Source organism: Lacticaseibacillus manihotivorans DSM 13343 = JCM 12514, from assembly GCF_001435035.1.
Classification (GTDB): Bacteria; Bacillota; Bacilli; order Lactobacillales; family Lactobacillaceae; genus Lacticaseibacillus; species Lacticaseibacillus manihotivorans.
Window position 1 is genome coordinate 1 of record NZ_AZEU01000292.1, and the last position, 48,501, is coordinate 48,501.

The 48,501-nt window shown below is 48.3% G+C and carries 45 protein-coding genes, 1 other RNA gene, 2 pseudogenes, 1 riboswitch and 1 other annotated feature; of the genes and pseudogenes, 41 read left to right on the plus strand and 7 right to left on the minus strand.

Annotated elements, in window-relative coordinates; translation table 11 throughout:
• The 7 genes and pseudogenes from FD01_RS16335 to FD01_RS14020 all read left to right on the plus strand — a co-directional run.
• A pseudogene (locus tag FD01_RS16335) lies at positions 1-182 on the plus strand (hypothetical protein); the annotation flags it as partial.
• A gap of 210 nt (positions 183-392) precedes the next feature.
• Entirely contained in the window at positions 393-1,712 is a 1,320-nt protein-coding gene (locus FD01_RS13995; RefSeq protein ID WP_056964897.1) for a hypothetical protein, read from the plus strand.
• 216 nt (positions 1,713-1,928) lie between these two features.
• A complete protein-coding gene (locus FD01_RS14000; protein ID WP_056964900.1) occupies positions 1,929-2,633 on the plus strand; it encodes a WxL domain-containing protein in 705 nt (234 codons plus the stop codon).
• 293 nt (positions 2,634-2,926) lie between these two features.
• Positions 2,927-3,520 (plus strand): WxL domain-containing protein, encoded by a 594-nt coding sequence (locus FD01_RS14005; RefSeq protein WP_054714591.1) that lies wholly within the window; start codon positions 2,927-2,929, stop codon positions 3,518-3,520.
• Positions 3,521-3,577: 57 nt separating this feature from the next.
• Positions 3,578-3,699 (plus strand) — a sequence feature (ribosomal protein L10 leader region).
• A 30-nt stretch (positions 3,700-3,729) separates the two neighbouring features.
• Entirely contained in the window at positions 3,730-4,236 is a 507-nt protein-coding gene (rplJ, locus tag FD01_RS14010; protein WP_056964902.1) for a 50S ribosomal protein L10, read from the plus strand.
• Positions 4,237-4,284: 48 nt separating this feature from the next.
• Positions 4,285-4,653, plus strand: coding sequence for a 50S ribosomal protein L7/L12 (gene rplL, locus FD01_RS14015; protein WP_054714593.1), 369 nt, complete (start codon positions 4,285-4,287; stop codon positions 4,651-4,653).
• A 356-nt stretch (positions 4,654-5,009) separates the two neighbouring features.
• The gene (locus FD01_RS14020; protein ID WP_056964904.1) at positions 5,010-5,606 is read left to right on the plus strand and encodes a class I SAM-dependent methyltransferase; all 597 of its coding nucleotides are present in this window, start codon (positions 5,010-5,012) and stop codon (positions 5,604-5,606) included.
• A 72-nt stretch (positions 5,607-5,678) separates the two neighbouring features.
• On the opposite strand, the gene FD01_RS14025 is transcribed toward FD01_RS14020, so the two are convergent.
• Positions 5,679-6,500 carry a PucR family transcriptional regulator gene (locus FD01_RS14025; RefSeq protein WP_056964906.1) on the minus strand — a complete coding sequence of 274 codons (822 nt, stop codon included), beginning with the start codon at positions 6,498-6,500 and terminating at the stop codon, positions 5,679-5,681.
• A gap of 72 nt (positions 6,501-6,572) precedes the next feature.
• Here FD01_RS14025 and tadA point away from each other — a divergent pair, with 72 nt between their 5' ends.
• Positions 6,573-7,061: a tRNA adenosine(34) deaminase TadA gene (gene tadA, locus FD01_RS14030; protein ID WP_056964908.1), complete on the plus strand. Its 489-nt coding sequence runs from the start codon at positions 6,573-6,575 to the stop codon at positions 7,059-7,061.
• On the opposite strand, the gene FD01_RS14035 is transcribed toward tadA, so the two are convergent.
• Positions 7,058-7,576, minus strand: coding sequence for a GNAT family N-acetyltransferase (locus tag FD01_RS14035; protein ID WP_056964910.1), 519 nt, complete (start codon positions 7,574-7,576; stop codon positions 7,058-7,060). The genes tadA and FD01_RS14035 overlap by 4 nt on opposite strands.
• A 96-nt stretch (positions 7,577-7,672) precedes the next feature.
• Between FD01_RS14035 and ffs the strand changes: the two genes are divergently transcribed.
• The 13 genes from ffs to FD01_RS14095 all read left to right on the plus strand — a co-directional run bounded on the left by ffs (position 7,673) and on the right by FD01_RS14095 (position 17,353).
• Positions 7,673-7,759, plus strand: an RNA gene (gene ffs / locus FD01_RS15885) — signal recognition particle sRNA small type.
• An 81-nt stretch (positions 7,760-7,840) separates the two neighbouring features.
• Positions 7,841-9,541, plus strand: coding sequence for a DNA polymerase III subunit gamma/tau (dnaX, locus tag FD01_RS14040; RefSeq protein WP_054714647.1), 1,701 nt, complete (start codon positions 7,841-7,843; stop codon positions 9,539-9,541).
• 19 nt (positions 9,542-9,560) lie between these two features.
• Positions 9,561-9,872: a YbaB/EbfC family nucleoid-associated protein gene (locus FD01_RS14045; RefSeq protein WP_056964950.1), complete on the plus strand. Its 312-nt coding sequence runs from the start codon at positions 9,561-9,563 to the stop codon at positions 9,870-9,872.
• 11 nt (positions 9,873-9,883) lie between these two features.
• The gene (gene recR / locus FD01_RS14050) at positions 9,884-10,483 is read left to right on the plus strand and encodes a recombination mediator RecR (RefSeq protein ID WP_054714605.1); all 600 of its coding nucleotides are present in this window, start codon (positions 9,884-9,886) and stop codon (positions 10,481-10,483) included.
• 581 nt (positions 10,484-11,064) lie between these two features.
• Positions 11,065-11,325 (plus strand): YaaL family protein, encoded by a 261-nt coding sequence (locus FD01_RS14055; RefSeq protein ID WP_054714608.1) that lies wholly within the window; start codon positions 11,065-11,067, stop codon positions 11,323-11,325.
• 86 nt (positions 11,326-11,411) lie between these two features.
• Entirely contained in the window at positions 11,412-12,044 is a 633-nt protein-coding gene (gene tmk / locus FD01_RS14060; RefSeq protein ID WP_056964911.1) for a dTMP kinase, read from the plus strand.
• Positions 12,045-12,056: 12 nt separating this feature from the next.
• Positions 12,057-12,386 carry a cyclic-di-AMP receptor gene (locus tag FD01_RS14065; protein ID WP_054714611.1) on the plus strand — a complete coding sequence of 110 codons (330 nt, stop codon included), beginning with the start codon at positions 12,057-12,059 and terminating at the stop codon, positions 12,384-12,386.
• Positions 12,386-13,363, plus strand: a complete 978-nt coding sequence (gene holB / locus FD01_RS14070) for a DNA polymerase III subunit delta' (RefSeq protein WP_056964913.1) — start codon at positions 12,386-12,388, stop codon at positions 13,361-13,363. The genes FD01_RS14065 and holB overlap by 1 nt, the downstream gene beginning before the upstream one ends.
• Positions 13,364-13,570: 207 nt before the next feature.
• Positions 13,571-13,909 (plus strand): DNA replication initiation control protein YabA, encoded by a 339-nt coding sequence (locus tag FD01_RS14075; RefSeq protein ID WP_054714613.1) that lies wholly within the window; start codon positions 13,571-13,573, stop codon positions 13,907-13,909.
• On the plus strand, positions 13,909-14,772 hold the full coding sequence (gene rsmI, locus FD01_RS14080; RefSeq protein WP_056964915.1) for a 16S rRNA (cytidine(1402)-2'-O)-methyltransferase: 864 nt from the start codon (positions 13,909-13,911) through the stop codon (positions 14,770-14,772). The genes FD01_RS14075 and rsmI overlap by 1 nt, the downstream gene beginning before the upstream one ends.
• The gene (locus FD01_RS14085; protein ID WP_056964917.1) at positions 14,769-15,491 is read left to right on the plus strand and encodes an acyl-[acyl-carrier-protein] thioesterase; all 723 of its coding nucleotides are present in this window, start codon (positions 14,769-14,771) and stop codon (positions 15,489-15,491) included. Before rsmI ends, FD01_RS14085 begins: the two co-directional genes overlap by 4 nt.
• Positions 15,488-16,225: a sulfite exporter TauE/SafE family protein gene (locus tag FD01_RS14090; protein WP_056964919.1), complete on the plus strand. Its 738-nt coding sequence runs from the start codon at positions 15,488-15,490 to the stop codon at positions 16,223-16,225. The genes FD01_RS14085 and FD01_RS14090 overlap by 4 nt, the downstream gene beginning before the upstream one ends.
• Positions 16,226-16,285: 60 nt before the next feature.
• A complete protein-coding gene (locus FD01_RS14095) occupies positions 16,286-17,353 on the plus strand; it encodes an endonuclease/exonuclease/phosphatase family protein (protein ID WP_056964921.1) in 1,068 nt (355 codons plus the stop codon).
• 27 nt (positions 17,354-17,380) lie between these two features.
• On the opposite strand, the gene FD01_RS14100 is transcribed toward FD01_RS14095, so the two are convergent.
• Together FD01_RS14100 and FD01_RS14105 are read right to left on the minus strand one after the other, a co-directional pair.
• Positions 17,381-18,031 (minus strand): endonuclease III domain-containing protein, encoded by a 651-nt coding sequence (locus tag FD01_RS14100; RefSeq protein WP_056964922.1) that lies wholly within the window; start codon positions 18,029-18,031, stop codon positions 17,381-17,383.
• Positions 18,009-18,980, minus strand: a complete 972-nt coding sequence (locus tag FD01_RS14105; RefSeq protein WP_056964924.1) for an asparaginase — start codon at positions 18,978-18,980, stop codon at positions 18,009-18,011. The genes FD01_RS14100 and FD01_RS14105 overlap by 23 nt, the downstream gene beginning before the upstream one ends.
• Before the next feature lie 390 nt (positions 18,981-19,370).
• A riboswitch (THF riboswitch) is annotated at positions 19,371-19,465 on the plus strand.
• A 69-nt stretch (positions 19,466-19,534) separates the two neighbouring features.
• Here FD01_RS14105 and FD01_RS14110 point away from each other — a divergent pair.
• From FD01_RS14110 to FD01_RS16875, 5 genes and pseudogenes are all read left to right on the plus strand, one after another.
• Complete coding sequence (locus FD01_RS14110) at positions 19,535-20,050, plus strand: folate family ECF transporter S component (protein WP_056964926.1); 516 nt, start codon at positions 19,535-19,537, stop codon at positions 20,048-20,050.
• Between the two features lie 128 nt (positions 20,051-20,178).
• Positions 20,179-20,901, plus strand: a complete 723-nt coding sequence (gene tsaB / locus FD01_RS14115; RefSeq protein ID WP_056964928.1) for a tRNA (adenosine(37)-N6)-threonylcarbamoyltransferase complex dimerization subunit type 1 TsaB — start codon at positions 20,179-20,181, stop codon at positions 20,899-20,901.
• Positions 20,885-21,430 (plus strand): ribosomal protein S18-alanine N-acetyltransferase, encoded by a 546-nt coding sequence (rimI, locus tag FD01_RS14120; RefSeq protein ID WP_056964930.1) that lies wholly within the window; start codon positions 20,885-20,887, stop codon positions 21,428-21,430. Before tsaB ends, rimI begins: the two co-directional genes overlap by 17 nt.
• 10 nt (positions 21,431-21,440) lie before the next feature.
• Positions 21,441-22,457, plus strand: a complete 1,017-nt coding sequence (tsaD, locus tag FD01_RS14125; RefSeq protein WP_056964953.1) for a tRNA (adenosine(37)-N6)-threonylcarbamoyltransferase complex transferase subunit TsaD — start codon at positions 21,441-21,443, stop codon at positions 22,455-22,457.
• A 9-nt stretch (positions 22,458-22,466) separates the two neighbouring features.
• Positions 22,467-23,273 (plus strand): annotated as a pseudogene (locus FD01_RS16875) (HAD family hydrolase).
• Positions 23,274-23,324: 51 nt separating this feature from the next.
• Here the strand turns inward: FD01_RS16875 and FD01_RS14140 are convergent.
• On the minus strand, positions 23,325-25,268 hold the full coding sequence (locus FD01_RS14140; protein ID WP_056964934.1) for an ABC-F family ATP-binding cassette domain-containing protein: 1,944 nt from the start codon (positions 25,266-25,268) through the stop codon (positions 23,325-23,327).
• Between the two features lie 210 nt (positions 25,269-25,478).
• On the opposite strand from FD01_RS14140, the gene FD01_RS14145 reads away from it, so the two are divergent.
• Positions 25,479-26,135, plus strand: coding sequence for a redox-sensing transcriptional repressor Rex (locus tag FD01_RS14145; RefSeq protein ID WP_054714650.1), 657 nt, complete (start codon positions 25,479-25,481; stop codon positions 26,133-26,135).
• Between the two features lie 341 nt (positions 26,136-26,476).
• On the opposite strand, the gene FD01_RS14150 is transcribed toward FD01_RS14145, so the two are convergent.
• Entirely contained in the window at positions 26,477-27,553 is a 1,077-nt protein-coding gene (locus tag FD01_RS14150; protein WP_056964936.1) for an LCP family glycopolymer transferase, read from the minus strand.
• Positions 27,554-27,776: 223 nt separating this feature from the next.
• Here FD01_RS14150 and groES point away from each other — a divergent pair, with 223 nt between their 5' ends.
• From groES to FD01_RS14190, 8 genes are all read left to right on the plus strand, one after another.
• The gene (groES, locus tag FD01_RS14155) at positions 27,777-28,061 is read left to right on the plus strand and encodes a co-chaperone GroES (RefSeq protein ID WP_054714622.1); all 285 of its coding nucleotides are present in this window, start codon (positions 27,777-27,779) and stop codon (positions 28,059-28,061) included.
• Positions 28,062-28,103: 42 nt separating this feature from the next.
• A complete protein-coding gene (gene groL, locus FD01_RS14160; protein WP_056964938.1) occupies positions 28,104-29,729 on the plus strand; it encodes a chaperonin GroEL in 1,626 nt (541 codons plus the stop codon).
• A gap of 889 nt (positions 29,730-30,618) precedes the next feature.
• Positions 30,619-30,891: a hypothetical protein gene (locus tag FD01_RS14165; protein ID WP_054714625.1), complete on the plus strand. Its 273-nt coding sequence runs from the start codon at positions 30,619-30,621 to the stop codon at positions 30,889-30,891.
• Between the two features lie 34 nt (positions 30,892-30,925).
• A complete protein-coding gene (locus FD01_RS14170; RefSeq protein WP_054714628.1) occupies positions 30,926-31,282 on the plus strand; it encodes a DUF1827 family protein in 357 nt (118 codons plus the stop codon).
• Between the two features lie 508 nt (positions 31,283-31,790).
• The gene (locus FD01_RS14175) at positions 31,791-33,626 is read left to right on the plus strand and encodes an APC family permease (RefSeq protein ID WP_054714631.1); all 1,836 of its coding nucleotides are present in this window, start codon (positions 31,791-31,793) and stop codon (positions 33,624-33,626) included.
• A gap of 713 nt (positions 33,627-34,339) precedes the next feature.
• The gene (gene mutS / locus FD01_RS14180; protein WP_056964940.1) at positions 34,340-36,943 is read left to right on the plus strand and encodes a DNA mismatch repair protein MutS; all 2,604 of its coding nucleotides are present in this window, start codon (positions 34,340-34,342) and stop codon (positions 36,941-36,943) included.
• 4 nt (positions 36,944-36,947) lie between these two features.
• The gene (gene mutL, locus FD01_RS14185; RefSeq protein ID WP_056964942.1) at positions 36,948-38,891 is read left to right on the plus strand and encodes a DNA mismatch repair endonuclease MutL; all 1,944 of its coding nucleotides are present in this window, start codon (positions 36,948-36,950) and stop codon (positions 38,889-38,891) included.
• The gene (locus FD01_RS14190; protein WP_054714636.1) at positions 38,891-39,433 is read left to right on the plus strand and encodes a Maf family protein; all 543 of its coding nucleotides are present in this window, start codon (positions 38,891-38,893) and stop codon (positions 39,431-39,433) included. Before mutL ends, FD01_RS14190 begins: the two co-directional genes overlap by 1 nt.
• A gap of 39 nt (positions 39,434-39,472) precedes the next feature.
• On the opposite strand, the gene FD01_RS14195 is transcribed toward FD01_RS14190, so the two are convergent.
• Positions 39,473-40,066: a TVP38/TMEM64 family protein gene (locus FD01_RS14195; protein WP_404820819.1), complete on the minus strand. Its 594-nt coding sequence runs from the start codon at positions 40,064-40,066 to the stop codon at positions 39,473-39,475.
• A gap of 155 nt (positions 40,067-40,221) precedes the next feature.
• Here FD01_RS14195 and ruvA point away from each other — a divergent pair, with 155 nt between their 5' ends.
• The 6 genes from ruvA to adhE all read left to right on the plus strand — a co-directional run bounded on the left by ruvA (position 40,222) and on the right by adhE (position 48,204).
• On the plus strand, positions 40,222-40,806 hold the full coding sequence (ruvA, locus tag FD01_RS14200; RefSeq protein WP_054714639.1) for a Holliday junction branch migration protein RuvA: 585 nt from the start codon (positions 40,222-40,224) through the stop codon (positions 40,804-40,806).
• A gap of 13 nt (positions 40,807-40,819) precedes the next feature.
• On the plus strand, positions 40,820-41,827 hold the full coding sequence (ruvB, locus tag FD01_RS14205) for a Holliday junction branch migration DNA helicase RuvB (RefSeq protein ID WP_056964944.1): 1,008 nt from the start codon (positions 40,820-40,822) through the stop codon (positions 41,825-41,827).
• Between the two features lie 18 nt (positions 41,828-41,845).
• Positions 41,846-42,883: a tRNA preQ1(34) S-adenosylmethionine ribosyltransferase-isomerase QueA gene (queA, locus tag FD01_RS14210; protein WP_054714642.1), complete on the plus strand. Its 1,038-nt coding sequence runs from the start codon at positions 41,846-41,848 to the stop codon at positions 42,881-42,883.
• Positions 42,884-43,537: 654 nt separating this feature from the next.
• A complete protein-coding gene (gene tgt, locus FD01_RS14215) occupies positions 43,538-44,680 on the plus strand; it encodes a tRNA guanosine(34) transglycosylase Tgt (RefSeq protein WP_054714645.1) in 1,143 nt (380 codons plus the stop codon).
• A 77-nt stretch (positions 44,681-44,757) separates the two neighbouring features.
• Positions 44,758-45,129, plus strand: coding sequence for a preprotein translocase subunit YajC (gene yajC / locus FD01_RS14220; RefSeq protein ID WP_082611936.1), 372 nt, complete (start codon positions 44,758-44,760; stop codon positions 45,127-45,129).
• A gap of 456 nt (positions 45,130-45,585) precedes the next feature.
• Positions 45,586-48,204 (plus strand): bifunctional acetaldehyde-CoA/alcohol dehydrogenase, encoded by a 2,619-nt coding sequence (gene adhE, locus FD01_RS14225; protein ID WP_056964948.1) that lies wholly within the window; start codon positions 45,586-45,588, stop codon positions 48,202-48,204.
• Positions 48,205-48,501 lie beyond the last annotated feature (297 nt).

Sequence of the window (48,501 nt, forward strand, 5' to 3'; positions counted from 1 at the left end):
TGGATCTTGTCAAAGAGAAGACCGCAGAGACAATTGCGGTTGCCGTAGACACTGGTGTGGTCATGGCGAATTTGGAAAATCTTCTCGCAGTTTTAAGTAGACCAATTTCGATTACTGCCAAAAAGAATAAGACTGCGGTGAAGATTGATTACAAAGTTATCGTGGATTTGCCTGAAAGTTAGGGCTAATTCACCAGCCACTAACTATGTTTACAAGAACTGGTTTAGTCGGCTCATGGACGAAGTCCATCAGTTGGCGACCTGAACTGAATAACTGAATAGGTCGTGCGTCGAGCCGAAAACTGGGTCGGTCTGTTCGTGGTGCATCGATCACCAACTTCTCCGCTCAGTCAGTATTCGCAACGCTCCAAACGTTGCTTTCAGACCGGCCAGATGCGATTTCATGTCCCAAATACCGAGGTGAATAATCCAGGCTACAAATCTCTTGAGCATCAGCATCACTCGCCGGCCTTTATCATCAAGCCAGCTTATCTGGCAACGGCAACGACTAAGGTCAAAGATCTTACCGTGATCAGTAGCGATGGAACGCATCCAGCGGCTAAAGATACAACGGTCTTTGGTGGGGATAAGCTGGAATATACCTTCAACTTGAAGTACGACCCTGCCAGCCCGTTTGATTGGACGGATGTCTCAGCAAAGCTTTTCACTCCTGATCAACAACAACGCTTGGATCTCGACCATGCGACAGCCACGGTGAAAATTGGTAAAAACGCAACGCCACAAAAGCTGACGGCTGATCAGCTCAAGAACGGTTATTTGATTAATGGTTCAATGTATGCGCATGGGGATGTGACTTTTAACGTGCAAGTCACCAGTAAGGTTGTCCAATCAAAGGCTGACCTTGATGATGGCAGTCAATATACCAACGATGCGCATACTGCGAAACCAGACTCGCCATACAATGTCACCTTGAATCCATTGAAGCAACCTGCTAACACAGTGCTTCAGGTCAACCCTGATAGCTCACTGGTTGATTATTCTGGATGGAAGACCGCTGCTTTGACTGGGAATGTAACGGATAAAGGCACGTTAAGCACGCTTTTGGGCTTGAACGTATCAGTCAATGGCGGTGAGATGCAGCGTTTGGCCATGACACCACAAGCTAAAGCCCCGTATGTTGTGCACATTCCAACCGGGGATGCGGATGCCGTTGATGATGGCGGTCTTTCCGATAAACAACTGCTGGCTACCAAACTAGATGGAACGAAAACGAACACTGTGACCTTGCAGGCAATCGATGGTGCCGGGAACCTTTCCCAACAAGTTTCAATTAAAGTTGGCAAGTTTGTCTTAAGTGCTGATCCTGAGATCCATTTTAACGATGAAGCACAGCTAGACGGCAAGGATTGGGATCTGGCATCGAAGACATTCAAGCTGGATGTGACCAATACGCTTTTCCCAGGGTGGACGTTGGCGGCACAAGCTAGCGTGATGAAAGACGATTCCGGAAAAGAATTATCAGGAAAACTGGTTTATCGAGATGGTTCGCAGTCACATGACCTTGATCAAGACGTGTTGATCGATACCGGTACCACTGCGGGGACGACGTCTGTGACAGATAATTGGACCCATGAAAATGTGGCCACGGATTCCAATTCAGGTAAGGGTTTGTTCGTTCAAGTCGACGGGAATGCGACGCCAGGGGATTATCAGGGAACGGTGACTTGGACACTGACCAAAGCGCCGAATTAATCACCAGATTGGTAGGTTCAATAATCAAAAAATATTATCAAAATACTGTTAATTTCGCTTGCATGCGAGATAATTGCTAGATATAATAATGGCAGGAACGATTAAATCGATAAACTGCTCACCTCCATGATCTCTTTGGAGGACGACCCGTCCACAGGGGAACTTCACCCGCTGTGTGGCGGGTCATTTTTATTCTCAGGAAAGGAGATCGTGTGAATGTTCAAGCGAATTTTACAACTTAGCTTTGGTTTTGTGATCGCCATCGCCATGAGTGGCGCTTTGAATGTTCACGCGGCCGATACTGATACCCGCACGGCAACGACTCAAGCTTCAATCAGCTTGAAAGCTGGCGGTAATATTACCTTGGATTCCGCGCCTGATTTTGACTTTCCCTCAACAACCATTGATGCAGATCATGAAACTAACCCGAAGCTGTCCTATTCTGATAACCAAAGCGACGTTTTACAAGTGACAAACCCAGGTTTAAGTGACGGCTGGTCTGTGACGTTACAGGTAGGCCGATTTGAAACGGCGAATGGTTCACGTTATCTTAAAGGTGCGAGCTTAGATCTAAGCAGTAATGACAAATTTGCAGGTGCCGGGGTGCTCAAGGGTACGACTAATTATGACGCAGGCGTTGCAACAACTAGTAACAACACCACTGATACAAAAAGTGAACCGGTTGATTATGACACAACCACTGGCAAGTATAGTTTTCCTGCGAATACGCGGCCTTTGGTCCAATCATATAATCTGCCCGCTGAAGGTGATCCCATCGACATGTTTATGGCTTTTCCTGGGCAAGGGGTCGGTATTTGGCAAACTGCCTTTGATGCCACGTTGCATATTCCTGCTGGTAACGTTGAAGGGAGCTATAAAGCGGATCTGACTTGGACCTTAACCAACGCACCAACAATTTAAGTAGACTGAAAATTATTTGAACTTCCAAACATCGGTCAATCGCCAAATGTTTGGAAGTTCTTTTTACGTGATGAACCGGTGTGCCTAAAGGACAAAAGAAAAATTTCGTGTCATTTTTAATCAGAAGCAATGCGCTTTTGAGGATGCTTTTGAACGATTTTCTCGACAATATATCATCATTTCTAAAAATATTTTAATATTATCATTGCTTATTGCTTGCCATACGTGGTATAATAAAAGCATAGATTTTTAATTGAACACACACTTGTCATTTATGGTTTGGGGGAATCATCATGATCAAGCATCTTTCTTTTGTGCGCCTTACTGTGCTTTCTGCAGTTGCGGCCACTTTCTTCGCTGTGGCTTTACCAGTTAAAGTTCACGCCGATACTACACAACACGCATCAGTCACTTTAAAAATGGCTGATGGCGCACAAGTCGCGATCAGTGATGCGCCAAACATTAACTTTGGGACGACAGCTATTAATAGTAACGGAACTGACAAAGACGCCGACAATATCGATGCGCCTGTGACCGTTACCAATCCCGGGTTCGCAGACGGCTGGACGTTAAAAGTCGCTGCTTCTAACTTCACCGATGCTCAAACTAACCGGACCATCAAATCTGCACAAATGACTTTTGATACTGCCACAGTTGCGGCTGACGATCAAAATAACGTCTCCGCTGCACCAGTTGCTCAACAAGCCGTATTGACTACTGGCGGTGCTGCTCAAAAAATTGTTGGCGCTGCGGATCATGCCGGCGTCGGTACTTTTAGCGCTACTTTCAATCCATCCAATGTGCACTTGCATATTCCTGCCGGTAACGTTGAAGGCAACTACTCCGCTGACTTAACTTGGACGTTGGTCAACGGCGTCGAAGATTAATCAAACAATTTCAGAAAATTACTTGACGAAAGCATCGGCCACATGGTACGATGCTTTTTGTGTTAATTCACTCTGCCTAAGACTCAGGTGGCGCAAGCCTTAATATCCTGCCGAGGTGGTATCGGGAACCATTAGATACCTCTATGTCTTGGTGGACATGGAGTTTTTTTATTGCAAAAACTTCAACCAAACTACAGGAGGTGAATCAAATGAGTGAAGCAATTCTCGCACAAAAAGCCGCAGCTGTTGACAAAATCGTCAAGCAGTTTGAGGCCGCTACTAGCGCAGTTGTTGTGAACTACCGTGGCTTGACCGTTGATGAGGTGACCGAACTTCGTAAGGAGTTACGCGAATCCGGCGTCAAAATGGAAGTTCTCAAGAACACTTACTTGCGTCGTGCTGCTGATATTTCCGGCTATGAAGGCTTGGATGATATCTTCAAAGGCCCTACTGCCATTGCATTTTCTGATGAAGATGCTGTAGCACCTGCCCGCATCATGGCTAAGTACGCTGATAAATTCGACGCTCTTGAAATCAAGGGTGGCTTCATCGAAGGCAAAGTCGCAACTCTGGACCAAATCTTGGAACTCGCCAAGTTACCAGACCGCGATGGTATGCTTTCAATGTTGCTTTCCGTATTGCAAGCGCCTGTCCGCAACGTCGCATACGCCGTCAAGGCCGTTGCCGAAGCCAAGGACGAAGAACCAGCCGCTTAATACTCGCAGCCTAGCTGCATAAAACCCAATAAATTGGAGGAAACAATCATGGCTTTAGATACTCAAGCAATCATCGACCAGATCAAAGAAGCTTCCATCTTGGAACTCAACGATCTCGTTAAAGCAATCGAAGAAGAATTTGGTGTTACCGCTGCTGCCCCTGTTGCAGCTGCTGGTGCTGCCGGCGCTGGTGCCGAAGCAGCCAAGGACTCCTTCACTGTTGAATTAACTGAACCTGGCCAAGCCAAGGTTAAGGTTATCAAAGAAGTTCGTGCCATCACTGGCTTGGGCTTGAAGGATGCCAAAGGTCTTGTTGATAACGCTCCTTCCGCTGTTAAGGAAGACGTTACTGAAGACGAAGCTAACAAGTTCAAGGAACAACTTGAAGCCGTTGGCGCAACTGTTACCTTGAAGTAATTTCTACCTCTAGGTAATCAAAAAGCCGTCGTGTGATCCTCTTAGGAGAGTCGCACGGCGGCTTTTTTGTCATGCTCAGTTTGACGTAACGGAAAAATCCTCTCAACTAATGTGAGAGGATTTTTCTCGACCCGAATAGGAACTCAGGCATTTCAGTTTCTTTAGGATATCGAGAAAATGTATGGGTGTCAAGTCTTTGAAGATCGTTAAATAACCTTTTTTGAAGACCTCAGGAAAACCTTAAGAAAGAAATCCAAGTTCCATTTAAAAACAGTGTGCATAAGTGGGTAAATAGGCTTCTATTTCTGTCTTGAGTAAGGTACGCTAGAGCCAGACAACAACAATAGGAGATTAACATGAACCAATACTTTACCAATGATCCAGATCTGGCCCATGACGAACACAGCTTTGACTTCACGCTGGCTGGGCATGATTTACATTTCACTTCAGACAATGGCGTTTTTTCTAAGCACACCGTTGATTATGGCAGCCGGGCGTTGATCGCAGTAGTCGCTGAGACGCAACCACAAGGCCGCTTGTTAGACGTTGGCTGCGGGTGGGGGCCGATCGGCTTGAGTCTCGCCAAAGCCCAACCTAGCCTTGATGTGGTGATGTCAGACGTCAATGAGCGTGCGATGGCTTTGGCTAAGCGCAACGCAGACGCCAACGGTATTCAAAATATCCAAATCATCGAAAGCTCGGTTTATGATCAAATCGACGGGACTTTTGATACGATCGTCACCAATCCACCGATCCGCGCCGGCAAAGCGACGGTTTCAGCAATTTTAGCTGGAGCTTTTGACCATTTGAACCAAGGTGGCTCACTGTACGCTGTTTTACAAAAGAAGCAAGGTGCGCCTTCTGCCAAGAAATTAATGGCGGAAACCTTCGGCAATGCCCAAATCGTGAAAAAAGACAAAGGCTATTACATCCTGCAAGCCACCAAAGCATAAACGAAAACCGCGACTCGATGAAAACGAGCCGCGGTTATTTTTAAATCCACGCTAAATTTTCGCACCCAGGGTTCACGCGCCTTGCACCAGCAGGTAACATAATACCAAGTCATCCATTTGCCGCAATGAAAAACCGGTTGTTTGTTGGAATTTGTCCAAGCGATACTGCAAGGTGTTGCGGTGAATGTACAAGGCTTTGGCAGTGGCCGTCAAGTTGCCTAAGTGTTCATACAAGCTGACGATCACTGGACGCATTTCGGCATCTTCGGTGATGGCATCGCGCAAGTTGCCTAATAATGGGGAATCACGGCGGGCTTTGCTGGTGTAATAAGCTAATGCTGAGTTGGCTAAGCAAGCACAGCGGTCATCACTGGCGGCAGCTAAGCGTTGTTCTTCAGCAAAAATCGCTGGCAAGGTGGCGTTGACGGCCCAGAATTGGCCCAGATAGCCGCGCGTTTGTGTATCAAAGTCTGGATCCAGGGTGTCTAAAATCGACAACAAACCGGATTGGTCTAATGGCGTGGCGGTTTGGGGTTCGACGACCACCGCATGCGTCGGCGTCAGCCAAAAGCCGGTGACGTCGCCAGAAAACAAACTCAATAAAGCGTCCAACCATAACGCCGGTTGCGTTGGCGCAGCAGAGGTGTTGAATTGCACCAAGCGCACCACACCGTTGGCAGGGATTGACCCTGACCCGACCAGAAATTGGGCCCAAGGGTTACGGCTGGCAGGCTGTGGGGCGAGCGTTTTTAATAAGGCCACTTCGCGCTCACTGAGGTCACCAGCGACAGCGAGTGGCATGCCATCGACGACGAGCTCATAGGCGTCGGCAGGAAACGGTGGGGTATGATACACTGTAAAATATTGTTCAAGCACTGATTGTAGTGAGGCCATAAGATTACTCCTTGTGAATCGCTTACAATCATCTTAACACGTTTTGAATTGAGATGTGGGGAGGTCTAACACATGACAGATTACATGCAAGAAGCGTTGCTTGAAGCACATGACGCGATGATCATCGGCGAAGTCCCGATCGGCGCCGTGGTGGTGCATGATGGCAAAATCGTCGGCCGCGGGCATAATTTGCGTGAACACAGTCAAGATTCCACGCTGCATGCCGAAGTCCTCGCCATTCAAGAAGCTTGCATGACGCTTGGTTCTTGGCGTTTGGAAGATTGCGATTTGTACGTGACGCTTGAGCCTTGTCCGATGTGTGCTGGGGCGATGATCAATAGTCGCATTCGCACCTGTTATTACGGCGCCAAAGATCCCAAAGCTGGTGTGGCTGGATCGCTTGGCAATTTATTAGAAGATACGCGCTTCAATCATCAAGTTAAAGTGGTAGCTGGCATCGATGAAGAGCAAGCAGCGCAGTTGTTAAAATCTTTTTTCCAAGCGATTCGCAAAAAACGCAAAGCTGCCAAACTCGCCAAAAAACAAGCACAAAAGGCTTAACACGTTTTGGCCATGATCACGGTAGTTACTGGAATGCCATCGGCGAGGCGCTCATTCACCAGGCGGCCTTCTTCATGCATACCGAGGCGTGAGAGGACATCACCAGAGGCTGGATTGCGCGCATCATAGCGGCCTTCAACGCGTAACAACTTTAATGTGTTGAAGCAAAATTTCATTAACGCTTGCGCAGTTTCAGTCGCATACCCATGATGCCAGTAACGTTTATCTAAGAAATATCCGATTTCGGCAGAACAATCCGTCCAATGCAAGTCTATGGCGCCGATGGGTTGGTCATTTAACGCAATCGTGAATTTGCCTAAAGGCTGGCCAATCCAGTAAGTGGCCAAAGCTTCAAGTACGGCTTCTTCATTTGCGTAGCGAATCGTGAATTCATTATTTTCTGGGTCACTACCTACTTGCAAGAACATGTCGGCATCAGCTAAGCGGACTGGGCGTATGGTTAACCGCGCTGTGGTCAAAGTTTGGTGTTGTAAAAGCTTCGTTTCAATAGACAAAATCGTGGGCCTTCTTTCTAGATTGTTGTCAGTATGAGCTATGCGAATGGGCTGGTCAAATCTTCAGGGATGCGGTATAATATTTCTTGCCGAAAGGCCTTGAGGCAATGGCAGCTTTTCGAATCGTGTCAGGTCCGGAAGGAAGCAGCACTAAGGATCGTTAACCATGTGCCTTAAGTTTTTAAGCCTATTAACAAGGTCACCTTACCAGGTGGCCTTTTTCTATTTCAATGGTAGAATTAAACCAAGAAAGGATGGTTGCCAGTGAGCTATCAAGCATTGTACCGCGTGTGGCGCCCGCAGACTTTTGGCGACGTGATCGGCCAAACCGCCGTGACCCAAACGCTGAAAAATGCGTTGATCACCAAACAAACGAGCCACGCCTACTTATTTTGTGGGCCGCGCGGGACAGGGAAAACCTCTGTTGCGAAAATTTTGGCGAAGGCGTTAAACTGTTTGCACTTGCAAGATGGCGAACCGGACAACACCTGTGAGATCTGCCAAGCAATCACCAACGGCTCAATGACTGACGTGATCGAAATCGATGCCGCGTCTAACAACGGGGTGGATGAAATTCGTGATATCCGCGATAAAGCCAAGTATGCCCCGACCATGGCGCGCGTTAAAGTCTACATCATTGACGAAGTGCATATGTTATCGACTGGCGCGTTCAACGCCTTGTTGAAAACGTTGGAAGAACCACCGGCGCATGTGGTATTTATCTTAGCGACTACTGAGCCACAAAAGATCCCGGCAACCATTATTTCACGGACGCAGCGTTTTGATTTTCGCCGCATTACCACCGAAGACATCGTCGGGCGCTTGGAAACCGTGCTCGATGACAAGCAGATCACCTATGACGATCATGCGTTAGCTGTGATCGCGCGGGCTGCAGAAGGCGGGATGCGCGATGCCTTGTCGATTTTGGATCAGGTCTTATCCTTTGGCCAAAACCACGTCACGGTTGAAAATGCGTTAGATGTCACCGGTGGTGTGGCCACGGCGCAACTCGGCGAATACTTACAAGCGATCCACGATCAAGATGTGGCCAAAGCGTTGACCACAGTGGAAAGCTTGTTAGCTGCTGGCAAAGACGCTGGCCGCTTGATCGAAGATTTGATTTCGTATTTGCGGGATTTGATGGTGTATCAACAAGCCCCAACGCTGTTAGCCGATACGGAAACCGAGTTGATCGATTCACACTTCAAACCGTTAAGCCAAGCCTTTGATGCGGATCGCTTAGCGCGTATGATCGCGGTGTTGAATGAAACGTCAGGCCAATTGCGTTTGACCAACCATCCGACGATTTATTTGGAAGTAGCGACCGTGCGTTTAGGTGAACCGACGCCGGCGGCACCCGCACCTCAGTCACAAGCACAAACGGCGAGTGCGCCTAGTGCAGATGTTGAAGCCTTACAACAACAAATTAAACAGCTTCAACAAACCGTTTCTTCTTTGAAACAAACTGGCGTCGCCGCAAAGCCTGCACCAAAACCAGTCAAGCGCCATCAATCTGGTGGTTACAAACCAAATATTGCCAAGATCTATCCGATTTTAGGCAAAGCGACGCGCAAAGACCTCGACGCGTTAAAAGATGTTTGGCCAGATCTGTTGAACATGCTCTCGATTTCCAAGCGCGCGATGATGAAAATCTCAGAGCCAGTTGCGGCTAGCCCTGATGGTGTGATCGTCAGCTTCGACTATGACATTTTAGTCGAACGCGCAGAACAAGACGACGCCTTGATGGCAGAGCTCAAAGACAGCTTGCAGCGCTTGACGCAAAAGCAATATGAAATCGTGTTAGTGCAATCTGCCGCTTGGCCGAACTTGCGCAAAGAATATTTACAAACCAATGGCGCGCCAGCTAAAGCGAAAAAGCCGGCGAAACCAACGACCCCGCCAGTCGTTAAAACCATCACCGATATGTTCGGGGATGAAAACAATATTACGATAACAGACGATTAATAGGAGGATTTTTAATATGATGCGTGGTGGCATGGGCAATATGCAAGGTATGATGAAGCAGATGCAAAAAATGCAAAAGCAAATGATGGCGGATCAAGAAGCGCTGAACCAAAGCGAATTCTCCGCCACTTCTGCGTCTGACATGGTGACAGTGACTTTTACTGGTGACAAGAAGCTCAAAGATATCCAAATCAAACCAGAAGCCATTGACCCAGACGATCCTGACATGTTGCAAGATCTGATCATTGAAGCCGTCAACTCTGCGATGGCTGACATCGACAAAGAAACCCAAAGCAAAATGGGTAAGTATTCCCGCGGCTTAGGTATGTAGTGAGGTAATTTATGCAATATCCGGCACCTATTGAAAAACTGATCGATAGTTACATGAAACTGCCAGGTATTGGGAGCAAAACGGCGACCCGCTTAGCGTTTTACACCATCGATATGGACAAATCAGACGTCAAAGCTTTTTCTGACAGCTTGATCGATGCTTCCACGAAATTACATTATTGCTCGATTTGTGGCAATATCACGGAACAAGATCCTTGTGAGATCTGTAGCGACCCGACGCGCGATCAAAAGTCGATCCTGGTGGTTGAACAGCCAAAAGATGTGATGTCCTTTGATCGCACCAATGAGTATCATGGCTTATATCACGTGCTTCACGGTGTGCTCAGCCCAATCGAAGGCCGCGGGCCAGAAGATTTGAACATTGAATCCTTGATCAAGCGTCTGCAAAACAATACCGCAGTGCATGAAGTGATCGTGGCGACCAATGCCACGCCAGAAGGTGAAGCCACGGCGCAATACCTTGCCCGCTTGATCAAGCCGGCGCAAATCAAAGTCACTCGCTTGGCCCACGGCTTGGCAGTCGGTTCAGATATCGAATACGCGGATGAAATGACGCTTTTAAAAGCTGTCGAAGGGCGTACTGAAATTTAACCCGATTGCCTAACGGCTTGAAAATCTGTGAGCTCCGAGGGTCAGGCATCACTCCGGTGACTTGGACAAGTTGCCGTGCGGCCGGCTACAGAAATCGGCATAAACCGCCGATGTTCTTCCGCCTAAATCTTGAACCAAAGAAAACCGCTTTGTTTCAAGATTTGCCGGTGAAATCTGCGCAAGCCGCCAAAAAGCGGCGTCTCGTTTGATTTCACTACCACAGGCAATTGTCCAAGTCACCTCCGCGATGCCTGACCCTCTCCGCGCACAGATTTCTGAACGATTTAGCTTCATACTAGCAATTCGTTGCCATTGCGGGCAGGTGCTAGCAGAGTGGAGAGGTTTTGAAATTTGGACGGAGGCTGGCCGCCGATACATAGTGAGATTTCCATGTATTTGGCGAGTATCGTCTACGGAAAGCCGCAGGTGGAGATCCACTTGGGTCAGGAGCGTAGCGAGTGACTCAAGTTAGCTCCGATTCGGACCCTCACTATGTAGCGGCGAGCCAGTCGGAGTCCAAATTTCAAAACCTTGTAACGGCGCTAGCCGGTAGCATCAAAAGAAGTTTTTGGAGGCCAAAGATGTTTTTCAAAAAGAAACCACAATTGAAAACTGAAGCTGATCGCGAATTGATGACCACCGTTTACCGCGTGCGGGATCAAATGACGCATGAACGCAAACTTTTGGCAACCTTTCGGGAAGTCGATGCGGTATCCAAGTCGCAATATAACTTGCAAGCCGGGCTGTTTGACTTTTTGTACCGGGAAGCGCGGGTGCGGCAAGTGTCAGGCGACTTGGTTTCTGAAATGGCCGCGGAACAATTACATCAAGCAAACTTGTAAAAGGCGTACGGGTGACCGGGCGCTTTTTGCTGTTAATTATTACCAGATTCCAGTAAACTAAACGTATCAGACAGGAGCGATTTGTTGTGGCAGGGAGATTCATCACATTTGAAGGACCAGATGGCGCTGGCAAAACCAGTGTCTTACAAGCGGTGTTACCGCAATTAGAACAAGCGCTTGACCGTTCAGTGGTGTTGACCCGCGAACCAGGTGGCGCCCAGATTTCTGAAAAGATCCGCGATTTGATTTTGGATCCGGAAAACACAGCAATGGACGCGCGCACCGAAGCGTTGTTATATGCGGCCAGTCGCCGGCAACATTTGGTGGAAAAAATCTTACCTGCCCTCGCTGCTGATCAAGTGGTGGTGTGTGATCGCTTCGTGGATTCGTCAGTGGCGTATCAAGGCGCTGGGCGTGGCATTGGGGAATCTGCAGTGCTGGCCATGAATCAATTTGCCACTGCCGGCTTAGAACCGAGTTTGACCATTTACTTAGACGTGCCAGCGTCAGTGGGGATTGCCCGGATCAAAGCCCATCGCCAAGCGACCCAATATGATCGCCTCGATCAAGAACAACTCGATTTTCACGAACGCGTGCGCGCGGCTTATCTGCGCTTAGCTGAAGCCAATCCGCAACGGTTTGTGACCATCGATGCCACCCAAGATTTTGATACTGTTGTGTCGCAAAGTTTGTCGCAGTTGCTCAAGCATTTACAATAGGAGGTCTGCTTTATGAAAATGATCATGGCCATCGTGCAAGACAAAGACGCCAACCTTTTAAGCAGTGAATTTATCGATAACAACGTCCGGGCGACGAAGCTGTCTACTACTGGCGGCTTTTTGAAGTCTGGTAACACCACTTTCCTGATCGGGATCGATGATGATCGCGTGGATGAAGTGCTCCAAATCATCAAAGATACCTCACAGACTCGCGAACAATTCATGACCCCACCGGTGAACTTAGATGCCACTAGTGATTCTGCCATGGCATATCCGATCGAAGTGCAAGTCGGCGGCGCCACGGTATTTGTCTTGCCTGTCGAAGCCTTCCATCGCTTCTGATGCAAATTTCTGAATTACAGCCTAGCTTGGTGAAACAATTTGCTGCGATCATCGACCGCCACCAGCTGGGACAAGCTTACGTCTTCAGTGGCGTGGCCGGCACGGGTAAAGCGCAATTGGCGGAGTGGATCGCCTTGCGCTTATTTTGCCAAAATGTGCAAAATGATCAACCTTGCATGCAATGTCCTGAATGCCAGCGCATCTTGAGTCACAACCATCCCGATGTGGTGGTGCTGGCAACGGAAGCGCGCAGCTTGAAAGTCGACGATGTGCGCGGCTTGAAAGCTGAGCTGACCAAGTCTGGCGTCGAAGGCCAACAGCGCGTATTCGTGATCCAACAAGCGGAGAAAATGACCCCAGGGGCCGCCAACAGTTTGTTGAAATTCTACGAAGAACCAGTGGCTGGCGCGACGATCATTTTAACGACTACTGCTAAGAATCAACTGTTGCCGACGATTTTGTCCCGCGCGCAGATCATCAACTTTCCAGATCCGCCTGTCGCGTCGATTCAAGCGCAACTGGAAACGGCTGGGGTGGACAAAAAGTCTGCGGCGCTGGCAGTGAAGCTGACGGCAGATGTGGCGCAAGCACAAGCGATGGTTGCTGACGGAGAATTTCAAAGTCGCGTTCAAGCCGTGTTGAATTTAGCTGCCCAGTTGGCGAATCGCGATGCGTCGGCATTTGTTTCCGTACAAGCCAGCTTGTTGCCAACGGCCAAGGCTTTGCCAGAACAAAACCAAGTGCTCGCGTTGTTAGCGCTAGTGTATGAAGACGCGATGAACCGGCACTTTGAAGTCGACAGCCAACCCGCTTTTGTGGGCGAGGCCGTTGTCAAACAGCTTTCTTGGTTGTCCAGCAAAGTCTTAACGAAGAGCTTACAGGCGATTCTCGCCGCGCAAGTACGTTTGCGGCAAAACGTGACGTTCCAGTCAGCGACTGAAGCGTTGATCTTACAACTGTTAGCAGCTGAGTCTTAGTCGGACTTGGCTGCTTTTGTTTCCAGTGGTTTTCAAAACGATTTTAGTTGATCGGGTAGCGCTGCTTGAGATTTTGAGGCGGTCTTTGCCTCGAAATCCCAAGCGAGCTAGCCGTATCGACGTTGTTTTGAAAACCACGACGCTGTTAGCCATTGCGGTTTCGTATGCTATACTGGAAGTATCATATCCACACAAGAAGGGGAGCACATGGAGAAAAAAGATCTCTATGACGGATTCGTCGAGCTAGAACAACAAACCCAAGCCATGCTGAGCAAACTCGCAGGCTTGAAGCAAAATATGGCGCAGTTAGTCGAAAAAAACGCCGAACTAGAAATTGAAAACCGGCACTTGCGCGAGCATTTACAAGAATTGCAAACCAGTGCCGATCACAAATCTAGCGGCGCTGTTGAGCTGTCCAAATCTAAGCTCAACTTAGAGAACCTTTATGAAGAAGGCTTCCATGTGTGCCCATATTACTATGGCCAACGCCGCATCGATAATGAACCTTGCGCGTTTTGTGTCGACATTATTTACGGGGAGCGCTAATGCAAAATCAACACAGTTTTGACCAACACGATAGCGGCACCCTTTTTCTGGTGCCCACGCCGATCGGCAATTTGGATGATATGACGGTGCGCGCAGTCAAAACGTTGCAAACTGTCGATTTGATCGCCGCAGAAGATACGCGCAACACGCAAAAACTGCTGAATCACTTCGAAATTGAAACCAAGCAGATCTCGTTTCACGAACACAATACCCAACAGCGCATTCCTGAATTGATCGCCAAACTCCAATCCGGGTTATCGATTGCCCAAGTGTCTGATGCCGGGATGCCATCGATTTCTGATCCTGGTAAAGAACTGGTGGCCGCGGCGATTGCTGCCAACTTACCGGTTGTGCCATTACCAGGGGCGAATGCTGCGACGACAGCCCTGATTGCTAGCGGGCTTGCACCACAGCCATTTATGTTTTACGGGTTCTTACCGCGCAAAGCTAGTGTCCAAAAAGCGGAACTGACCAAACTCGCCCAACAAGAACAAACGGTGATTTTTTATGAATCACCATATCGTGTGGCCAAGACCTTAACGGCGATCCAAGCGATTTTTGGGGATCGCCAAGCCGTCCTGGCGCGCGAATTGACCAAGTTGCATGAAGAATTCATTCGCGGCAGTTTGTCTGAATTGATCGATTGGGCCTTCGAATCTGCGCGCGGCGAATTTGTGATCATGGTGCAAGGCGCCGATCCAGTAGCGCCAGTAGCATCAGATGTGCCCTTAGTCGACCAAGTGCAAGCGTTGATCGATAACGGCGACAAACCCAACGCGGCGATCAAAGCCGTGGCCAAAACCAATGGCTTGAATCGCCAAGCCGTTTACAATGCGTATCATGGATTGGAGGAGACTGAATGAAGTACACTGAACCTTATACGATCCCATTTTTCATGGCGACGCAAAAAGGCACCGCAAGCCTTGTAACTTTAGTCAATGCGATGCTGATGGGCTCTGAACACCAACTCGATCAAGTGGGCGCTGGGATGACGCAAGTGTTATCGCGTGGGATCGGTTGGGTGATCACCCAATATGAACTCGACGTCAAGCGCATGCCTAAAGTTGAAGTGCCGCTAGTGTTAGGCACGGAAGCCACCAGTTACAACAAATTGATGTGCTACCGCGATTATTGGTTGGAAACGACAGATGGCGAACGCTTGGCGACGATGCGCGGCGCTTGGGTGATGATGGATCTCAATGCGCGCAAAGTGGTACCAGTGGTCAAAGACTTAGTGGAAAAAGTGGGCGCACCATTTTCAACGCATGTGGAACGCTTCAAGCGCTTGTCTAAAATTGATCGCGTCGACCGTGAACACGCTTATCCTGTGCGGTATTTTGATATCGATCCCAACGGTCACGTCAACAATGTGCATTATTTTGAATGGATGGAAGATTCACTGGGCGCTGATTTCTTAGCGAACCATGAACTGGCCAGCATGAAAATCAAATATGCCAAAGAATTGCCGGTTGATGCAACACCTAGCGCCCAAGTGCAAATTGAAGGCTTGACCACCCGGCATCAAGTGATCACGGATGGTGTGGTCAATGCGGAAGCGGAAATGACTTGGCGTGAGCAATGAGTTGGATTTTTGTAATGCTGTTTGCCGCAGTGCTGGCAAGTTTAGTGCAAGGCGTCACCGGTTTTGGTTCTGGGATCATGTTGATGATCTTCTTGCCAACGATGCTGCCGATCGGCCAAAGTGCTGGGGTGTCGACGCTGACGATGTTGATCGCCGAAGTGGTATTGGTGTGGCGCTATCGTCATGCATTAAAATGGCGTCGTTTACCGATCCCGTTTCTGATTTATGCTAGCGTGGCGACCTGGTCGGTGCATTTGGGTCAGATCTTGCCGACGCATTTTCTCAAAGGGTTACTCGGCTGCTTACTGATCACGCTGTGTTTGTACTTCACGTTCAACCGGGCGGCAGGGAATAAACGGTTTCCCTTGCTCGTGTGCGGCTTGTTCATGATCATCTCAGGCTTTTTCAATGGGTTGTTTGGGATCGGCGGGCCGTTGATGGCGCTGTATTTTTTGACCTTGTCGAAAACTAAAGAAGAATATCTCGTCAGTATTCAAACCTTTTTCTTGATCGATACTTTCTATGTCACCACGGTACGCTTTGCCAATCATGTCTTGAGCGTTGGCGACTTGAAGTATGTGGCAGTGGGGATGGTCGGCGCAGTCATTGGCACTATCATAGCCAATCGCATTGTCGATCACTTGAATGTCGCGATGATCACCCGCATCGTTTATGGTTTTATCGGCGTGGCAGGCATTTATTATTTGAGCACCGCGATCATCACCGGTGCATAACTTTTAAACTGAGAATTTGTCCACAAGGGGATAAGTTCTCATTTTTTTCGGAGGTTCAAGATGAAAAAATGGGTCAAAGCCTTAGCCATCACAGCAGGCGGCGTTGTGCTAGTCGCTGGCGGGTATATCGGGTACTTGTTTGCGAGTTATCACCGGTTGGCCGATGATTTGCCATTGAAGGTGACGCACGCAAAGCAGTCGGCGTTATCCACTGATCATGTGAATACGGCGATGTCTTACAATATCGGTTATGGGAGTTATCCCCAAAGTTATAGCTTTTTCATGGATGGCGGTAAGCATTCTCGGGCTTATAGTGCCCAAGCTGTGGATAAAAGTTTGGCTGGGGTGGTGAAAACCACTCACACCATTGATCCTGACATCGCCTTTTATCAAGAAGTCGATGTGGCCGGTGATCGCTCGCAGCATGTTGACGAAGTGAAAAAGTTAGCTAACGGCATGCCGGATTACGATCGCGTCTTTGCGCAAAACTATGACTCCGCATACTTGTTTTACCCGTTTAATCAACCGATCGGCGCCGCCAAATCTGGACTTGTCACCTTAGCGCGATGCCCGATCACCAGCTCCCGTCGATATTCATTGCCTGTGGATACCGATTATAACAAGCTGATGGATCTGGACCGGGCCTTTTCCATGAGTCGCGTTGCTGTGGATAATGGCAAGTCTTTGGTGCTGGTGAATATCCATTTGTCGGCTTTTACACCAAATCATGCCGTGCAAGAAGCCCAGTTTGCCAAATTGTTTAAAGCCATCGCCAAAAGTTATGCCCAAGGTGATTATGTGATCGTCGGTGGGGATTATAATCACCGGGTTATCCCCAATGCGCCTGAAGTTTTCCACACCAGTGCTAAACCGCAGACCTGGACGCATCCTTTCCCCGTTGATCAACTGCCAAAAGGGTTTACCCAACCGACCAGCGGTTTAGCTGCTGCGGCGATTCCGTCTGCGCGTGGCTTAGACAAGCCTTGGGATCCGGCCAAGAGTTTCAAAACCTTGATCGATGGCTTTATCGTGTCGCCGAATGTGGAAGTCCACCAGGTGAAAGTCGTCGATACGGATTTCAAATATTCTGATCACAATCCAGTGAAGATGACGTTCAGCTTGAAATAAAAAATAGTCGTCGCAAAATTGCGGCGGCTATTTCAATGTCAGCGTGAAGTTGGCGAGCGGACTTTGTGAAAAATCTTCTGCAGATTTCACCGTTTTTCCAAAATTATCGATCAACCCGTGAAATTCTTGGGCATCGCGTAAGCCCCAATCATCGACTTCTCGGGTATGCGCTTTGAGCTTGGCATAAGTTGCAAAATCCTGACCTAACCAACTGAATAATCGACGACAGTAATTGTCAGCGATAAAGGTGGACTGATCAAAGACATACAACCGCATCGCATCGGCAGTTTCTTCCCCGATGCCAGGCAAAGCTAACAATTGTTGCCGCAAACGGGACGGTTCGGTGGTTGCAATCCGCGCCAAATCGAAGTCAGCGTGCGTCAGCCAGCTGAACAACCCATTAATAGCGCGGCTTTTATTGCGGTAGAACCCACTGGGACGGATCAATTCTTGCAACTCGTCTAGGGATAAGTTGGCGATGGCTTGGGGCTCAAAATTCGTTGCCGCCCGTAAGTTATCCAGCGATTTGTCAACATTGCGCCAGTTCGTGTTCTGCACTAAAATCGCGCCGACTAAGATCTCAAATTTCGAATCTGCTGGCCACCAGCCACTAGGGCCGAGTAAGGTGGTCAGTTCATGATACAGATTCGTTAAATCAAGAGATCGCGTTGTCGACATAATCTGCGAGCTCCTTTCCAGTTTTGCCAGCAGATAAGCCGACAATTAATTTGATCCGGGCTTTTTGACCGTTGAGGCCTTGGCAGAAGGTGACGCCCATTTTCGCCAGTTGGGCACCACCGCCTTGATAATCGTAGAAACCTTCCGCTACACCGTTGAAACACCGGGAAACTAATACGACGGGAATGTTGCGATCTAACAAATGTTGCAAGCCTGGCAAAGTCTCTGGTGGTAAGTTCCCAGCGCCGAGGGCTTCGATCACTAAGCCTTTGGTATCAGTCGGCAAGGCGTCAAACAAGGTGCTGTCCATACCAGCGTAGGCTTTTAATAGGAAGACAGGCGCTTGCAAGTCATCAATCGGCAGCGCGACTTGGTTGATCAATTCTTGGAAAAAGCGCACGCCCTCCTTGGTGACCAAGCCGATCGGACCAAAGGTGGGCGTGCGGAAAGTTGCCACATTGGTCGTGTGGGTTTTGGTGACGAAGCGCGCCGTGTGAATTTCGTCGTTCATCACCACTAAACAGCCTTTGTTTCGCGCAGCCGGGGTGGCAGCGGTGCGAATCGCAGACACATAGTTATAGCTGCCATCAGCGCCGACTTCATTGCTTGAGCGCATCGCACCAGTCACCACGACTGGGATCGTGGCGTCTAAAGTTAAGTCCAAGAAGTACGCCGTTTCTTCTAGCGTATCGGTCCCATGCGTCACCACAATGCCATCGATACCGTCAGCTTCAGCCTGGCGGATACGCTTAGACAATTCCAGCATGCGCTGTGGGGTCATGTGCGGCGATGGCAAGTTGAAAAAGTCTTCTGAGGTGACTTCAATGTCTTGGCCGACCAGATCTTGTAAACCCATCAAGGGATTTTGGGCGTTTGGGGAAACGTCACCGTTTTCGTCTTGGCTCATCGCAATGGTGCCGCCAGTATGCAAAGCTAAAATGTGCGTCATGAGAACCCTTCTTTCAAAAAATAAGTGTAACAGAAAAAGTGGAATAAAAAAACACTTCGCAGCTGGAAGTGTTATTTAAGGGAAGCTTTCGCAAGCGAAAGCGGTATTGCGGTTTGGTTACTAATGGCTACTATACGCCGCGATCCTTAAATTCAATGTTGGGCGCAGTAGCAAAGCTAAAATAATTTCGTGTGAGAGATTTAACAGAATTCTCATTAAGTGTGATTTTATTTAAAATTTAACTGGCCGCGTTGACCAGTTAAACCGATAATATTTTTATTTCCGAACGTATTCGTAATATTTATCCCACTTTTTGCCAAGAATATCGGATGCTTTTGGACTTGTGTTTTAAATCGTTTGGGTTATGATAGACGGCGTACCAAAAAAATCTAAGGAGTAGAACTTGTTGCGTTAAGTGCTAGTGGAACGGAATGTGAACACTAGACGAAAGCAATTGCTGCGGTAACAAGTTCGCATTCGCCAAATAGTTAGGCTTTCGGGTGTGCGCGCCACCAAGGTCTTGCTCGGCGTCTCCACCAAAGGGGATAGTCTATATGCAATTATCATTCAGAACACCAAAGCTCACCACGAAAACTTGGGTCAGCTTAGCCGTGTTTATGGCCATGGATCTGGTGTTACGTCGCTTTAGTTTCGGTACCAGCTTTGTCAAAATCGGCCCAGCCTTCATTGCTACGATTTTAATGGCTTACTACTTGGGCCCATGGATCGCCGCAGTCGGCGCTATGTTGTGTGATCAAATCAATGTGTTGATTTTTTCACCAGGGGTCAATTTCTTAGGCTTTACCTTGACGGCCATCGTGGCTGCGATCATTTACGGGTTGTTTTTCTCGCAAAAGCCAGTGCGCTTGTGGCGCGTGGCGTTAGCGGTACTGGCAGTGACCATTTTGTGCAATGTGTTGATGAACACCTTGTGGTTGCAAATGATGGGCACGCCTTGGCAAGGGATCATCGTGGTGCGCTTGATCAAAGATGCGATCGTGTATCCGATTCAAGTCGCCGTGTCTTATGCGGTGCTCAAAGGCGTGGCGCGGATCAAACCCACGTTATAATCTGAAAACTCTAGACAAGTCGCATGCTGGCTTGTCTTTTTTCATGGACTTGGGAACAGTTGAAGCGACAATGAACCAGTTTGCAGAAAAATGTTATAATAGCAGGATAAAATCTTTCGGAGGCAGACATGTATTTATTAGCTCTTGATACGTCCAATCAAACCATGAGTGTTGCGGTGATGCACGACCAAACACTTTTAGCCGAAACGACGATCAATCATAAAAAAACGCACAGCGAACAACTGCTGCCAACGATTCAAAACTTGCTGAAACAATCCGATCTCACCATCGATCAAATCGATCGCATCGTGGTGGCTGAAGGCCCAGGTTCTTATACTGGCATCCGCATTGCTGTCACCACTGGCAAGACCTTGGCCTACACGTTAAACAAGGAACTCGTCGGCGTGTCCAGCTTGGCGGCGTTGGCTGCTGGCGTCACCGATACCCAAGCGTTGATCGTGCCATTAATGGATGCTCGGCGGCAAAACGTTTTTGCTGGGGTATACCAATGGGTGAATGGTGAGTTGATCAATGTCGTGCAAGATTCGCATTTGCCATTGACCCAGTTATTAGAAGAAGTGCGCGTGTTGCGCCAACCCGCTGTGTTTGTCGGCGCGGACGTCGAAAAATTTGCTGACGAGATCCGCTCGACGTTAGGCGCCAAAGCCAACTTGGCAGATCCATTGCGTGCTTATCCTCGGGCTAGCCGGATCGCGTTGCTGGGGATGCATGCAAAGCCGGTGTCTGTCTTTGATTTTGTCCCGACGTATTTGCGCGTGACTGAAGCCGAACGCAATTGGTTAAAGACCCATTCAGATGAAGGACATGAGCCTTATGTTGAGAAAGTTTAGAGACTGGTTTGAAAATAATCCACCAGAAAGCCTGACATTTACCGAAGAAGCGGCTGTGATCCACAACCGCGAATTTACGTTGCGGCGCATGGCTAACGGGGATATTGATGCGGCTTTAGCCATTGAGCGGGCGGTATACAATGACACGCCTTGGGATCGGGTGGCGTTTTTATCCGAATTGCACAAGCGCCAACACAGCTTGTATTTGGTGTTGACCTTACCCAATGACGGTTTGGTCGTGGCGTTTATCGGGTGCATGTTTGCCAAAAACGAAGCGCATATTACCAACATTGCTGTGGATCCTAACTTGCAACATCAAGGACTAGGCCGGTATCTCATGCAGTGGATGATCGCAAAAGCCCGAGATTTTGGCAGTGATCAGTTGACCCTTGAAGTGCGCACGGATAATGCCATCGCCCAAGCGTTGTATCATGAACTCGGTTTTCACGATGGTCGCATTAAAAAAGGGTATTACGTCGCGCATCACGAAGACGCCATGGATATGTGGCGGGCGTTGAACGAGGAATAAGGAGAACATGTTGAGTCAACCAGAATTGATTTTAGCGTTTGAAAGTAGCTGTGATGAAACCAGTGTGGCGGTGATCAAAAACGGGGATACCATTTTAAGTAACATCATTGCCACTCAAATCAACTCACACAAGCGCTTTGGCGGGGTGGTACCAGAAGTGGCCAGCCGCCATCATGTGGAACAAATCACTGAAGTCATCGATTTGGCCATGAAAGAAGCCAAAGTCACTTACGATGATCTCGACGCTGTGGCCGTGACGTATGGGCCTGGGTTGATCGGGTCCTTATTGATCGGGGTCACTGCCGCCAAGACTGTGGCCTTTGCGCACAATTTACCATTATTGCCGATCAACCACATCGCTGGGCACATTTATGCCGCACAGTTGGTCAAGCCTTTGGTTTACCCCTTGTTAGCCTTGGTGGTTTCCGGTGGGCATACCGAATTGGTTTACATGCAAGCGGCTGGCGATTTCAAGATCATCGGCGATACTCGCGATGACGCGGCTGGTGAAGCTTATGATAAAATCGGCCGGGTGCTTGGCATCAACTATCCAGCCGGCAAAGAGGTGGATCGCTTGGCGCATTTAGGCCAAGATACCTTTAACTTCCCGCGGGCGATGGATGATTCCGAAGACTTGGACTTCAGTTTCTCAGGCTTGAAGTCTGCCTTCATTAACACGGTGCATCATGCCGATCAAATTCATGAAACCTTGAGTCGTGAAGATTTGGCGACGAGTTTTCAAGCCGCAGTGGTGGATGTGTTGACGCATAAAACCTTGCGCGCCTTGCATGATCATCCAGTCTCACAGTTAGTCGTTGCTGGCGGTGTGGCGGCAAACCAAGGCCTGAAGGAACGCTTGACTAAAGAATTGGCCAACACCGATATCGACTTGATTGTGCCACCACTGCGCTTATGTGGCGATAATGCCGCAATGATCGGCGCGGCGGCGCATGTGGCCTTAGCCAAAAAGCAATTCGGCAGTTTGGATCTCAGCGCTGATCCTGGTTTAGATTTCGATCACGCATAAGGAGTGGCCATGATTCAAGCAATTGCAACGGATTTGGATAGTACCTTCATGCATCATGGGATGACCATCGCGCCATTAAATTCGCAAATGGTTCGCCAGGCTGTTGATGACGGGATCCATTTTGTGGTCGCCTCAGGTCGCCAAGCGCCAGCTATCAGTCAAGTGATGGCCAAAGTCGGCGTGACTGGGGCTAAAGTGTGTTTAAATGGCAGTTATGTGGAAGACGAGCATGGTCAGGTGTTAGTAGCTAGTGCAATACCACGTGATCGGATCACCCGGTTATTGAAACTTGCGCAAGCCGGGCACACGAATCTCATGTTATACCGTAAAAATGGCGTTTTTCGCTATGATGTGACCAATACCTTGTTGTGGCACGCTGCTTTTTTGATGCATGGCAAAGGCTACAACCATTTGTTTAAAACCGAAGCCCGTATGTTGAGGTTGTTGGCGACTGACTAAGTTTACAAAGTCGGCTTCAATCATCCCGATCATGCCGTGTTGGTGAAAATTCACGATCAATTGGTGGATGAACCGGTATCGATGGTTTGGGCATCGGCGAATTTCTTGGAAATCACCAACTTTGGGGTCACCAAATTATCAGGGCTCAAGGCGTTGGCCGAAACTTGGCACGGGGATGTCCAAGATTTTGTCGCGTTTGGCGATTATGAAAATGATTTGGCCATGCTTGAAGGCGTAGGGTGTGGCGTTGCGATGAGCAATGCGATTCCTGAAGTGAAACAAGTTGCCGATGCCGTGGTAGATAATCATGATCATGCCGGCGTTGGGCGGAGTTTGCAAGCGTTGTTAGCGCATTAGCTGACCTCAAAAAGGCGTCACACGATTGAGCAATCGCGTGACGCCTTTTGCTTATTCAAATTCTTCCAGTTCCAGTGATGCTTGTTCCCAAGCATCTTCTGCTTCGGACGCTTTTTGGTTCAAGGCATCGAGCTGGGTTTGCAACTCGCCCATTTTGACATAGTCGCTGAGGACATCTGGTGCAGTCATTTGTTCTTGCAAGTCAGAGACTTGTTGGTCTAAGCTTTCCATTTGTTCTTCGAGCTTGGCCACTTCGCGTTCCAGCTTGCGTTGGGCGCGTTGTTGGTCTTTGGATTGTTGATAATTCTTGGCAGCAGTTGGGGCTTCAACGGTTTCTGGTTGCGCTGCGGCTTGTGCTTCTGCACGTTCGGCTTCTTTTTCAAGGAGCTTTTCTTGGTAGTAATCCCAGTTGCCTAAGAACATGGTGCCGCCAGTCGGTTCGATTTCAACGATGCTGGTGGCGAGCTCATTGATGAAGTACCGGTCATGTGAGACGAACAACACTGTGCCTTCAAAATCTGCCAAGGCGGATTCCAACACTTCTTTGGAATTGATGTCCAAATGGTTGGTCGGTTCATCCAAGACTAAAAAGTTATCATGCTTTAACGATAACTTGGTCAGTTCCAGACGGGCTTTTTGCCCACCGGAAAGATCAGCAACGGTTTTGGTGATGTCATCAGCGTCAAACAAGAAGGCTGCCAGTGCTGAGCGCACCGCCTGTTCCGGCATGGTCGGATGATCATCCCAAATCTCATCAAGCACTGACTTGTTCCAATGCAATTGGTGTTGATCCTGATCATAATACCCGGTGGTGACATTGGTGCCGAATTGCGCTTGGCCTTTCAAAAATGGAATTTGACCTAACACAGATTTCAACAAGGTGGATTTGCCGACCCCGTTTTGACCGATGATGGCAATGCGATCGCCTTTGTTGACTTGGAAGTTGATCGGGCCGGCCATCGGCTCATCTGGTTCATAGCCGACGGTGGCGTCGTGCACTTTCAAGACTTCATTGCCGCTGGTGGTTTCTGGGGTGAAGCGGAAGTGAACGGTTTTTTCGCGGCCTTGCGGTTTGGCGAGGACGTCCATTTTTTCGAGTTGTTTGCGCCGCGCTTGGGCTTGTTTGGTGGAGCTGGCGCGAACGATATTTTTGTCGACGAAATCTTGCAACTTATGAATTTCTTCTTGTTGTTTTTCGTAGGCTTTCCACGCCAAAGCTAAGTTGTCGGCTTTTTGCTTCAAGTAGCCAGAGTAGTTGGTTTTGTAGTGGATCGACTTGGAAGGCGTCAGTTCATACAGTTCAGTGACGACGTGATTCAAGAAGTATTGGTCATGGCTGACGGTTAAAATCGCGCCAGAATATGTTTTCAAGTAACCTTCAAGCCAAGTTAACGTGTCGATGTCCAAGTGGTTAGTCGGTTCATCCAAAATGATTAAATCGTGATGTTCCAACAATAACTTCGCTAAGGCAAGGCGCGAGCGTTCGCCACCAGACAAATTGCCGATTGGCTTGTCATAAGTGGTGTCGTCAAATTGAAAGCCATGTAGCACCGAGCGGATCTCAGCTTGATAGCCATAACCGTTTTGCGCTTGGAAGTCGTGTTGGATCTGATCGTATTGGCGCATGACTTGATCATATTGCTCTTGGTCTTCGGCAAGTTTAGGATCGGCGATTTGCGCTTCAAGCGCGTGCATACGCTTTTCCATCGCGATCAACGGTTCAAAAATCGTCAACATTTCCGCAAAAATGGTGCGGTTGGAGTCGAGTCCTGAGTCCTGGGCCAAATAGCCGATGGACATATTTTTGCTGGTGGTAACTTGGCCGTAGTCTGGCGGGTTGATCCCAGCAAGGATCTCCAGCAAAGTGGTTTTGCCGATACCGTTGGGGCCGACTAAGCCGACCCGAGATCCGGTTTGCACTTCGAGGTTGATCCCAGTAAACAAGTCGTTACCGTCAAAGGTCCGCCCGACTTGTTGGGCCTGCATAATGATCACAGTGATTACATCCTTTTCTTCAATGTTCTTGGTAACAATATAACACATTCAATGGTGCTGTTTTATTGTTGGTTGTGAATTTTTTTGCGCAAAGCCCCTGATTTACTTGCGTTACTTGCGCAAAGCGGTTACTATCGAATGGAAAGCATGAACGCTGATTCACAAAAGTTTCGCGCAATGCTGAACAAATCCTCAGGAGGTACAGCACCAATGGCAGAAACGATCATTCCAAAAGCGACCGCAAAACGTCTACCCTTATATTACCGGTATTTGACGTTTTTAGCGAATTCAGGTACCACCAAAGTCAGCTCGACTGAGTTGTCTGAAGCGGTGAAGGTAGACAGCGCCACGATTCGCCGTGACTTTTCATATTTTGGCGCGTTAGGCAAACGCGGTTATGGCTATGATGTCCAGTCATTGATCACCTTCTTCAAAAAGATCTTGAACCAAGACCGATTGACTAACGTCGCATTAGTCGGGGTTGGGAATCTCGGCCACGCTTTATTGAACTACAACTTCCGCCAAGCCAACAATATTCGGATTTCCGCTGGTTTTGATGTGAACCCTGAAATCGCCGGCACCATTCAAAGTAGCGTGCCGATTTATCCGATGACGGAATTGGTCAAGCAACTCAAAGAACAACAAATTGAAATCGTGATCTTGACCGTGCCAACGGATGCGGCCCAAGCCATCACCGATGAATTGGTAAAAGCTGGCATCAAAGGCATCATGAACTTTACACCACTGCGGATTTCCGTGCCAAACTATGTTCGAGTGCAAAATGTCGATTTGGCCACAGAATTGCAAACCTTAATTTATTTCTTGGAACATTACGGACCAACGTTACAAGAAACAGACGAACAATAATCGTCAAGTCAGTGACTGACCACCAATTGTGGTTGGATCGCTGGCTTTTTTGATAATATCACTTGCTGGTGTAAGAATGAGCAAACAAAATAGGCTAATTGTGCAGGAATTTTAACAGTCCCGACAAGCTGTGGGGTGAGTCCTCGTTTTGTGCAACCGAATTTAGTGGGCGATGATGAGTAGTACAGAAAACGCAATGTTGTATTAAGTAACATTGATTCTCGAACATCGTCGGCGCAAGAAATCGCGAATTGAGATGATCGCCAAGTAACGATTCACAAACTTAGGGAATCAAAAGAGCCAAGCGCAACCGTTGCGCTTGGCTCTTTTGATCAGGATCGTTAAAGATCTGGATTGTAAATCGTATAGGTTTGATCGGCGGTCGAGGTCCAAGAGAAGCCGCTGTTAGCCGCATTTTCTTTGACGTTTTCGTTGTTGATGGTTTCAGACTTTAAGCCAAGGGCGGCGCGGAGCTCATCGGAGACTTTTTGCATGGCATCTGTTGACGGGATCTGATAATCCAAATAAGTGTCATACAAACTTGAATACACGCCAGCGGATTGGCCTTGTAAGGTACCAGTTGAAACGTTTTTAGCGGCAGAGCGGTAGTTGAGGAAAATGCTTTGCATATCGCTGAAGGTCAAGTTGGTTTGAATATTGGAAGAAACCGTATCTAACAGCTTCGTGAAGTGTGACAAACTGCTAAACGAAACTGCCTTTTTCAAAATCGCCTTGATCACTTGTTGCTGGCGCTTTTGGCGACCGTAATCACCTTGCGGATCTTCGTGGCGCATGCGGGCGTAAGCCAAGGCCCATTCGCCATTCAAGTGCATTTTACCTTTAACGAAGTGTTTGTTGTTGGAATGGGAATCATAATATGAAAATGGCACATTCACATCGACGCCGCCGACGTCATCAACCACTTTCTCCAAACCACCCATGTTAATGGTGAGATAGTACTTGATCGGGACGTTCACTAATTTAGATACCGTGTTGATGGCCATGTCTGAGCCGCCGACATTGTACGCTGCATTGATTTTTTGCATGTTGAATGATTTGGTACCGATCAACTGCGCCACGGTGTCGCGGGGAATCGAAATCAACTTGGTGGTATGTTTTTGCGGATTGACCACGGCGACGATCATGGTATCGGAATTCCCTTTATAAGTCCGACCTAACGCGCCGGTATCGACCCCGAGCAATAGTGCGGCAAAAGGCTTCTTATTGGAAATGTCTGTGGACACCTTCTGGGTTTTTAAACCAGAGTAGGTGCTATCGATGGCATACTTGGCTTGACTATAGAGCCTTAAGCCATAAGCCCCAGCAGAAAACAGTGCCACCGTGATGACGAGCCACAGCCATTTGACCCAAGGCTTAGTTGAATGAGGTTGTTGCCGGCGAGAACTACGCGTTTGCATGGTCGGCCTCCTTTGTATTAGCACTAGTGTACCGCGACTTGCCAGTTCAATGAAAGTACTCGGCTGTTTTTTAAGAAAATTGAAAATTAGCACTCTCGAGGGAAGATTGCTACAAAACACTTGCATTCTAACTTAAAACTAGTTATAGTAGCAGTTGTGGTTAGCACTTAGGAATGTAGAGTGCTAAATAAATAATAAAACAAATGTTTATGGAGGGATTGCCTTGTTAAAGCCATTAGGAGATCGCGTCATCGTTCAAGTTGTTGAAGAAGAAGAACAGACTGTTGGTGGGATCGTGTTAGCCAACAACGCTAAAGAAAAGCCTCAATCCGGTAAGGTCGTTGCTGTCGGTGCAGGCGAACGCACGCCAGAAGGCAAAGTCTTAGCCCCTAGCGTCAAAGTCGGCGATGTCGTGGTTTATGACAAGTATGCAGGTTCTGAAGTGAAGAACAACGGTGAAAAGTATCTGGTCTTGCACGAAAAAGACTTGATGGCTATCGTTGACTAAAACTTTTTTGATCAAAAATATTCTATGAGGTGAAAATTACACATGGCAAAAGAAATTAAGTTCTCTGAAGACGCTCGTCGTTCGATGCTTGCCGGTGTCGACAAGCTGGCTGACACAGTTAAAACCACGCTTGGTCCTAAAGGCCGCAACGTCGTATTGGAAAAGTCTTACGGTGCCCCTGAAATCACTAACGATGGTGTGACCATCGCCAAAGGCATCGAATTAGAAGACCACTACGAAAACATGGGCGCCAAGTTGGTTGCTGAAGTTGCCACTAAGACCAACGATATCGCTGGTGATGGGACGACCACTGCTACGGTTTTGGCCCAAGCCATCATCCGCGAAGGCATGAAGAACGTCACAGCTGGTGCTAACCCTGTTGGCATCCGTCATGGGATCGAATTAGCCACTGACGCTGCGGTTGACCAATTACACAAGATCTCCCATACCGTTTCTGGTAAAAAGGAAATCGCTCAAGTCGCATCTGTTTCCAGTGCTTCTACTGAAGTTGGTGAATTGATCGCTGACGCCATGGAAAAAGTGGGTAACGACGGTGTTATCACCATTGAAGAATCCAAAGGGATCAAGACGGAATCCGACGTGGTCAAAGGGATGCAATTTGATCGCGGCTACTTGTCTCAATACATGGTCACTGATAACGACAAGATGGAAGCTGATCTCGACAACCCATACATCTTGATCACTGACAAGAAGATCTCCAACATTCAAGACGTTTTGCCATTGTTACAAGAAATCGTGCAACAAGGTAAGGCATTGTTGATCATTGCTGATGATGTTGACGGCGAAGCATTGCCAACTTTGGTCTTAAACAAGATCCGTGGTACCTTCAATGTTGTTGCTGTTAAGGCCCCAGGCTTTGGCGATCGTCGCAAGGAACAATTGCAAGATATCGCAACGTTGACTGGTGGTACTGTGATCACTTCCGATCTTGGCTTGGATCTCAAAGATACCAAGTTGGAACAATTAGGGACTGCTAACAAGGTTACGATCACCAAGGACAAGACCACGATCGTTGAAGGCGCCGGCGACAAGGCTGCCATTGACGAACGTGTAGCGATTATCCGCAAGCAAATTGCCGAAACCACTTCTGACTTCGATCGTGAAAAGTTGCAAGAACGCTTGGCTAAGTTAGCCGGCGGTGTTGCCGTGATCAAAGTCGGCGCTGCCACTGAAACGGAACTTAAAGAACGCAAGTACCGCATTGAAGATGCCTTGAATGCGACCCGTGCTGCCGTTGAAGAAGGCTACGTTGCTGGTGGTGGTGTTGCCTTAGTTGACACCATCGACGCCGTTGCTGCTTTGAAAGAAGAAGGCGACGTCCAAACTGGGATCAACATCGTGCTGCGGGCTTTGGAAGAACCTGTTCGCCAAATCGCCGTTAACGCCGGTTTGGAAGGTTCCGTCATTGTTGACCGCATGAAGAAAGAAGACGTTGGCTTTGGTTACAACGCTGCCACTGACAAGTGGGAAGACATGGCTGAAGCTGGGATCATCGACCCAACCAAGGTAACTCGTTCCGCCTTGCAAAACGCTGCTTCTGTTGCCGCTTTGATGTTGACCACTGAAGCTGTCGTTGCTGACAAGCCTGACGAAAATGCACCTGCTGCACCTGCTAACCCAGCTGCAGGTATGGGCGGCATGATGTAATTCAACCCGATTTCATGATCAGGTAAAAAATAATCCGGTGTCATCTGAAAATTTCAGGTGATACCGGATTTTTTTGTGGTGAATAAGCGGTGTTATTTTTAAAGTGGTGATTCATTGAATATCTGGCGAGAAAATTTATTTATTTATTTATTTCAAGTGAGGCCAGCTGCTTCTCATTGAATGCTGCTGGATAAAATTTGCAGTTTGCTAGTGCTGATCAGTATTTGGACACAACAAATCCACGAAACAGGGAACCATTTCGCGGATCTGTGGCTTTAACGCCAATTCAATTACGCTCATGCAGTTCAAAATATTCAAGTGCGTGTCTGCGCCACCGCCGCTTCTTAGGCTTTGGCCGCTTTCGGGACGACTCGATCATGCATGATCTTTTGTCCACAGGCGTCACTTGCTGCTTGTGTTACCACAAGGCAAATCGTCCATTCACACCTGGTATGAGTCCGAGAGGGGACCCTTATGTGCCGGCACGACTGATGCTGAGACCCACGGCCAAGGATCTGGTCATGTGGATCGATCTCACTCGGGTTTGCGGGGAACTGCCCCCCGTTGCGAAGTAGTACTGGTGACGTGCGCTAAGCCACCCCTTCCTCCTAGTTAACGCTTACAGATTACCACCTGAAAAATCACAAGTCCAGCTTTTTATTGTAAAGGTTTTGTATCGTGACACTTAATATTATTCCTAAATAAACTGAAATAATGCTGTCATATGTTATATTGGTATATTTAATTTCACAGTTTGAAGGTCAGGCAGCATTTTATCACCCAAATGATGACACTAAGCTGAGTAAAAAGGCGTTTTGTTTGCGCTGACAAGGCGATCGGGTGTATATTGTCGGCATACCAACGAATTGTTGGATAGGAGGAAGGCATCATGTTCAAACACCATAAACCAGATATTCAAGTGCTCGCTGCGTTAACTGCCGCGGTTTCGGTGACCAAAGCTTGGCCGGATGTCCAACAACTTTTGGTGAATTTCACCAAAGAGTATCAACAAGGCAAAGTCTCACCGATCGGCATCGGTGTTTTTTCCCGGCGCATTTCGCATGTGATCTACACGCGCGATTATCAAGTGCCCACTGAGCTGTTGACATTGTTGTCATTGCTCAACCAATCCGAAAGCCCTGCAGATCCCAGTTGGTCGTAGGGTTGTGCTACAATTATTTTAAAGGAGTGATTCGATGAAACTGATTGAAAACCCAATTCGCTTGAATGCGAGTTTGCACAAGATGTTGCCATATACCATGCGCTACTTATTCGGACAACATAACGGTACTGTCAAAACGTTCCGGTTGTACACATTAGGTTCCGTGCATGTGCATTATGTGGAAGGCTTCAACAAAACTGATGTGATCTTGACGCAAGAAACGCGCCAAATCAAACAAGCTGAAATTGATTTTATCGTCGACAAGTTGTTCACGCCAGAACAAAAGGCCCAACTCAAAATCGACGATGAGGCCAAAGCCACAGTTGAAGCCAGCGCGAAGCGGAAATTGCCATTCAAAGACATCGTGATCATTGAATTGGCCAACGCGTAACCGCAAAATAATCCCGTCGAACCAACCTTGTTGGGGAGCAGGATTTTTTTGCGCACGCAGTAAGCAGGATTTTTTTGCGCAGTGAGCCATTTGAAATTAGGACTCCAGCCGGTTGGCGCTGCGTGGAGAGGGTCCTCGGCCGAGCTAACTTTTAACATTCGCTACGCTCATATTAAAAGTGGATCTCGACCTGCGGAATTCTGTAAGCGACAAGTCGCTAACAGAATTCTCACCACGTATCACCAACCGGCTTCCATCCCAATTTCAAATGACCGCACACTGTTCTGGCTCTTGTCACGCAACTGGTGGTGAGTAGCGATTTATCTCACCGACACCAAATGGCGACTTTCTGAAATTCCTCAGGGTCGGCCGCGAATTAATCAGTAATTTATCATTTTAAAAGCTTGTCAGATCAGGATTTTAGATTGTGCACAAAGTCTTTGTAGCTTTTCAGAAACTGGTGCGCTAGAATAGCTTCTGTTTGATTTTTTGAAAATGGAGAAACGACATGTCTCATTTAAAACGCTTCTTAGTGGGGAAACCCCTTAAGTCCAACGAAGAAGGTGGCCAAAAGCTTGGTAAGTTCAAAGCTTTAGCCATGCTTTCTAGCGACGCTTTGTCTTCTGTGGCGTACGGGACCGAACAAATTGTTTTGGTCTTGACCACGTTATCAGCAGCAGCGATTTGGTATTCCTTGCCGATCGCAGCATTCGTGTTGATCTTGCTATTGGCGTTGACGTTATCTTATCGCCAAATCATTCATGCCTACCCATCAGGTGGTGGGGCATACGTGGTCGCTTCTGAAAACCTCGGGCAAAATGCCGGCCTCGCTGCTGGTGGGTCGCTGTTGATCGACTATATGTTGACCGTGGCGGTGTCCACATCTGCTGGGGCGGAAGCCATTACGTCAGCCATTCCAGCTTTATATGGCCATCAAGTGGCGATTTCCATCGTGATCATCATTGTCTTAGCCTTGATGAACTTGCGGGGGATGAGTGAATCAGCGAACTTCTTAATGATTCCGGTTTACTTATTCGTCGTATCCATCACGGCGATGATCGTATGGGGCTTTTATCAGATCCTCACCGGCCAAATTCCATTCCATGCCACCCAAGTTGTCGGCGGCGTGGTGCCTGGAATTTCAGCAGCATTGATCTTCCGCGCGTTTTCTAGTGGGTCCAGTTCCTTAACTGGGGTCGAAGCGATTTCCAATGCGGTGCCATTTTTCAAAAAGCCACGCGAACACAACGCGGCTTCCACGTTAGCCATCATGGCGGCCATCTTAGGCTTCTTCTTTGCCGGCATCACCTTCTTAAACTACTGGTACGGCATTGTCCCAGTCGCTAAAGTGACCGTTTTATCCCAAGTCGCAGCTAAAACGTTCGGTAACGGCGGCATCATGTATTATGTGATCCAGTTTGCCACTGCATTGATCTTAGCCGTTGCCGCCAACACTGGTTTCTCTGCTTTCCCAGTGCTTGCTTATAACTTAGCCAAAGATAAATACTTGCCACACATGTATATGGATCGTGGGGACCGTTTGGGCTATTCCAACGGGATTTTGACCTTAGCCATCGGTTCCGGTTTGTTGATCACCTTGTTCCAAGGCTCAACAGAACGCCTAATTCCACTGTATGCGGTCGGCGTGTTCATTCCGTTTACCTTGTCGCAATCCGGCATGATCCGGCACTGGTGGAAACGCCACACGACTGAAAAAGGTTGGATCGGCAAATCCATCGCCAACTTCTCTGGGGCGTTGATCTCTTTTGCCATCTTGGTGATTTTGTTTGTTTACCGCTTGCCTGACATTTGGCCATTTTTCATTATCATGCCATTGTTGATCGTGGTGTTCTGGAAAATTCATACCCATTATCAAATGGTCGCTGCCCAATTGCGGCTGCCTGAAGAAGTGGCGAAGCATGAATACTCCGGTTCAACGGTGATCGTCTTAGTCGGCAACGTGACGCGCGTTACCCGTGGCGCGCTGAATTACGCACAAACCATCGGGGATTACGTGATCGCGATGCACGTATCCATGGATGAAAATCCCAACAAGGAACACGAAACGCAAGATGAATTCAAGCGCGACTTCCCAGATGTGCGGTTCGTCGATGTGCATTCGTCATACCGCTCGATCACCGGACCAACCATTCGCTTTGTGGACATCATCGCCAAAAATGCCGCCAAGCGTAACTTCACCACGACAGTATTGATTCCACAATTCGTGCCGAAGAAACCTTGGCAAAACATTTTGCATAACCAAACCAATGTGCGTTTGCGCACGGCGTTTGCTTCTCGCGAAAATGTCATCATTGCCACTTACAGTTACCATTTGAAACGCTAATTCACCAAGCGCCTGCCGAAATTTCTCGGCAGGCGTTTTTTGGCAACTTGCCGAAAATCGGTGGCGTCGATGATTAGGCATCACTCCGGTGAACTGGACAAGTTTTCGTGCGGCCGGTTGCAGCTCTCAAACAAAGCCCGTTTGAGGAGCTTCCACCTAAAAAATGAATCGAAGAAAACCACTTCGTTTCATTTTTTGCCGGTAAAATCCGCGCGAATCGCCACAAACCGGCGTTTCACTTGATTTTACTACCACAGAAAATTGTCCAGTTCACCTCCGTGCTACCTGACCATCTCCACACACATATTTTCTCGGTTGATATGACCAACTTATTGATCAAATACGCTCATGTTGAGGTGTCACTGATTTTTTCCGAATGTACCTCAATGTTGAAATCGCGCGTTTCGTCGCCATTAGATGTTAGTGGCCTAACAGAGTGGAAGTGATTTGAAATTGGGACAGAAGCGGGTCGTTGCGCCACAGTGAGATTTCCGTTGGCGGCTTGCCGCTTACGGAAAGCCGCAGGGGAAGATCCACTCGATTCGGGAGCATAGCGAGTGAATCAAGTTAGCTTCCCCGAGGACCCTCACTATGGCGCGGCGATCTGCTGGAGTCCCAATTTCAAATCGCCAGTTGCCTGCGATCACGAGGTCATGCGCAGATCTTGCAATAATGCTACAATAGATGCAGATATTTTAAGGATGGGTGAAAGCATGCCACGCAAGTCACAAACGACACCAATGATGCAACAATACCAGGCCATCAAGGATCAATACCCTGATGCCTTTTTGTTCTACCGCGTTGGGGATTTTTTTGAATTATATAACGATGATGCCATCAAAGGCGCGCGGATTCTTGAGCTGAAGCTGACCTACCGCAGCAAAAACACCGACCGCGCGATCCCAATGTGCGGCGTGCCGCATCATGCCGTGCAAGCGCCGATCGAAACCTTAGTCGATCAAGGCTATAAAGTGGCGTTATGCGAACAAGTCGAAGATCCCCGCAAAGCAGTCGGCATGGTCAAGCGCGAAGTGACGCAATTGATCACGCCTGGGACCATTTTGGATGTGAAGCCAGGCAAAGCGACAGAAAACAACTACCTGTCTGCGGTGTTGCCAACGGGCAAGGACTATGGGTTTGCCTACACGGATTTATCGACTGGTGAACTCAAAGTCTCGCGTTTGCGCAATAAGTTCGCCTTACAAAACGAACTCGCGGCGTTAAACACCAAAGAAATCGTGGTGCCAACCGATCTTGACGATCAAGATGCCCAATGGCTCGGCGTTGATCGCTTGTTGTCACCACAAACCGTCACCGCGCCTAGTGCTGAAGCCAGTTATGTCAGCCAAGACCTAGAAGATCCTAAAGAAGTCCAAGTCGTGGTGATGTTGATGCAATATTTGCTCACCACGCAAAAACGTAGCTTAGCCCATATTCAAAAAGCCGTCGCCTATCAGCCATCCCAGTATTTGGATATGGACATGGATGCTCGCGTCAACTTAGACATTTTGAAAAATTCGCGCACTGGGCGCAAAGCCGACACCTTGCTGGCGGTGGTGGATCAAACTAAAACCGCGATGGGTGGGCGCTTGTTGAAGCAATGGCTGGATCGACCACTGCTTGATATCAAAGCCATCAATGCCCGGCAAGAACAAGTGCAAGACTTGTTGGATCATTATTTTGAACGCAGCGAACTGCAACAAAGCTTGACGCAAGTGTATGACTTGGAACGCTTAGCCGGCCGCGTGGCTTATGGTAATGTCAACGGGCGTGATTTGATCCAGTTGCAAACCTCATTGGACCAAATTCCAAGTATTCAAGCGATTTTAGATCAGCTCGATGATGGGGCGTTTGAAAAGATGCGCGCGCAACTTGACCCCGTCACTGACGTTGCTGATTTGATCCGTCGATCGATCGACCCTGAAGCTAAGTTGTCGATCACCGATGGCGGGGTGATTTTAGCCGGGTACAATCAACAACTCGACACCTACCGCGACACGAACCGCAACGGGGCCAAGTGGATGGCGGAACTGGAAGCTCACGAACGCGAAATTACTGGCATTCGGACGCTGAAGGTGAACAATACCAGTGCCGCTGGTTGGTTCATTTCCGTGCCGAATGGGAGTTTGGATAAAGTTCCCGAAGACCGTTATGAACGCAAAATGACTTTAACCAACGCTGAGCGCTTCACCACCCCAGAGCTTAAAGAAAAAGCCGCCTTGATGTTGACCGCCCAAGAGTCTGCGGCAGGCTTGGAATACGATTTGTTCCAAGAAATCCGCGAACAAGTCAAAGCCCAGATTGCTCGCCTGCAAAAACTGGCAGCATTAGTCGCTAGCTTAGACGTTTTACAAGGTTTTGCCACGGTATCTGAAAACAATCACTATGTTCGCCCGCAAATGGCAACTAAAGGCCATGACGTCGCGGTGCATGGTGGTCGTCATCCCGTGGTAGAACAAGTGTTAGGCACGCAACAATACATTCCAAACGATGTGATCATGGATCATGATACAGATATGTTGTTGATCACCGGGCCTAACATGTCTGGTAAATCCACTTACATGCGCCAGTTTGCGTTGATCGTGATCATGGCGCAAGCCGGGTGCTTCGTTCCAGCAGACAGTGCCGAATTGCCAGTATTTGATCAGATCTTTACGCGCATCGGGGCCGCGGATAACTTAGCTCAAGGCCAATCGACGTTCATGGTGGAAATGATGGAAGCCGATGCCGCCTTGCAACACGCCACGGCCAGCTCTTTGATTTTATTTGATGAAATTGGGCGCGGAACGGCAACTTATGATGGCATGGCGTTAGCCCAAGCCATCATTGAGTATTTGCATGACCATGTCCACGCCAAAACGCTGTTCTCCACCCACTATCATGAATTGACCAGTTTGTCTGATAGTTTAAGTAAGCTGCAAAATGTTCATGTCGGCGCCGTGGAAGAAAAAGGCACCTTGGTCTTCTTGCACAAAATGTTGCCAGGACCTGCGGATAAATCTTACGGGATCCATGTGGCCAAATTAGCCGGCTTACCTGATAGTTTGTTAAAGCGGGCCGATACGATTTTGCAAAAGCTTGAAGCCAATGGGGCTAATAGTGCAGAAGTGGCAGCCCAACCGGTCGCACCAGAGCCACAGCCGGTCGCTCAAGTCGCTGAACCAGAAGCGCAATTGAGTTTGTTTGAACCAGAACCCGTGAAACCAAAAGTGTCCGCCGTGGAAAAGAAGTTGCGCAACTTTGATCTCATGACCGCCACGCCAATGGATGCGATGAACTTATTGTATGACTTACAAAAGCAATTAAAGAAGAAGTGAGCTTATGCCAAAAATCCATCAACTTTCGCCGACGCTAAGCAATCAAATTGCCGCAGGGGAAGTCATTGAACGACCTGCCAGTGTCGTTAAAGAACTGGTGGAAAATAGTATCGACGCGAAGTCTTCTCAAGTTGATATCAACTTAAAAGATGCCGGTGTCACCATGATCCAAGTGCTGGACAATGGCATGGGCATCGACGAAGAAGATGTGCCAACTGCATTTTTGCCGCATGCCACCAGCAAGATCCTCACGGTGAAGGATCTCTTTAATGTGCATTCCTTAGGCTTTCGCGGCGAAGCGTTGGCGTCCATTGCCGCCGTTGCCGATGTCACCTTGGAAAGCGCTACAGAATCAGGTCTTGGTACCATCGCCCATATCGTCGGCGGCAAAATGCAAAACATCGAAAAAGCTGGCAGTCGCAAAGGAACACAGATCACCGTGCGCGATTTGTTTTTCAACACGCCAGCGCGCTTGAAGTATGTGAAGTCTCAAGCAACAGAACTCGGCAAAATCGTCGATATCGTCAATCGCTTAGCTTTAGCGCATCCTGAAATCGCCTTTAGTTTGCGCCATCAAGATAAAATGGTGTTAAAAACTGCGGGGCACGGGGACTTGCAACAAACATTGGCTGGCATTTATGGTGTGGCGACGGCTAAGGGGATGCTAAGTTTCCAAGGCGAAGATGATGATTTCAAGATTTCTGGCTATTTTTCTTTGCCAGACACCACCCGAGCTTCGCGCAATTATTTGAGCTTGATGATCAACGGCCGCTATATCAAAAATTACCAGCTCACAAAAGCCATCATTGCCGGCTACGGTAGTAAGTTGATGGTTGGCCGCTATCCGATCGCCGTGGTAAACATTGAAATGGCGCCATTGTTGGTGGATGTCAACGTGCATCCGACCAAACAAGAAGTGCGCTTGAGCAAAGAAGACCAACTGGCAAGACTGCTCACGCAAACCATCAAAGCTCGCTTGAGTTCTGAGAACTTGATTCCAGAAGCCTTGCACAACTTGCGTCAACGGCCTGCCGTGAATATGGATCAGCTGACCCAAACGCTCAATGATGTGCAAAAACAATTCGATCCGCAACCCACTCGAACAAGTGCCCCAGCAATTCAAGCGACACCACAACTGAGTCCTGCTGTCGAGTCGTCTGCCCCAACCGTTGAACCTGAGCCGACCACAGATAAACCAGCATTCGGCAAATCCATGTCTGATCTCGATGGCACGCCGATTTTTAAAGACCGATCGCGTTTAGCTCAGTGGGATGAAAAATACGCGCAATCGGAGCAATCAGAGCCTACGCAACCGGATCTATCTCGGCCAAAACCGACTAAACGTTTTCCTGATTTGCGCTACTTGGCGCAAGTGCATGGGACGTATCTGTTGGCTGAAGATCCAGATGGTTTGTACTTATTGGATCAACATGCCGCCCAAGAACGCGTGAATTATGAATACTACCGGCAAAAAATCGGTGAAGTCGCGACTGACTTGCAACGTTTACTGGTGCCGATCGTATTAGATTATCCCGCCAGTGATGCCATCGCGATTAAAGCAGCGCATGAAACGCTTGAAAGCCTTGGCCTTTATTTAGAGGACTTCGGGCAAAATACCTTTATTGTCCGCCAACATCCGACTTGGTTTAAAGCCGGCCAAGAAGAAGATACCATTCGCGAAATGGTGGATTGGGTGTTGAAAGACGGCCATTTGACAGTCGCCGCGTTCCGCGAAAAAACGGCGATCATGATGAGCTGTAAGCGGGCGATCAAAGCTAATCACCATTTGGATGCCCAACAAGCCCAAGCCTTGTTGGTGAAGCTCGCCCAATGTGAAAATCCGTTCAACTGCCCGCATGGCCGCCCAGTATTGGTGCATTTTTCCAACACTGATTTGGAGAAAATGTTCAAGCGCATCCAAGACTCACACACTACGGAGGATTTCTAATGCTGATTTTAGCCAGCCAATCACCACGCCGCGTGGAATTGTTGCAACGCATCACCAAAGACTTTGAAGTGGAACCGGCGCAAATCGATGAGCGGGCCTTGCCGATTTCAGCGCCAGCCACTTATGTGCAAACCTTGGCCCAAGCTAAAGGGCGCGCGGTGTCTGACTTACACCCAGAGGCCACAGTGATCGCTGCAGATACGATGGTGGCATACCAAGATGACTTGCTCGGCAAACCGCAAGACGAAGCAGCGGCCTTTGCGATGCTGAAAGCATTGTCTGGCAAAACGCATCATGTGCACACTGGCGTTTTTGTGCACAAACCTGATGGCACTGAAAAACTGCAAGTGGTGACCACAGCCGTTGAATTTTGGCCGTTAAGCGATGACGAGATCAAACAGTATTTAGCTTGTGGGGAATACCAGGATAAAGCTGGCGCTTATGGCATCCAAGGTCAAGGCGCACTGCTGATCAAAGGCATTGTCGGCGATTATTATAATGTGATGGGCTTGCCGATCAGTACCTTAGCGCGGATGTTGTAAGCAAAAAAACGGACATCGTTGTGATGTCCGTTTTATGTGTTAAAGCAATTGGGTCAACCAATGCGCGCCAGTGACTAATGCCCAAGAATATGCGGCGATGGTGATCGGCTTGCCTAAGATGATGATCCAGAAAAACTTTTTGAATGACATGTGGGTCATGCCAGCCATTAAACACAAGACATCATCTGGTGCCACTGGGGCAATGATGGCAAGCGCGAAGAACCAGTCGAATTTGGTTTGATCTTTGGTGTAGTGTTGATATTTTTCAAACGTGTTTTCGCTGACGACATAGTGGATGAAGTTGACGCCGTAATGCCGCGCTAGCCAAAAATTGATGATCGAGCCGATACAAATGCCGATATAGTTATAAGCAAATCCGGCCCATGGACCAAATAGCAACACGCCAGCAGCTGTTGAAATGCCACCGGGGATGATCGGGATGACCACTTGAATGATGTGAATGGCGATAAACACCAGTGGCCCAACGATGCCGATCCCGCTTAAAAAGCCTTGCATGCTGTTGAGGTCGTGAAAGACGCCTAAGTGGTACCAGTACGCACATAAACCGATGCTGACGCCGAGCATTGCGACGGTACCGAGATTGATCAATTTTCGTGAAGTCGTTGTTTGCACCCAAAATCACCCTTTCAAACCAACGCCTGCGACTCATTATTTTCAGTTTAGCAAGGTCCTTCAAAGTTTAAAATGCGGCGGAAGTCTGATTTGTTGGGTAGCCTTTAGAATTATGGTAGAATAGACCGAACACACGTACTGATGAAAGGAACCTCATGTACGAATTTATGCAAGGGCGCATTGCCGCCGTTACCCCAAGTTTTATCGTGATCAATGTCAATGGCATCGGCTATCGGCTGTTAGTCGCCAATCCTTATCAATTCGACGAAGGCCAAGAAGTGACGGTTTACGTGCAGTTGATCATTCGCGATAATGACCAAAGCATGTACGGTTTTGCTGACGCCAATGAAAAACAAACCTTTAATCAACTGCTGAGTGTCACCGGCATCGGGCCAAAGTCTGCGTTAGCGATTTTAGCTAATGCCTCGACTGAAGGCTTAGCCAACGCCATTGCCCAAGATGATGTGCGCTTTTTGACTAAATTTCCTGGTATCGGGAAGAAAACCGCGCAACAGATCATTTTGGATCTCAAAGGCAAAATCGACGCCCCGGGCCCGCTGTTGCAAGAATTACTCCCGCAACAACCAGACAATGCGCAATTGGCAGATGCCTTAGCTGCTTTGGTGGCATTAGGCTATCCGCAAAAACAAGTCGATAAATTAGCCGGTCAATTAGAAAATTCGAGTGCCAAAACCACTGACGCATACATGCGCTTAGGGTTATCATTATTGAGTCAATAAAAGGAGGGGTCGTATGGCTGACGAGCGCATCGTTGATCAACAAACACATGCACAAGAAGATCCAATCGAGCGCTCTTTGCGCCCACAGTTGCTCGCGGATTATATTGGGCAAACAGCGGTTAAACACCAATTGTCTGTGTATATTCAAGCGGCGAAAAAACGTGAAGAAGCCTTGGATCATGTGCTATTATATGGCCCACCTGGTTTAGGGAAAACCACCTTGGCCTTAGTGATCGCTAACGAACTCGGCGTGCATATTCGTAGCACGTCCGGGCCCGCGATCGAAAAGCCAGGCGATTTAGTGGCGTTACTCAACGAATTACAAGCCGGCGATGTCTTATTTATTGATGAAATTCATCGTTTACCAAAAATTGTTGAAGAAATGCTGTACTCGGCGATGGAAGACTTCTATATTGATATTGTTGTCGGACAAGGCCCAACGGCTCACCCGGTACATTTTCCCTTGCCACCTTTCACCTTAGTTGGCGCGACCACCCGCGCAGGGATGTTATCCGCGCCGTTGCGCGATCGTTTTGGCATCACGGCTCATATGGCGTATTACACGCCAGAAGAACTGACCCAAATCGTGCAGCGTACGGCAGGTATTTTCAACATGTCACTGCCGCTGGAATCGGCGCAAGCTTTAGCATTGCGGTCTCGTGGCACACCGCGGATCGCCAACCGCTTGCTCAAGCGGATCCGCGATTTCGCAGATGTCGCAGAAGCCGATACCGTCACAGTTGCCTTAGTCGATCATGCGCTGGATCAATTGCAAGTTGATGAACGCGGTTTGGATCAAATCGATCGCAAACTGCTCATGATGATGATCCGCGATTATGATGGCGGGCCGGTGGGCTTAGCGACTATTGCTGCCAACATTGGTGAAGAAACCGCGACCATCGAGGAAATGTATGAGCCGTACTTGCTTCAAATCGGCTTTTTAAAGCGCACACCGCGCGGCCGGATGGTGACGCCAGCTGGTTTTGCCCATTTGGATATGCCGTATCTCACAAAAAAATAACGTTTCTCAGGAGGAACAATTGTGTTAACTACCGAAGATTTTGACTATGATCTGCCTCATGAACTGATTGCCCAAACCCCATTAAAAGAACGCGATGCCAGCCGCATGTTGGTATTAAACGCCGAAACTGGCGCCACTGAAGATCGTCATTTTTATGATATCCTCGACTACATCGAACCAGGCGACGCCATTGTCATGAACGATACGCGCGTGATGCCTGCGCGTTTATACGGTGTGAAGCCTCAAACCGGCGCCCACATGGAAGTCTTGTTGTTGCACAACACGGAAGGCGACAAGTGGGAAACTTTGATGAAGCCTGCTCGCAAAGCCCCAGTCGGTACTGAAATCGAATTTGGTGATGGCTTATTGAAAGCCACCGTCACTGAAGAACTCGAACATGGCGGTCGGATCATCGAATTCCATTACGACGGCATTTTCATGGAGATCTTGGATAAGCTCGGCGAAACCCCATTGCCACCATACATCAAAGAAAAGCTCGACGATCCAGAAATGTACCAAACGGTTTACGCCAAAGAAGTCGGCTCTGCTGCCGCACCAACGGCTGGCTTGCACTGGACTGAAGAGCTTTTACAAAAGGCGCAAGACAAAGGCGCCAAGCTCGTTTACTTAACGTTGCATGTGGGCCTCGGGACTTTCCGCCCAGTGTCTGTTTCCAACATCGAAGATCACAAAATGCACAGTGAATTCTATCGCTTCTCCCAAGAAGCTGCCGATACTTTGAATGAAGTTCGCAAAAACGGGGGTAAGATCATCGCCACTGGCACGACTTCCATTCGCACGCTTGAAACTATCGGCACTAAGTTCAACGGTGAAATCAAGCCATCCAGTGGCTGGACGGATATCTTCATCAAGCCTGGTTATCAATGGCGCGTGGTGGATGCCTTCATCACCAACTTCCACTTACCAAAGTCGACTTTGGTCATGTTAGTTTCCTCCTTCACCGGTCGTGAAAACATCCTCAATGCTTATGCTCATGCGGTTCAAGAACGTTATCGCTTCTTCAGTTTCGGCGATGCGATGTATATTCACAAGTAATTTTGTGCAAAAGGCCCATCGTGGCCTTTTGTTGTCTTCAGCGGTTCGTGGTAAGATGGATTGACGCAATCGCCTAATGGTTTCGCCAAGTGAAGCACTCCAGGGTAAGCGACTGCGGCTGGGCGAGCATGGATCGCGGTCCGCGGGATAAAAGCTAACTCGCAAAGACCGCGAGTGGATCTTTTATCCCGCGCCGTTGTAAGGGGTAAACCCCTAACAACGGTTCGACGGCTGATGCCCGTCCAGCCTCCGTCGATTACCCTTCCGCACTTAAATTGGCAACGTTAGGAAATTTTGTTGACGCAATCAAACAAGATCCGGTTAATAAATGACCGTCAAATATTGATTGCTAGTGTACTGGATGATCAGGTGATCATTTGTGCACACCGTGGAAGTGATTTGAAATTGGGACGGAAGCTGGTCGTCGATGCGTGGTGAGATTTACCTTAGCGATTTATCGCTTAGGTAAAGCCGCAGGGAAAGATCCACTTGGTTCGGGAGCGTAGCGAGTGAACCAAGTTAGCTTTCCCGAGGACCCTCACCACGCAACGACGAGCCAGCTGGAGTTCCAATTTCAAATCACTGGAACGAAGTTAAAGTTAGTTACCGATAATCACCATTCGCAATGTCGCTCATCAAATCAACGGAGGCTCTATGGAACCAGCAGTAACGTATCATCTCAAACACGTCGACAAGCATACCGGCGCGCGCTTAGGCGAATTGGTCACCCCGCACGGGACCTTTCCAACGCCAATGTTCATGCCAGTGGGCACCTTGGCATCAGTGAAAACCATGGCCCCAGAAGAACTTGATGAAATGGGCGCCGGCGTGATCTTAGCCAACACCTATCATTTATGGTTGCGCCCAGGCGAAGACATTGTCGAACAAGCCGGTGGATTGCACAAGTTCATGAACTGGGACAAAGGGATCTTAACCGATTCTGGTGGTTTCCAAGTGTTCTCCTTGGCTGAATTGCGCGATATTCAAGAAGAAGGCGTGCATTTTAAAAACCACTTGGATGGTTCAAAAATGTTCCTGTCCCCAGAAAAAGCCATCGCCATTGAAAATGCGCTCGGCCCAGATATCATGATGAGCTTTGACGAATGCCCGCCATTTTTTGAAAGTTATGATTATGTGGCCAAATCCGTGGCGCGGACCAGTCGTTGGGCTGAACGCGGCTTAAAGGCGCACAAAAATCCTGACTGGCAAGCGTTGTTTGGCATCGTGCAAGGCGCCGGTTTTAAAGATCTGCGCCAACAATCCGCTCGTGACTTGGTCAGCTTAGACTTCCCAGGTTATTCCATCGGTGGGCTGTCAGTAGGCGAATCCAAAGAAGAAATGAATCACGTTTTGGAATTCACCACGCTGTTGTTGCCTGAACACAAACCGCGTTACTTGATGGGCGTCGGCTCGCCTGATGCTTTGATCGATGGGGCGATGCGCGGGATCGACATGTTTGATTGCGTCTTGCCAACGCGGATCGCTCGCAATGGCACGACCATGACCTCAAACGGTCGCGTTGTGATCAAAAACGCCAAATACGCTCGCGACTTCACGCCACTGGATCCTAACTGTAATTGCTACACGTGCCGCAATTACACGCGCGCTTATATTCGTCATTTGATCCATACCGACGAAGCATTTGGGATTCGCTTGACCAGCTATCACAACTTGTATTTCTTGTTACACTTGATGCAACAAGTCCGCGAAGCCATCGCCAATGACCAATTGTTAGACTTCCGGGAAGCCTTTTTCGAACAGTATGGTTACAACAAGCCAGATGCGAAGTCTTTCTAAGCCTAAAGTCGCATTGGCAAGACAAGCGAAAATCTGTTACAGTATGGAATGAATAAAAATTTAACGAGGTGCGCAAATTGAGTAGTAGTTATTCTATGATCATTTTAGTGGTCATCATGTTCGCATTCATGTACTTTGGCATGATGCGTCCCCAAAAGAAACAACAACAAAAACGTCAAGAAATGTTAAGCGCCATGAAAAAAGGCGATAAAGTCGTGACTATCGGTGGGCTGCACGGTGTGATCGATACCATCGACAAAGCCAACGGTACCGTTGACTTAGACTTAGACGGCGTGTTCTTAACTTTCAACTTAAGCGCCATTCGCACAGTCGCAGAACCATCAGCACCGGCTGCCGCACCAAAGGCTGAAGAAGCCAAAGCTGAAGACGACAAGCCATATTCCGAACCATCTTCTGATGATTCCGACGATGACACCAAAGAAGACTAATCTGCTTTTCGCGAATCGCACTGCCCAAATTTATGGGTGGTGCGATTTTTTTGTTTTCACAAAGCTAGCGAGAAAGCTTGATATCACGGGATTGTTCGCATTTGAAAAAGGAAATGCCCAGGTTTCATCATGAAAAATGTAAACGGTTGCTTTTACGATGATGATCACACTTCAACTGTGCTGTGATGATTCTAAAGGGGATAGGCTCAAGGTAAATTCCCAATAGCATCAACATTGTGATACAGTAAACAGCATCTCACAAAACAGATGTAAGCGGCTCACGCTCACTTAATCACATTGCGATAAAAATAATTAGTGCCTTAATCCGCGTCGCAAAGGCATTTTAAAAATAATCGTGAAAAAGCTCACTGAACCTGTTTACAAATTCACAACCTCCTGATATGATGTTCTTGTGAAATGGTTAACGAAAAACATTCAACCGTGGAGGGTACGCAAATGCTGAAAGATAAAACCGCGCCAGAAAAGTCCGAGTTAGACGTCAACAAGATGATCGATGACTTGGTTAAAAACGCTCAAGCTGCCTTGGAAGTGATGAAAGGTTTTGATCAAGCAAAAGTCGATCATATCGTTCACCGCATGGCGATTGCTGGTTTGGATCACCATATGGAATTGGCAAAATTGGCTGTTGAAGAAACTGGCCGTGGCGTTTATGAAGATAAAGCCATCAAGAACATGTTTGCCACCGAAGAAATTTGGCACTCGATCAAAGACGACAAAACTGTCGGCGTGATCGCAGAAGACAAACAAAAAAATGTGGTTTCCATTGCCGAACCAATTGGGGTCATTGCTGGGGTTACTCCTGTGACGAACCCAACGTCCACGGTAATGTTTAAAGCTGAAATTGCCATTAAGACGCGTAACCCGATCATCTTCTCATTCCACCCAGGCGCCCAACAATCATCTTCTCGCGCTTTGGAAGTGTTACGTGATGAAGCGGTTAAATATGGTTTGCCAGCTGGCGCTTTGCAATTCATTCCAGTGCCAAGTATTGAAGCTTGCCAAGCCTTGATGCATCACCCTGGTGTCGCCACGATCTTGGCAACTGGCGGTCCTGGCATGGTGAAGTCAGCCTATTCTTCAGGCAAGCCTGCTTTAGGCGTTGGGGCCGGCAATGCGCCAGCTTATATTGAAGAAACTGCGGACATCAAACAAGCGGTTAACGACATCATGTTGTCCAAGAGCTTTGACCATGGGATGGTTTGTGCGTCTGAACAAGGCATGGTCGTTGATGCTTCGATTTACGACAAGGTTCGCAAAGAGTTTGAAGATCAAGGTGCTTACTTCATCCAACCAAAGGATATGAAGAAGTTCACCGAAACGGTCATCAACACTGAAAAGATGGCGGTTCAACCGCGCATCGTGGGTCAATCTGCTTGGCAAATCGCTAACTGGGCCGGCATCGACATTCCAAAGGATTGCCAATTGATCATCGCCGAACTGCCAGAACCAGGCGACAAGTATCCATTGTCCCATGAAAAACTCAGCCCAGTGTTGGCAATGTTTAAAGCCAAGGATCACGCTGATGGGTTTGCTAAAGCTGAAAAGATGCTCGACATCGGTGGCTTAGGTCATACCGCTGTGATCCACACTGCCGACCAAGACTTGGCCTTAGAATACGCTGATCGCATGCAAGCTTGCCGCATTTTGGTCAACACCCCATCAACTATGGGTGGTATCGGGGACTTGTACAACAACATGATCCCAAGTTTGACCTTAGGCTGTGGCTCTTACGGTGGTAACTCGATTTCGCATAACGTGGGGACGATCGACTTGTTGAACATTAAGACCTTGGCAAAACGCCGCAACAACATGCAATGGGTCAAATTGCCACCGAAGATCTACTTCGAACGCAATTCTGTCCGTTACTTGGAAAAGATGGATGGCTTGGATCGCGTTTTGATCGTGGGTGACCGCGGGATGGAAAAACTCGGTTATGTCCGCATTGTTGAAGACGTGTTGAAGGGTCGCACCAACAATGTTGATATCCAAACCTTCTTGGATGTTGAACCAGATCCATCCAGCAACACTGTTTATAAAGGCACTGCGATCGCTAAAGATTTCAAACCAGACGCAATCGTTGCCATCGGTGGTGGTTCCGTCATGGATGCGGCCAAAGGGATTTGGTTGTTCTACGATGGGGATGGCGACTTCTTCGGCGCCAAGCAAAAGTTCTTGGATATCCGCAAGCGGACTTACAAGTTCCCTAAGCCAACGAAGTCCAAGTTGGTATGTATCCCAACCACGTCTGGTACCGGTTCTGAAGTGACCCCATTTGCCGTGATCACCGACTCTGACACTGGCATCAAGTACCCATTAGCTGACTATGCCTTGACCCCTGATGTGGCCTTAGTTGATTCCCAATTTATCGAAACGGTGCCACCAAAGGTTGTGGCTGATACTGGTTTGGATGTCATCTGCCACGCCACTGAAAGTTTTGTTTCCACTATGGCTAGCTCCTACACCCGTGGGTTGTCGCTTGAAGCTTTGAAGCTTGCTTTTGACAACTTGGAACTTTCCTATAAAGGGGATCTTGAAGCCAAAGCCAAAATGCATGATGCGTCCACGATCGCTGGGATGGCGTTTGCCAATGCGTTGCTTGGGATCAACCACAGTATCGCGCACAAACTGGGTCAGACTTACCATCTGCCTCATGGCCGTTGCATCGCGATCACTTTCCCACACGTCGTTCGCTATAACGCCAAGACGCCAACGAAGCGTGCCGTATGGTCCAAGTACAACTACTTCAAAGCTGACGAAGACTATGCCCAAATCGCGCGCTACCTTGGTTTGAAAGGCAACACGACGGCAGAATTGGTTGAATCCTTTGTTCAAGCTTACATTGACTTAGCAGGGCGTGTCGGCGTCAAGATGAGCTTGAAGGAACAAGGCATCACCAAAGAAGCAGTGGTTGAAAACGCAGATCGCATTGCTGAATTGGCATACGAAGATAACTGCACGGTCACAAACCCTGTAGAACCTTTGATCGCTGATATGAAGCAAATCTTGTTGGATGAATACGAAGGCACTGAATCCTCCGAATCCGTTCGCCCATAAATGATCTTCCTGCCACGGTTGATCGAAAGCGTCGCGCTTGCGCGGCGCTTTTTTGATGGACTGAGGGTTTCTGGCGCTAATTGAAAAAGGCAGTGGTAACGACCTGTTTTGATAAAATAAAAAAATTATGATTTACAACCGGTTGATGACTTGTTTAATGATTTCTTATAATGTATGCTTTTGGCATACATTATGGCCTTAAGGGTTTAAGGTCCTAATGTAAAAAAGGGGATTCACAGGAGGGAAGTTTGAAAAATACTAGAGATAGAGATACCTAACCATAGGCGCACTCAAATA

What these genes read in the sequence shown, in the direction of transcription:
- FD01_RS13995 (WP_056964897.1), top strand. Translation starts at nt 393, where the DNA reads ATGCGATTTCATGTCCCAAATACCGAGGTGAATAATCCAGGCTACAAA.
- FD01_RS14000 (WP_056964900.1), top strand. Translation starts at nt 1,929, where the DNA reads ATGTTCAAGCGAATTTTACAACTTAGCTTTGGTTTTGTGATCGCCATC.
- FD01_RS14005 (WP_054714591.1), top strand. Translation starts at nt 2,927, where the DNA reads ATGATCAAGCATCTTTCTTTTGTGCGCCTTACTGTGCTTTCTGCAGTT.
- rplJ (WP_056964902.1), top strand. Translation starts at nt 3,730, where the DNA reads ATGAGTGAAGCAATTCTCGCACAAAAAGCCGCAGCTGTTGACAAAATC.
- rplL (WP_054714593.1), top strand. Translation starts at nt 4,285, where the DNA reads ATGGCTTTAGATACTCAAGCAATCATCGACCAGATCAAAGAAGCTTCC.
- FD01_RS14020 (WP_056964904.1), top strand. Translation starts at nt 5,010, where the DNA reads ATGAACCAATACTTTACCAATGATCCAGATCTGGCCCATGACGAACAC.
- FD01_RS14025 (WP_056964906.1), bottom strand. Translation starts at nt 6,500, where the DNA reads ATGGCCTCACTACAATCAGTGCTTGAACAATATTTTACAGTGTATCAT.
- tadA (WP_056964908.1), top strand. Translation starts at nt 6,573, where the DNA reads ATGACAGATTACATGCAAGAAGCGTTGCTTGAAGCACATGACGCGATG.
- FD01_RS14045 (WP_056964950.1), top strand. Translation starts at nt 9,561, where the DNA reads ATGCGTGGTGGCATGGGCAATATGCAAGGTATGATGAAGCAGATGCAA.
- recR (WP_054714605.1), top strand. Translation starts at nt 9,884, where the DNA reads ATGCAATATCCGGCACCTATTGAAAAACTGATCGATAGTTACATGAAA.
- FD01_RS14055 (WP_054714608.1), top strand. Translation starts at nt 11,065, where the DNA reads ATGTTTTTCAAAAAGAAACCACAATTGAAAACTGAAGCTGATCGCGAA.
- FD01_RS14065 (WP_054714611.1), top strand. Translation starts at nt 12,057, where the DNA reads ATGAAAATGATCATGGCCATCGTGCAAGACAAAGACGCCAACCTTTTA.
- holB (WP_056964913.1), top strand. Translation starts at nt 12,386, where the DNA reads ATGCAAATTTCTGAATTACAGCCTAGCTTGGTGAAACAATTTGCTGCG.
- FD01_RS14075 (WP_054714613.1), top strand. Translation starts at nt 13,571, where the DNA reads ATGGAGAAAAAAGATCTCTATGACGGATTCGTCGAGCTAGAACAACAA.
- rsmI (WP_056964915.1), top strand. Translation starts at nt 13,909, where the DNA reads ATGCAAAATCAACACAGTTTTGACCAACACGATAGCGGCACCCTTTTT.
- FD01_RS14085 (WP_056964917.1), top strand. Translation starts at nt 14,769, where the DNA reads ATGAAGTACACTGAACCTTATACGATCCCATTTTTCATGGCGACGCAA.
- FD01_RS14090 (WP_056964919.1), top strand. Translation starts at nt 15,488, where the DNA reads ATGAGTTGGATTTTTGTAATGCTGTTTGCCGCAGTGCTGGCAAGTTTA.
- FD01_RS14095 (WP_056964921.1), top strand. Translation starts at nt 16,286, where the DNA reads ATGAAAAAATGGGTCAAAGCCTTAGCCATCACAGCAGGCGGCGTTGTG.
- FD01_RS14100 (WP_056964922.1), bottom strand. Translation starts at nt 18,031, where the DNA reads ATGTCGACAACGCGATCTCTTGATTTAACGAATCTGTATCATGAACTG.
- FD01_RS14105 (WP_056964924.1), bottom strand. Translation starts at nt 18,980, where the DNA reads ATGACGCACATTTTAGCTTTGCATACTGGCGGCACCATTGCGATGAGC.
- FD01_RS14110 (WP_056964926.1), top strand. Translation starts at nt 19,535, where the DNA reads ATGCAATTATCATTCAGAACACCAAAGCTCACCACGAAAACTTGGGTC.
- tsaB (WP_056964928.1), top strand. Translation starts at nt 20,179, where the DNA reads ATGTATTTATTAGCTCTTGATACGTCCAATCAAACCATGAGTGTTGCG.
- rimI (WP_056964930.1), top strand. Translation starts at nt 20,885, where the DNA reads ATGTTGAGAAAGTTTAGAGACTGGTTTGAAAATAATCCACCAGAAAGC.
- FD01_RS14145 (WP_054714650.1), top strand. Translation starts at nt 25,479, where the DNA reads ATGGCAGAAACGATCATTCCAAAAGCGACCGCAAAACGTCTACCCTTA.
- FD01_RS14150 (WP_056964936.1), bottom strand. Translation starts at nt 27,553, where the DNA reads ATGCAAACGCGTAGTTCTCGCCGGCAACAACCTCATTCAACTAAGCCT.
- groL (WP_056964938.1), top strand. Translation starts at nt 28,104, where the DNA reads ATGGCAAAAGAAATTAAGTTCTCTGAAGACGCTCGTCGTTCGATGCTT.
- FD01_RS14165 (WP_054714625.1), top strand. Translation starts at nt 30,619, where the DNA reads ATGTTCAAACACCATAAACCAGATATTCAAGTGCTCGCTGCGTTAACT.
- FD01_RS14170 (WP_054714628.1), top strand. Translation starts at nt 30,926, where the DNA reads ATGAAACTGATTGAAAACCCAATTCGCTTGAATGCGAGTTTGCACAAG.
- FD01_RS14175 (WP_054714631.1), top strand. Translation starts at nt 31,791, where the DNA reads ATGTCTCATTTAAAACGCTTCTTAGTGGGGAAACCCCTTAAGTCCAAC.
- mutS (WP_056964940.1), top strand. Translation starts at nt 34,340, where the DNA reads ATGCCACGCAAGTCACAAACGACACCAATGATGCAACAATACCAGGCC.
- mutL (WP_056964942.1), top strand. Translation starts at nt 36,948, where the DNA reads ATGCCAAAAATCCATCAACTTTCGCCGACGCTAAGCAATCAAATTGCC.
- FD01_RS14190 (WP_054714636.1), top strand. Translation starts at nt 38,891, where the DNA reads ATGCTGATTTTAGCCAGCCAATCACCACGCCGCGTGGAATTGTTGCAA.
- ruvA (WP_054714639.1), top strand. Translation starts at nt 40,222, where the DNA reads ATGTACGAATTTATGCAAGGGCGCATTGCCGCCGTTACCCCAAGTTTT.
- ruvB (WP_056964944.1), top strand. Translation starts at nt 40,820, where the DNA reads ATGGCTGACGAGCGCATCGTTGATCAACAAACACATGCACAAGAAGAT.
- tgt (WP_054714645.1), top strand. Translation starts at nt 43,538, where the DNA reads ATGGAACCAGCAGTAACGTATCATCTCAAACACGTCGACAAGCATACC.
- adhE (WP_056964948.1), top strand. Translation starts at nt 45,586, where the DNA reads ATGCTGAAAGATAAAACCGCGCCAGAAAAGTCCGAGTTAGACGTCAAC.